Origin of the sequence: Microbulbifer sp. MI-G (assembly GCF_030440425.1) — a bacterium.
GTDB classification, from domain to species: Bacteria; Pseudomonadota; Gammaproteobacteria; order Pseudomonadales; family Cellvibrionaceae; genus Microbulbifer; species Microbulbifer spongiae.
On the sequence record NZ_CP098023.1, the window covers coordinates 4,175,001 to 4,232,104 of the forward strand.

The window sequence follows — 57,104 nt, forward strand, 5'->3', positions numbered from 1 at the left end:
CGCGGTTGAGGCGCACTGCAACATTGGATTCACTGATCCCCAAGACTTCGGAGATCTCCGCATAACTCAACCCCTCCAATCGCAGCGTCAAAGTCTGGCGCAGCACCAGCGGCAATCCCCGAATCATATACAGCAAGCGCTCCCAGTCCCGCTGTGCGGCCAGGTTCTCGGCCGGGCCGGGCCGACTATCCTGTAGATTCAGCAACTCTTCCTCGCCACTATGGTGCGGCTTGCGCCTGGATAGCTCAGTGACGCAGCGGTTGTGGGCAATACGGTAGACAAAGGTCTTGAGACTGGCCTCGCCGCGAAATGCAGGCAGGGCCCGCCACAGACCCAGCCAGATTTCCTGTAACAGGTCTTCCCGTTCCGCAGCAGTGCGCACATAGCTGCGTGCAACGCGGGAAACCCCCTCGGCGTAACTCGCCAGTGCCTGCTGAAATAATTGATCCCGCCGTTCCACCGCTAGCTCCATTATCTACAGGGACTACTGTATCGGTGGCACGGAAAACATTACAAAATTGTGCTGGATGGATGCACTGTTTTACAGTGCCCCCACCACTGCACAAGGCAATGGGCATGCACGGGTTAGTCCAAGCCCCAAGGCAACACGCTGCATGGGGCTTACACTGGCGGACTCTCGCCGGGTAATACCAAGCCCAATCTCAGAGCGCCCACAACCAGTGGCAGCAGCGCCCTGCTGCCACACTGCATTTTCCGTGCAGCTTTTTATTTAGTCGGGCTGGCGGCCGCGCGCGGCTCCGTTGGCCATCTGGAAACCGAGGCGGGCGGCTGTGCGCGCGGCATGGTCTTCAATATCGAAGTAGGGATTGAACTCCGCCATATCCGCAAGACAGACCTTGTTGGAATCCAGCACCGTATCCAGCAGAATTTCGAGCAGCTCAAGGGGCACACCGCGGCCTGAGGGTGCGCTGACAGCGGGCATCACTGCTGCAGGCAGAACATCCAGGCATACCGTGAGATAGACAAAATCCACCCTGTGGATAAAAGCGCGAATCTGTGCCTGGACATCATCGAGATTCCAGCAATTGATTTCGCGGTCGCGAATCACCTCGGCACCCAGCGCATCCCCGCGGTGATACAGTGCCGGCGTATTGGCATTATCCGCTGCACCCACGCACAGGTAGTTGAAGGGGCGGCCGTTGATGTCGCACTGTTCGGCGATTTGATAGAAGGGGGTGCCGGAAGAGCCCTTGGGGGCGGGAATGCGCAAATCCAGGTGGGCATCGAAATTGATAATGCCCAGGGTCTTTTCCCGATGCTGCTCGCGCATCCAGCGGGCGATGCCCTGATAACTGCCGAAAGCAATCTCGTGGCCCCCGCCCAACACCAGGGGGAAGTGGCCGTTGTCCAGCAACTCACTGATTCGCGCCCCAAGCAGGGATTGCCCGGATTCCAGGTCTTCCCGTTGCACACATACGTTACCGGCATCGTACAGCGGCAGGTCAAAGGTGGCCGGCAGATTGGCCATGGCCAGACGCAGGATGCGCGGACCCTTGGCCGCACCAATACGCCCTTTATTCCTGCGCACCCCTTCGTCGGAGGCAAAGCCGAGAATGGCGATACCGGGGGGGTTGTCCAAATGCAGGGGCGAAATACGCTGGTGCCAGCGCTCTCCCGCAGGACCGTCCTCTGTGTCCGTGCGACCGCTCCACAAACGCATATCAGCCAGCTGTAACATCTCTGCCCCCCAGGAAAATCTGTGCGGGTTTCAATGCACCCACTTCATAAGCCAGTTGATCCGGGGTATCCATCGGCCACAGCACCATATCCGCGCGCAACCCCGCATGCAGCACTCCGCGGGAACAGCAGAGCCCCAGGGCCCGCGCCGCCGCGCGGGTTACACCGGCCAGCGCTTCGGCGGGTGTAAGGCCAAACAGGTTGCAGCCCATATTCATCATCAGGCGCAGTGAGGCAATCGGGCAACTGCCCGGGTTCAGGTCGGTGGACAGGGCCATATCCACCCCGGCCTCGCGCAACCTGTCCACAGGGGGCAACTGGGTTTCATGCAGTGTATAAAAAGCCCCCGGCAACAAAACCGCTACCGTGCCGCTCTCGGCCATGGCCAGCACATCGGCATTACTGATGAACTCTATGTGATCCGCCGAAAGTGCCCCGGCCGCAGCCGCCATGGCAGTGGCGCCGGTGTGGGCCAGCTGCTCGGCATGCACCTTCACGGGCAGGTCGAGTTTCCCGGCGGCATCAATCACGCGCTGACACTGCTCCACCGAAAAACCAATGGTCTCGCAAAACATATCCACCGCATCGGCCAGTTGCTCGCGTGCCACCGCCGGCAATATCTCATCGCAGATCAAATCGATATAGGCATCTGCGCGACCATCGTACTCCGGCGGCAGGGCATGGGCTGCCAAACAACTGGTGACAATTTCCACCGGGTTGTGACGGGCCAGGCGGCGGGCGGTGCGCAATTGCTTGAGTTCGGTGTCCAGGTCCAGGCCGTAGCCGGATTTGATTTCCACCGTGGTGGCCCCTTCGGACATTAGTGCCCGCAGGCGCGGCTCCGACAGGCGGTACAGCTGCTCGGCGCTGGCCGCCCGGGTGGCGCGCACCGTGGAGAGAATGCCACCGCCGGCGCGGGCCACAGCTTCATAACTTTCCCCCCCCAGTCGGCGGGCGAACTCAGAGGCGCGGTGACCGCCGTAAACCAGGTGCGTGTGGCAATCGATCAAGCCCGGAGTCAACCACTGGCCTTCGCCATCAATGACAGTATCCGCAACAGAGTGAGGCAGCTCCCGGCGCGGTCCCAGCCAGACAATCCTGCCACCGGTAACCGCTAGCGCGGCATCCTCGACAGCGCCGTAGGCCCCCGGCATGGAAGGGTCCATGGTAGCGGCGTGAACATTGGTAATCAGCAAGTCACAGCGTTGTATCATAAGTGATTGAGCGGCGCGCTTTTCCTTGTTAAATCATAGATGCCCCGCCCGGGGCCGGGTGAACTTCGGTTGGGCAGCCTACCGGCCAGCCCGCCGGCTTGACAGTCACCCTGCCGGCTATCATAGTGGCTATTCCCTTTATTGTATATACAACCCTATACAAGTGATACAGCACGGCGTCCCTGAACCTATGAATCCCACAAGCGAACCACGTTACGCCGCCATTAAACGCCACATCCGCCAGCAGATAGAAAGCGGGGCATGGCCGGTGCACTCCCAGGTGCCCTCGGAAAACCAGTTGGCGCAGGCGTTCAGTGTCAGCCGAATGACGGCGCGGCGCGCCCTCAGTGAACTGACCGAAGCACAGGTATTGATGCGTACCCAGGGGCTGGGCACTTTTGTCGCCGAACCGGTTCCCGCCGGCTCCCTGCTGGAGGTACGCAATATTGCCGATGAGATTTCTGCGCGCGGACACAGCTACAGCAATCGCATACTGCTGGCGCAACAGAGCATGGCCAGCGCCGAGATAGCCCGCGCACTGGGGCTGCCCGAACAGGCAAAGGTGTTCCACTCCATTATTGTGCACTGCGATAACGAGGTACCGATCCAGTGGGAGGAGCGGTTTACCAACCCGGCCCTGGCACCGGGGTATTTGCAGCAGGATTTCGCCAGTACCACCCCCAATGCCTATCTTTCCAGGGTTGCGCCATTAACAGAGGCAGACACCACCGTGGAGGCCATCGCGGCAGAGGCCGCTATCGCCTGCGCCCTGGAAATTACCCCCGGCGCAGCCTGTCTGCAGGTTTGGCGGCGCACCAAAAGCAGCGCCGGCACCGTGAGTTTTGCGCGTCTTGTGCACCCAGGCAACCGCTACCGCCTGGGGGCACAACTGCGATTCTAGTGGCGGATTGGCCCCGAGCGCACAAAAAAACCGGCACGCCATCGCCGGGTGTATACAGATTTAACCAACAGTTTTTGCGAGGAAAACATGTCTAACGAGAAACGCCACGACCCCCGCCGCCATATCCGCGCACCCCGGGGCACAAAGCTGAATGCCAAGAGCTGGCTGACCGAAGCACCGCTGCGCATGCTGATGAACAACCTGGATGCGGAAGTGGCGGAGCGCCCGGAAGACCTGGTGGTGTACGGCGGCATCGGCCGCGCCGCGCGGGACTGGGATTGTTTTGACAACATTGTCGCGGTCTTGAAGCGCCTGGAAAACGACGAAACCCTGCTGGTGCAATCGGGCAAACCCGTGGGTGTATTCAAAACCCACATCGATGCACCGCGCGTGCTGATTGCCAACTCCAACCTGGTACCCCACTGGGCCACTTGGGAGCACTTTAACGCGCTGGATAAAAAAGGACTGGCAATGTACGGCCAGATGACCGCTGGCTCCTGGATCTATATCGGCTCCCAGGGCATCGTACAGGGCACCTATGAAACCTTTGCCGCAGTTGCACGCAAGCATTTTAACGGCGAAGCGACCGGCAAGTGGATTCTCACCGGCGGTCTCGGCGGAATGGGTGGCGCCCAGCCCCTGGCAGCGACCATGGCCGGTTTCTGTATGATTGCGGTGGAGTGCGATGAAACCCGAATCGATTTTCGCTTGCGCACCGGCTATGTCGATAAAAAAGCCACCCGCCTGGACGAAGCCCTGCAGATGATCGAGCAGGCACAGAAAAACAACCAGGCCCTTTCTGTTGGCCTGCTGGGTAATGTTGCGGATATTTTTCCGGCGCTGGTCCAGCGCAATATCCTGCCCGATGTGGTTACCGACCAGACTTCTGCACACGATCCGTTAAATGGCTACCTGCCCAAAGGCTGGTCCCTGGAATACGCCGCTGAAATGCGTAAAAAAGACGAAGCGGCAGTCGTCAAGGCAGCCAAGCAGTCAATGGCCATTCAAGTCGAAGCCATGCTGGAACTGCAAAAACGCGGCGCCGCCACACTGGATTACGGTAACAATATTCGCCAGATGGCCCTCGAAGAAGGAGTTGAAAATGCCTTCGACTTCCCCGGCTTTGTGCCCGCCTATATCCGCCCGCTATTCTGCGAAGGGATCGGCCCTTTCCGCTGGGCGGCCCTGTCCGGCAACCCGGAAGATATTTACAAAACCGATGCCAAAGTTAAAGAACTGATCCCCGACAACCCGCAGCTGCACAACTGGCTGGATATGGCCCGCGAACGCATTCATTTCCAGGGGCTGCCCGCGCGTATCTGCTGGGTGGGCCTGAAGGACCGCGCGCGCCTGGCGCTGGCGTTTAACGAGATGGTCGCCAGCGGCGAGTTGGAGGCACCGGTTGTCATCGGTCGCGATCACCTGGACAGCGGCTCGGTGGCCAGCCCCAACCGCGAAACCGAAGCCATGCTGGACGACTCCGATGCCGTTTCCGACTGGCCGCTGTTGAACGCTTTGCTGAACACGGCCTCCGGCGCCACCTGGGTGTCTATCCATCACGGCGGCGGTGTGGGCATGGGCTTTTCCCAACACGCCGGCGTTGTCATTGTGTGTGACGGTACCGAAGCCGCGCGAAAGCGCATTGAACGCGTACTGTGGAACGATCCCGCCACCGGTGTCATGCGCCATGCCGATGCCGGTTACGACCGCGCAAAACACTGTGCAAACGCCCAGGGCCTGGATCTGCCCATGTTAAATGACTGAAGGTTTCACGCAGTACACACGCGTACCGGCGCAACAATGGCACACCCGGGCAACTTTGTTTCAGGTTGTGGTTTAACCGGCACTGCAGAGTAAATTTAAATTTTGGTGACTGAAGATATGTATCATCTGGAAATCGAACCCGGTCAATTGAGCCTGGCACAATTGCGCCGGGTTGCGCGCGAGCCGGTTCGGCTCTCCCTGGCGGCATCTGCCTATCCCGCTATCAAGACCGCCGCCCACACCGTCGCCCAGGTAATTACCGAGGGGCGCACCGTATATGGCATCAATACCGGTTTTGGCCTGCTCGCCAATACGCGCATCGAAAAACACGATCTGGAAACGCTGCAGCGCGCCATTGTACTGAGCCACGCCGCCGGCACCGGCAGCTTTATGAGTGAGGCAGCCGTGCGTCTGCTGATGGTATTGAAAATCAACTCACTCGCACGGGGTTTTTCCGGGGTGCGCCCACTGGTGATCGAGGCGCTAATGCAGCTGATCAATGCCGGCATTTACCCGGCCATTCCGGAAAAGGGTTCCGTGGGGGCTTCCGGTGACCTGGCACCGCTCGCCCATATGAGCGTGGTGTTGCTGGGAGAGGGCGAAGTCTTTATTCGCGGCGAGCGCAAAAGCGCACGGGAGGGGCTGCAGCGCGCCGGCCTGGAGCCCATTACCCTGGCCCCGAAAGAGGGGCTGGCCCTGCTGAACGGCACCCAGGCTTCCACCGCGTTTGCCCTGCTCGGCCTGTTTGCCACCGAAGACCTGTTCGCAGGTGCGCTCGTAGCCGGCGCCATTACGCTGGAGGCCGCCAAGGGCTCGCGCCGCCCCTTCGACGACCGCATCCACGCCGCTCGCGGCCAGCAGGCACAGCGGGATGTCGCCGCCGCTTATCGCGAATTGTTGGGCGAGCGCAGCCAGATCGGCGACTCGCACCTGTCCTGCGACAAGGTGCAGGACCCCTATTCCCTGCGCTGCCAGCCCCAGGTCATGGGCGCCTGCCTGCAGCAGATGCGCTTTGCCGCCGAGGTGTTGCTGGCCGAAGGCAACGGGGTATCCGACAATCCATTGGTGTTTACCGACGAGGACACCCCGGAAAACACCGATATTATTTCCGGTGGCAATTTCCACGCGGAGCCCGTGGCCATGGTGGCCGATAACCTGGCGCTGGCGCTGGCGGAAATCGGCGCCCTGTCGGAGCGCCGCATGGCACTGTTGATCGACAGCAGCCTGTCGGGCCTGCCGCCTTTTCTGGTGGAAAATGGCGGGGTCAATTCTGGTTTTATGATCGCCCAGGTAACTGCCGCGGCGTTGGCCAGCGAGAATAAATCCCTCGCGCACCCCGCCAGCGTGGACTCCCTGCCCACGTCCGCCAACCAGGAAGACCATGTTTCCATGGCCACCTTTGCCGGCCGCCGCCTGCGGGACATGGCCGATAACACCTGCGGTATCCTCGCGGTGGAAATGCTGGCCGCCTGCCAGGGGCTGGATTTTCGCGCCCCATTGAAAACCACGCAAAAGCTCGAGGAAGCCAAGGCAAAACTCCGTGAGCAGGTGCCCTTTTACGACAAGGACCGCTATTTTGCCCCGGACATTGAAATAGCCAGGCAACTCTTCAGCCAGGGCAGCTACCTGCAATCCATAGACCCCTCACTGCTGCCCAGCGGCCACTAAACGCCCACCGGCAGCTCAAGATCCGGTCTGCCGGGTATGGATCCGGGAGCACAGGGCGCCCCCTGTGCTCCCTGCCTGTGCTGACCGGGCTGATGGTCGGCCTACGGGGCGGACCCTATGCTTCCAAGCGCTGAGCCCAGGGTGGGAGCCGGTTCCCCGCCTCCCCATAGCAACCCCAGCGGTCAGTGGAATGCGGTAGAACATTTTTTGCTCTTTATGATGAATTTCACGCCAAAAGTGCTAGGCTGAACAATAGAAGTCTCACCTGCCAACTGGCGTGGAGGTCTCCATGAAACCGCTGCCCAGACGGCTGCTTGGTGGCTCTGGCTATGGGCTGGCCATGACCGCCGGCCTCTCCCTGTTGGCCTGTAGCGGCACTGGCGCCCCCTGTGCAACCGGCTGCCCAAGCAGTTATTACAACTGCGACACTGATTACTATTCACCGGCCCGCCACTATTCGAACCGCGCGTGTGGCAATCGGCAATACCGCAGTGTCGATGGGAGCGGTGGCCTCCGTCATCGGACACCCCCTCTGGCACTCTACCGGGGCTCTCCCACCCCTTACCCACCCGACCTGCCCGATCCGCCCAAGCGCGCCAGACCGTACTGACCATGCATTTCTGTGTCTGCCTGGCTGGCACACAAAAGGGGCTTGGCCCCACCGGCAAAGCCTCCCCGGGGGGAAACTTTGCTTACCGGAGAATGCACTATGAATAGAGCTGTTAAGACGGTGATCACCATCACCACGGTATGCACGGCCCTCGCCCTGGGTGCCTGCGCAACCGATGGCTATTACGGTGGAGGCTACTACTACACCTCCTCCTACAGCTATCCCTACGCCACTCCCAATTACTACCCATCGAGCAACGTTTATCTCTCCTACCGGACACCGGTTTACCAGTACTACCGGTTCACACCACGCTACCGTTACTATTATGTCGGTGCCTACCCCTACTACCGCGGTGTGCCCGCCTTTCGCGGCAACGCCCGCTACCGGGCCAGACATTACTACCGCGGTCTGCCCTACTACAACCGCTTCTACAGCCCACGCTCATCCCACCTGCGCTACCGCGCTTACCATCGCGGGTATCGCGGCTACCATGGGCACCGTGGATATCGCGGCTATCGGGGCCATCACGGGCACCATCACCACGCAAGGTACTAGCATTCAGCGATCCGTGTTCCCAACCCCCCCACCAGTGCGCATCCGCGGTGGTGGGGGTAACAACACAACTATGAGGCCATGGGCAAACAAAACCCCTGCAGAGAAACCCCTGTCGGGGGTGATTCCGGCCCGATTCCCCGTTTTTCCGCAACTGTTCACGTCACTCCGCTTTCTACTTCCTGACCCTGCGGGATTCCCAGCCGCGCCATAATCCGGTACCCGGTCCGCTAGCCTTTCCCGGCCATACACGCGTCAACAGGGTATGCTGCCTCTGCCCGTTCGCCCGAACGGGAGCGGCGATATATGGCCCCGAGCTGGCGCAGTCTCTGCGCTCTCTCAACGGTATCCAGGGCTCCCAGGCGCTGGGCAGCAGTGTAAAAGGCTTCCCAGCTGCCGCTTTCAAGATACAGCTGGCGAAACGCGGGCACCTGGGACTCATACTCGGCGGCCAGCGCCAGGGTGGCATTGTTGGTTTTTTCTATATACACCCGATAGCGTTCGGGATTGGGCCAGTCGGCAGATATTGTCCGATAACACCGCCGCAGGCGCCTGAGTACCTGCGCTTTCTGGTCCCGCTTGAGATCGACCGGTTGCGAAGTGCGGTAAATGGATTCCAGCTGTCTGCGCGCCGTCAGCATCAGTTGCCGCACGGCCATTGTCTCGGTGCGCAACTCGGTGGCGGAACTGGTCAACCCCTGACTTTTAAGCCAGTCTGGCACGGCGATTTCCGAGACCGCCGTGGCGAAACTTTCATTGAACTGGGTATCTCCGGGAATATACACGCGCCTGTGTGCCAGCTCGTGAAACAACAGTCCCGCCAGTCTCTCCGGGGACCAGTTCACAAAGCTCGACAATGCCGGGTCATCGAACCAGCCGAGTGTACTGTAGGCAGGTACTGCGCCCAAATACACATCATACCCCTGCGCGCGCAGTTGAGCGGCCTTGGCCACCGCAGCGGATTGACGGAAATAGCCCCGGTAGCTGGCGCAGCCCGCTATGGGATAACACCAGCGCTTGGGAACAAGGGAAAATTCAGGGGCGGCGAACACATTCCAGATGGGATACTCACTGTCGAGGGCCACATAGGTAGCGTAAGCTTCGCCCACCGGCAGCCGCAACTCCCGCGCGGCGTAGGCCCGTATGTCCTGTATCAAGCGCAACTGCGCAAGCAGATGTGCGTCGGTGCCGGGCTCCTCAAGCAACGCCGCGATCGACTGTCGGGCGGAGAGGATACGCCACTGGCCGGCGGCAGCCTGTGAATAGTAAGCCACGGTTTCACAACCACCCAGTAGCACCGCTGCAACGATCAGTGCCCAGGCACGCAAAGCCCCGGAGTGCTTAGGCAACTTCGGGGTGGCAATACTGATATACACTCTTTTTCCTGTTTGCGTTTTTCTGAGGTTTTACAACCTGCGCATCCATTTCCACCCGGTCACAGGTCTCCAAAGGGTATAGCATGGTACCGGTCAACGCAGCCCTGACGGTCTTTGCACTGGTGTTCGCCGCCATTGCCTGGCTGCGGCTGCTGCGCATCGGCTTTGCCGATGGCAACCTGAGCGGATTGCTGGCCCTGTTTTTACCACCACTGGCGCTGTTATTACTCCTGCCCCGTTGGCGCGAAGAGACAGACCTGTTCCTGCTGGCAGGTGCTTCCTGCGGCAGCCTGCTGCTGGGGCAGTGGCTGCAGTGACTGCTTGTGTCGGGGAAAACCACACCCGGGTTGATCCAGGTCAAGGCGCCCGCGCATCCGGGCCATACACTGTATGGGTAAAAAATTGACGCAGGAGAGAGAGATGGGAGCTTTAGTGGATCTATTTACCAGCTTTTCCGGCCTGCTCAGCCTGGCCGTTATTGGGTTCATGCTCCTTATGGCGGTTTTCCTGTTTCGCTGGGTTGGCAACAATGTGAGAAAGTCACTGGCAGAGCAGGAACGCAGGACACAGGGTTCTAAATCCAGCCCCGACAAGCAGACTGACACCGCCGTGTCTCTCTGAAGCCGAGATCCCTACCTAAGCGGTGCCGTGGTTGCAATGGATTGCGGGCTTATAACCCTGGCAATTCCCGCCACAGCCCGAAAAAAGCCGCAAGCCAGCTCAAACAAAATACATTGCGCCATTACCGTATGGCATCAACAGGCAAGGGCAGAAGTACCTGTTGTACAAGATCATTCACTCAGGCACATACGCGCAAAAGCACTGGCCCCGCCTGTGAGACTCCAATTGTTTGGCCAGGGTCACTGCCGGCAACAATGATGGCAAAGAGGAAGTTTAGCAAGCCAAACCGTGCGCTGCTTAACCTGCGCCCTGAGCATCCCATTGCACGATCACTCCCCGCAACAAGCAGGACCAGCTTACACCTGACCAAAGAGCGTGAATAACAACCAGCCCCCACCTTACCCGAGCAGATCACAAGCTGCCTGGATACTATCTTGCCAAGTCAGATTATCGACGTAAACTTCGGACCGACATCTGGACGCAGAAATGCTTCCGAGAAAGTAATCAGGATATTCGTTACCATGGCGGATAGTATATAAACGCCAAGTCTTATGATCCCAAAAATCGCCATATTTTATCTCATTGTTTTTATTACGTTGATTACCCTGAGATGGATGCGGCCAAACATTGTCACCCTTGCAGCATTCAGCTGGTTTGGTCCATTTCCAGAGGAAGGAGAGCTTTTGTCCAGCTTTAAGGCGAAAAGAATAAGGTATGCTTTCGGCTGGATAGTTCAATTTGCAGCCTATTTTTCTCTCTTAACCATTCTTGGCGTCTACTTTAAAAGCTATTTCAGCGAGACATTTTTTCTCGTAGCCAGCTTTGCAGGAATAATTGGCGGAGGAATGGCGCTTCTAGCCTGTATCGGGTTCTCAGTCTCATGGCTTAAAACTATCATTATTGGCCCCAACCCTAAATGTGAGCGCCTGGCAGAATATGAAATATAAACTTAACCAAGCCAAACCTTCACCAGCAATGCCGGCTGGGCCTGTACTCCGCAGCTTCTTTGCTCCATTTCAGCCCGTGTTGGTGGCATTGGTTTTATTCAGTTCAGATCAATAGAGTTTCAGTTGGAAAGTGTTAGATGATTGACAAAAACGGCTATATAAACGTCAGCGGTTCGCCGATGTATTACGAGCTAGCCGGCAACCCTAATGGTGAGCCACTGGTACTGCTGCATGGAGGCCTGGGTTCGATCGGCGACCTGACGCCATTGTATAAATATATTGCTCCTGACTATTCATTAATAAGCATGGATTTTCGTGGTCATGGAAAGTCGCCATTGAATGGAGCCTCGCTGAGTTATGCACAGTACCAGAGTGATGTCCAAGAGGCGCTTTCTCACCTTGGTGTTAAACGGTACTCACTATTTGGTTTTAGTGATGGCGGCATTGTAGGTTACCGACTGGCGGCACAACAACCAGAGAGCGTTATTTGCTTGATCACACTTGGCTCACAATGGCGTTTAGAAGCTAATGACCCATCTATTGAGCTATTGCGTGGCCTAACAGCTGAGTTTTGGGCTGAAAGGTTTCCTGCTGATGTCGATTCCTACAACGCTTCCAATCCAAAACCAGACTTCAAGAAGCTTGTGGATGCAGTAAAAGCCGTGTGGCTTGATACTACAGAGTCTGGTTATCCGTGTGATTTGGTCGAAAGCATCACTTGTCCGAGCCTTATTATTCGAGGTGACAATGATTTTCTCTTCTCACTCAATGAGGCGGCATTATTAAAAACCAAAATATCCGGTGCTGACTTTGCCAATATTCCATTTACAGAGCATGCCTCTCATCAGGAGTCACCGGAGTTGGTGGGTACAATTGTGAAACAATTTCTTTCTCAGCAAAAAGCCTAACAAGTACCTAAGAGAGCAGGGGTGACTACCACCCCTGATATGCCGAAAATGGCTACGCAGCCGGTAGGAATGCAACTTGGTGTCGCCTAAAGCTTCATATTCATTGCAGTCTTTGCAAAAAGCGCATACCGTAGGTCTGCTGCCCTAGTGCCCAGCCACTTCACCGGCGCAGTCAAACAATAATAAATAGATAACCAATACCGCAACGATCATTTTTTACCCTGCGAGTCGCCCCATAACGGCAGCGCCCGCGAGGAATCCATACGCAAAACACATAAACAAAAAAAGGCCGCATCATGACCGCGTAAATGATAGAAAAACGCCACCCCCCGGTGAGGACACACCGAGAGATGGCTAACCCCAATAGATAAATAACCTATCTAGCGAGGCTGTCTTGAATGATACGCCATACACTCGTTCGTCTTCAATAAAGGTCTCCCTGAAGGCGCATTTTCCGAGTCACTCCGGCACCCGGCGGCCGAGTGTGCTATGGCGTTGCGTGATGATTGGTGTGGTCTTTTACTTTAGCCGCGCACCGCCTTTCTGGCTGCGCGCCCTGCATATTTCCCTTTGTTTTTTTCCACATGGACTACGCCTGCGGCGGGAGAAACCGCACAAAGCGCTGTGCTTTTTCTGCACCTTTCCGTCACAGGCGACTCAAGGAGCCTATAAAAATGCCTATATTACCCTGTCGATTGTTTCAGCCGGTGGAGCTGGGGGATTATTTTACCTTCACGCTGGTCGCCATCAAAGAGAACGCCGTAGACCTGCATATTGCGCCCGGTAGGGGTAACCAGGTGATGCGGGCTGTACGATTCCTGCAATGGTTGGACGAAACCTACCCACTGGATGCAGCCTGTGCGCTGGAGGAGGGGCCAATCGAAAAGCCCCCAGCCATTATCAGACCATTCAAGCCGCGACCCGATAAATAGACGGGGCCCTCAGAGTCAGAGCGAGCGTCTCGAAAACCTGTGCAGCCATAAGCAGCACCGCCAACGCTTACCTTCCTGTGCTGTCACGGCGGGGAGGTCAGCGCAGCCAATATGGCAAGCCAGTGCTTTTCTGCGCCGCACTGGTGGTGCTGTAAATACGCAAAGCTTGGTAGCTGCAGGCGGCGCTGCCGTGCCTGTACCGGAAAGGTGTGTCAACGGGAGAGAGGGAGAACGCTAAGCGATACGCCTATCCGGATAGTGGTGCAGTTTTACAGGCAATATGGCCAGATACGAGCCAGCATTTCGATCATTGTGACCGTTATTTTTGAGAGGCGGGTAGCTTTCCCTAAAAAGTGAATAAATCCAATGGGTTACATTCATGGGTGATTTTTGGGATACTGGTCGCAGTGATCATTATTCCAGGTGGTTCGATAATACCAATTTATCGTATCTGATTGATCCACAGTCATTTTTTAATCGTTTGGCGTGATAAGAATCCAGAAATACTGGTCATGGTGATCAGTATACAAATGTTAAATACCTATGAAGCATATCGCGTTGATAGCAACTTTCCTATTTTTGTATGGGTGTGCATTTCCTTACCCTCACAACAATTGGAAGACACCCAAATTCACTGGCGTTGTATTAAGTGCAAAGACAGGAGAGCCAGTTGCGGGCGCAAAAGTTTTCTATGAGTCCAAACCAGAGCTTTATGCAATAACTGATCAAAATGGTTACTACGAGCTGATGCCACAAAAGGAATTCGAGCTTTTTGCTGTGATACTTCCTACGGCACATCCTATACCCACAATGTTTAATTTGGTGGCAGTCTCCGAGGCAGGTAGTGCCATAGTTGAAACTGGGTCATGCATTGGCGATCCTGGCTTTGAGTGTAATGGACGCATACGAGAGGTAAATTTCAGTGTGCAGTAAAGCATTTAACAAGGCGCTGCTGTCGGACAAATTTTTCGCAGAGCGCGGCGTTATAGCTACCAATAGGATCGAGAGTACTTAATGTTCAAACAAATATGGAAAGGCTGGACTACAGCTGTTTCGGTTATCTTTACACCGCTGTTCCTGATTGTTTCCTTAGTTCAACCAAATGCCCCAGAAAGTATGCTTTTTGCAGCGCCATTGGTTCCTTTCATTGCAGCAGGGCAAGGTGTATTAATTGGGGCGCTTGTTTGTCTTGGTCTCAGGATCTTGGAGTTTAAAAATCAGTATGGGTGACATAAGCTCTAACAAGGCACTGTTGTTGCAGCCTTCGGCTGCTGGGACAGCCCACTTCTTGGCCCGCCCCAAAGTTTGGTGTTATTCATCAGCGCAACTCTAAACTGAGGAAAATATGGAGATTAAAGTAGACGATTTAACAGATCCAAGAATTGCCGATTTTTTGGAGGAGCACATAAGTGATATGAAATCGGTTTCTCCCCCTGAAAGTAAGCATGCATTGGACCTTGATGCATTAAAGGAGCCAGATATTACCTTCTGGTCTGTTTGGCAACAAGGTGACCTCATTGGGTGTGGTGCCATCAAGGAGCTTGATAAAACGCACGGTGAGATAAAATCCATGCGCACCTGCTCCTCAAAGCGTGGTTCTGGTATTGGTGCGTCTCTTCTAAAACACATTCTTGATGAGGCAGCACTAAGGGGTTATGAAAGGGTCAGTTTAGAAACGGGTTCAATGCCCTTCTTTGATCCAGCTCGTAAACTATATAGCAAATTCGGGTTCAATTTCTGCCAACCATTCGCTGACTATAAACTAGATGCCAATAGCGTCTTTATGGAGCTGAAACTACCAAATGCATAACAAGGCCAAGCAGGATCATGCAATGCAAAAAGCGCATTGTACTGGACGGCCTACACTGCGTTTCGTCCGCCCATGTTGGCAGCATTAAAAGGTATTTTAAATTGAAGCTCGTGCTATTGCCAGGATTGGATGGAACAGGGATATTATTTGAGACAGTGCTTCCTGAACTAGGTGAAATGAATGTTGTGAGTTTTCCCTTGCCTCATGATATTTCACAAGATTATGAGTCACTGTCTAATCATGTGGCACAAAGGCTTCCTGATGAAGATTTTATCCTTGTAGCAGAATCCTTCTTTGGTGGTATTGCGGCTGTTCTTTCGCGCAAAGAAATTCCACGTCTCAAGGGAATAATATTCTTAGCTTCATTTCTATCTGCACCGAAACAGCTCTTGGCACGTTTATGTTCACATCTTCCTATTGGGTACTTCGCGAGGCTCCCGTTATCTGGCGTTATTCATCGTTTGTTTTTCCTGGGCTGGGCTGCAGAGGACAACGAGATTGCATTGTTTAAGCGCGCAATAAAGGCCGCTCCTAATGGTGTGCTCAAAGCTAGGCTCAACGTAATTGCAAAGTGCCAATATGTTGGTTTTAGGTCAACTGTACCAACAGTGTATATTGGTGCCTCTAACGGTATGCTGATTCCGCCTCATATGAGGGAAAATTTCAAAGAAGCGTATCCGGGTGTTGAAATTACTGAGATTGAAGGGCCTCATTTTATGCTTCAGGCTCAGCCAAAGGTTAGCGCAGCTGCAATTATCGAGGTAGCACACCTTTTAATAAGTAAAGGCACTGGACGCAACAAAGCTGCGCCCGTGCTTTAGGCGTTAAATGTATGCGCACGATAGAAGAAATATACAAGGAAGTAGAGTCAACACCTGATTTTTCGGGGCATAAGATTTCTTTTGCCAACTATAGGAATGACTATGGGGATACCCCACTTCACATAGTCTGTAACTGGGGTGATTGCGAAGCGATTCAAGCATTGGTGTCTGAGGGCGCTGATCTAAACGCAATTGGTGAAACTGGCTTTACCCCTTTACACTGTGCTGCCGAGCAAAATAAGCCTGAAGTAATCAATCTGCTTATTAAACTTGGCGCTCAAATTGTTACAAATACAAACGGTGAAACACCGGTAGAGCTAGCTCAATATCTAGGTTGCATGGAGGCAGTCAGTGCATTCAACCAAAACATTTAACCATGCGCAGCATTCGCCCGCAAAGAGCGCGGTCTGGGACGGCCTCCACTGCGCCTTGCTTCGTTTCGGCCGCCCATGTGCGCGACGTTATATTTTCGCAGGATAGCCCGCACTTGCTATGAGAAAAATAGTTCGATCACCCCTTATGATGCATTTAAAAAAGGTAGAACCCATGGTTTTGGTCTACTGCTAGATGCTGTACTGAATGATCCGCACAAAATAAGAGTTATAGTTGTCGATAATCCAGAGGTACTGTTTTAGACTTGCTGGATTGGAGAAAATGTCCTGCACTGATTGGCCGTCGAGAATAAGCATGAAGAAATTCGCTTGTTGAGAAGCTTGGTTTCACCTATACCTCAGTATGCTTTAGTTGAAGCTGTCGAGCAAAAGCTTTCTGAAACAATTATTACTTTACTAGAGTTCGGCGCAGAAGTTATCCCCAGTGAAATCACGAGGGCACTAAACAATGAGTACTTTAGCCATAGTAAAAAATCGCTTGTTCGGCGGCACTTTATCCAGTTCAGGTATGAAATATAACATTCAAAGGCATGGGATAAAGTGCTGCGCACTTCACCCATACTTTAAACGTTATGATTTAAGCTAATTGAGATTTGTTCTATGAGAAAAATAATAATTCTTCTATATTCTACCATGCTTTCAGGCTGTGTTGCGTTACTACTTGCACCTGCTGTTATGAAAGCCAATGGGGATCACTTCAAAGAATTGGAGTCACCGTCCATCAATATGGGTGCGGTCTATATCTTTAGAAAGTTCAAATTAGTTGCATCGATTTACTGCCAACCATTTTCCATAAATGGGGAAAGAACCTCCTGCCTAAGAAATGGTGGATATATAAGACTGGAACTACAACCCGGTGAGCATGTTATTGGCTTTCCTAAGCGCGCTCTAGAGTTTGGTGAAGGTTTTGAGCAGAAAATTCTGGTAATTGGGGGCAAAACAAGTTTCTACGAATGGGGTACAGATATAGATAATATAAATTCTGTTGGAACCTCTACAAGCATGACATTTGTTGAATTTTTGATCGGACATACACAAGAATCGGCAGTTGCAATTTTAAAGGATCTAAGAAAATCATAACAAGACGTTGCAGAACGACGCCCAAAGCCGTGTGCCTTTTGTGGTACAAGTTTAGCGACCACAAACGGCGCTCAACTTTGGCTGCAGCTGAACGCAGCGTTTTGCATAAGGAGGAACATCGGCAGTGAAATGGATTTTGATCCTACTTTTTAATTTAACTCTTCTGGGCTGTTCTTTTTTGAATAACCCCTCAAAAGTGGTTGTTCTTAGAAAATCCGCCTACGATCATTGCCAAGCAACCTATAGCAATGAATTGGATCGAGCAAAGTGCATCAATCAAAAATACCTGCAAATATCTAAAGAGCATGGCATTCCATACCAAGATATCACCGAAATATCTAATGCAGTTCGTTTGAGCTTGGCATCCAAAATTGTGTCTAACTCTATCAGTCAAGAGCAAGCTAAAATAGCAATGGCTGGTGCTGGCTACATCCTAGATGCCGAGGAAGAAAATCGTAAGTACGCTAAAGGGGCTTACCCTAAAGAAAAGTGGCAAAGTCAGAATCAATAGATAGTAAAAATCAATAACGCAAACTTACCAATACAGTGCATTAAAGAGGCGGGCAATGTACTCTGTAGATAAAGGCGATCAATAGCGCCTGCGGCTGGACAAAGCACTGCGTGCTTTGTCCATTACCTTGGCGTTAGAAGTCATCATTATGTATCGATCCTTATGGATAATTTTTGTAACTGCATTCTTTTATTGTTGCTCTTTGAATCAAGAGAAACTTGCAGGAGAGTCCATATATTTCAAGCATAAAAATGATGATGTGTTCTGGGAAAATATTGTGGGCTATGGCAGATTTCAGAAGGAAGTTCTCCAGAAGCCTACATCTGTATATCACAGTGCCTTCGGTCATGGTTACTGTATGTCTGAAGAAGTAACATTTGAGGCCAAGAAATACCTTAAGGGAACTGGCTCTGATCTTATAGAGTTTGCACAAAACAAAATCGATTATTATCGCCCAATCGCTGAGGATATTGGATTTAGCGAGGCTGTACTATTTCTTTCAAAAAATGAGCATCGCGGAATATGGTCTACCCGTAGTGTAAGAATTGATAACTTTGAAGGAGAGTCTCGCATTTACAGGCCAATTGACATTATGCATTTTCTATCCTTTGAAAATTTAGAATCTCTGCATATAGAGTACAAAGAACCTTTTGAGTGGGGTGTAGAAATTGGCTTATTATCAGAACAAAACCTCGACAAACTGAAGGGCAAGGGCATTTTGTCTTATCGGCCAGATCCGCAGGACAAAAATGGTAACTTATACCTATTAGAAATGTATAAATATATTAGTGTTGAGGCACTGCTAAGCAATGATTTCTAACAAGTCAATCAACTTCTCGCCTTCGGCGCCGGACAGCTTACACTACACTTCGCTTTGTTCAAGTTGCCGATTTTTTTAGGCGTCAAAAGTCTATGGAAAATCTGATCTGTCCAAGCTGCAAGGGTGTAGCCGTAACAAAGGTTAAAAAATTAAAGGTTGCCTTTCTGGGTGGCGCTTTGCGATGTAGATTATGCGGGGAACAAATAAAGGTTGGCGGAAGCTTACTTGCAACTATTGCCGGTGCTGGCGCAGGCAGTGCTGCTTTATACGTTGCTCTTTACTCGTTAAAGATTGGATCTTGGTTTCCAATAGTTAGTGTCTTCGTTGTGGGTTGGACCTTTGCAGGTTTGGCCATATACCTTTCTGGATTAAAACACGTTGGCACAAAAAGGTTTCGTTTTTAGACCGGAACCTTTAACAAGCGTAGGCACAGGATGCAGCAAAGCCTCGTCCATACTTTACACGTGATGAACCAAACCATGATTGGAACAATCAGTACATTTCTGGTATTTTTATCTTTTAAAAATCCAGGTGAAGAAGATATACCAGTATGGCAATATACGATTCCGGGTTCGTCATATATTCAAGGTCAATACAGTGAAGAAACTAATCCAATAATTGCGAGGGTATCTTTTAGTAAAGAGGGAGATGTACTGGCTATTGACTTCTTAAGAAAAAGCACTCTTCCTGAATTGAATGAAGAAGCCAAACAAAATATTCTGAATGAGTCTCCATTCCCAGAATTTAGCGATATGTCTGAAGAGGAAAAAAATCATCAGTTGGTAAAAATGATTTATGCAGTACCTTGCAAGAGCCCATAATAAAGGAATCTTGCAGTGCTTATTTAGCGGTATGGACAAATTGACGCGCTTTGCACCAAAAACAACTTGCCGAAAATTACGGTGTTGTGCAACTATATGAATTATCAAAATATACACAAGAAAGTAAAGTATGTTTGTCTGGCGTTGTTTCCGGTTGGTTTCATTTTCGGAGGGATCGCCGAAATTCCACATAATACAGAACGAGCAGCTAACTACTTTTTTTCGTTGGAGCGACATTCATGGTCTCATACTGCTTAAATGGTATTGAAAGAGGGGAAATTGAGCTGCTTTCTTATGCAGACAAACTCGATAAGAGGAGAGAACCTGTGCTCTTTTGGTTATTTGTTTCGAGTGTTTTGATCTGCTCAGTTATAGCGGCACCAGTTTTATTGTACAGAGTATTTGCATAACAAGCGACTGTGATCCAAAGTCAACCCAGAAAGATGTTTTGCCCCAAAACCATTTAAACAGTACACCACTCGCAATTGTTCTTAACCATGGTGTTCAGAATTGTCATAATTTTTTGTATACAAGCAGTCTAAGAACAACTTCAAGATTATCTAAAATCGGAGCACGGGCAATTACCCATTTAGCCAGAGGGCGATCTATTTTCTGACCTTCAAATAGACGATGAAGACTTTGAATATGGCCTAGTGCAGGAAATCTCGGAAAGTACTGGTCGCTCTCTGAACAATGCAGAAAACACTCCCTATTATGGGCAGGCAAACACTGTAAGGAACCTTGTTTATTTTTTTAATAAGCAGCCTGCAGAAAAAGCGCCCGTTGCAGATGCAACGGGCGCTTGTGCTTCGGTGGTTAGAAACGGTAGCTCACACTGATAGCGCCGGTTTCGGAAGTGGGGCGCGCAGTCAGGTTGGCGCTGACGTCAATGGCACTGGCCAACTGCCAGCGCAGGCCGACCTGGGCCCCGGCGCCGTCCTCGAACAGGCCGGTGTCGGTGCTGTCATAGCTGGGCATGGCGTTCATATTCCCCTCTATGGATTTCACTCCAACCTCCAGCGAGTCGGTTTCATTGCCGGTGGTGTCTTCATACCAGATCTGGCCGTAGGCACTGACCGAGTTCCAGTCCATGCTGGCAAAGGCGCCGACGCGCATGGTGGTATAGCGGCGCTCCTGGGCGCCAAAACTCATGCCGAAGGGGTCGCGCTCGACACCGCTGGCGTCAGTGTAGGTAAAGCCGCTTATGGCATCTTCGCTGTATGCATCCACCTTCACCCTGGTCTGGGTGGCGTTAGCGAAGGGGCCAAACTGCGCTGCACCGGTGGAGAGGTTCACCCCGCCAGTAAGGCTGAGGGACAGACTTTCACCGCCGGTGCTGGCATCGAGGCTCTGGTTGAAACTGCTGCCCAAACGCAGGTTGCGCGATATGCGGTCGTAATCCATATCGGTGAGGGTGGCGCTGGCGTCGATGAAAAATATGTCGTGGTGGAAGCGCCCGAACAGGCTGTAGTTGGTTGCGGTGGATTCCACGGCGGACAGGCTGTTGTCTGCCTCCATGTCGCTGCGACTCAGGGCAAAGCCCACTTCGGCATTGTCGCGCAGGGCGTAAGTGGCCCCGATCAGCCCCCCGCTGCCGTCGCCGCTGGCAGCCAGGCCCAGGCTGCCATCGTAATCGTTCTCGCCAAACACACCGCTCACAAATACTTCACTGTGTGCGTCGCGGTAGCGGCTGCCCAGCAGACGGGCGTCCAGGGTGTTGGTATGGGTGCGGGCGGCCTGCACATTCAAGTCGGGCAATTGGCCGGCAACCTGGGCGGCGTTCACCACTGCGGTATAGTAGTCGGCCAGTAAATTCTGACCCACCTGGGTTGGGTGTATTCCGTCATTGAAAAGTAATCTGGCGTCGTTCGGATCGCTGCCGCTGATACCGTACACCGGGTGTTCGATACAGTCGCCGCCGCTGCCGTCATAACAGAATCTGCTCTGGTCCAGGTCTGGCGACAAGCCAAATGCGGCGGCGTTGGCGAGCGATACCTGAAGCACGCCGAACTGGTCCACTATCAGTACGCCATCTATATCCCGGGCGGCGCTGACCAGCGTCTGGTTGAAGGCGTTGCTGGCGGCGCCAGCCCCAGCCAGGGTATTTTGGATGGCGCCGTCCAGTTGCGCCTGGGCCTCCTCCGCAGTAATCAACCCTGCGGCCACGGCATTTTGCAGTTGTGCCGCCTCGGCACTGCCGGCGACAGCAGCACTGACCGCTGCGAACAGCCCCGGAGTTTTGCTTACGTCGGGCACATTGGACACCAGGATATAGTTGGCACCGGCATCCGACAGGGCACCGGCGGCATCCGCCAGTATATTCGCGGCAGTGTTGATGTCGGCTGTGTATTGGCCGTCGTCGATGGTGTTGGAGAGGAGTGCGCCGAAACCGCCGATCAGGTCGTTGCCACCGCCATTGACCCAGTAGAGCGCCTTAGGGTCTGCACGGCCAAATGTGGTTTCCAGGTAACCGAGACCCAGGGGGTGGGGGTTGCCGGTGATGCCGGAGTCGGCCACGATGGCCGCCAGTGCCGCGTCATCGCCCTGAAGAAACAATCCCAGCTGTTCCAGGTCAGGGTAGAGCCCGGTGCTGGTTTCGCGCGTTGGGTCAGGCAGCAGTGCGCTGACAAAGTTGTGGGCGTCAACGTCGAGGGTCATACCGTTTTGGGACAGGTAGTTCAAGTAACCCCGGGTGCCGAGAATGTTCAACAGCACGTCGGCGGTGTGATGGCCACCGACGGCCCAGCCGCCGCCCACATTGGGCAGGGCGGCCTGGACTTGCGCCTGGGCGGAGGCGAGCAGCTCCGCTTCACTGAGGCTGGGGTCCACCTCCGGCAGGCAGAGATTGAGGTCGGCACAGGAGGGCGTGAGCGGTCCCAGGCCCAGTTGCTGGGACATAATGCTGATGGCAGCCTGTTTGTTGTCGCCACTGGTAAAGATACCGGCGTTGCCCACATCGGTGAGGCTATCGCCGAAGGCGACCACCTGGCTGAAAGGGGACTCCTGGGCATAGGCGGTGGATGCACATACGAGGGCGATTGCCGCCGCGAGGCTGCGCTTGGCATTGGACATAATTCTCTCCTGTCGCGTATTTCTAGCGACCCCGGCAATTTGGCAAATGGCTCCGGAGGAGGCCGAGTTGGACGGGGCACACTGTAATCGTGACAGAATGCTACCAACCTGAACTTCGATTTTCATCTTTTTCCCGCCGTAAAATCACTGCAGATTTCACTGGTGGTGATTTGACTTTCGATACCGGACTGCTCCTCCTGAGAGAGTGCGACCAAAAGTTAGGACTGGCTCGCCCTGTGGTCGACTTCTACTGGTGAGTTATCTACGCCACTGCCAACAGGATGCCGCTGAACACAAATGGGCTATCCTCGTTCTGCTGGTGAAAGCACTACATCAGGAATGGCCCAAAGTAGAGATTGCCTTGCGGGGAGACAACGGTTCCTGCCACCAGTGCCCGGCGCAAACAAATAACGGGGTAAGGGGAAATTGCATCCAGCCCAGCCTGAATCGAACAAAACCCGTTCATCCCGATACAAAATCCGGCGGAAAATCAGCATCGCCTCGCCCCTCAATTGAGAAGCATAAACTGCTATGGCGTTAAGCTGGCAGTGCAAAATCCGGCCCCCATACTGCACTTATCGTTTCGACCCTTAACAGTTTCCGGGCTTAAAAAAACAAGACAAGCCGGTTATAAAACGCAGAAAATAATTAGCTGTGCACGGAGGTTGGGTTGAATTCAGCACAGAACAAGCACTGTCAGCGCGCACGCAAAAAGCATATACTGAATCGCAAAATAAAATTCGAAAAAGTGATGAAACTTTACTACACTCCAAGATCCCATTTTTCCCGGAAAGTAAGGATATTAATCGACGCGTTTAATTTAGATGTCGATCTAGTCGATATCGGTAACGTAGCCGAGCAATTTATTGGCGTTTTTGGTCCTAATCCACTGATGAAAGTACCAACACTTATTGATAAAGGCGTTCCAGTCTTTGATTCAGATTATATTGCTCAGTACCTGGTACAACAATTTGACAGCAGCGACCGATTCCAAGTTTTAACCAATGATGCAAAGGTATTGAATGCGCGTGCGGTGATGAATGGCGTTATGTCTGCCGAAGTTGAGTTGATTCTTGCAGAACGAAGCGGGATAGCCACTGATGCCTATCCACGTTTTGATAAGATAAGAGGCTCTATAAGCAACGGCTTAGATTGGTTGGAGTCGCGTGCTGAGATGTTTCCCAATCAGCCTACATACTTGCGCTTTCATTTAAATTCCATGTGGGATCATTTAGCGCTGTATGGACTTGTCTCTCTCGACTACCCGAAGTTGTATGATAGCGTCGAACGGCTGAGAACCCTTACATATGTTGAGAAAAGCGCTCCTAGATGAAATGGCACCTAAAGAATAAGGAGCGGTTGCGCCTGCCGCAACCTATTTGGTTGTTGAACGAGCCCGGCCAGCTCTAGTGATATAAATACATCGGAAGGGAATGCATGTGGGAGGGTTGTCGTTAGTCTCGGTTCTTTTTTCCAGGTGGCAATGCCTTGCCCGATTGGCGATAAAAAATCGTTGCCACCTGCTAAAACAGTTCCCTGTGAATCGCCCCGCCGCCCGCATTATCCTCCTTCCGCCGGGGTTTTACCGGGGCTCGATTTTACCCAGCGCCCAAAAAGAATGCCCACCTCAAACAACAGCCACATAGGCAGGGCCAGCAGGGATTGGGAAATCACATCCGGTGGTGTCAGCAGCATACCGATCAGAAAACATCCCACAATTACATAGGGGCGTTTTTGCGCCAGCACCTTGGCGTCCACCGCACCACTCCAGATCAGCAGCACGGTTGCAATGGGAATTTCAAAGGCGAAACCGAAAGCAAAGAACAGCTTCAGCACCAGGTCGAGGTAACTGCGCATATCCGGCATGACCTTGATATCCGCAGGTGCCGCCCCCACAAAGAAATCAAATAAAATGGGGAATACCACAAAGTAGGCGAAGGCAATGCCCGCATAAAAAAGCACTACGCTGGTCATCAGGATCGGGATGGCTATCCGTTTTTCATTCTTGTACAGGCCGGGGGCGATAAAGGCCCAGGCCTGATACAGTACAAACGGGATGGCAATAAAGAAAGCCAGGATAAATGTGGTTTTAAACGGGGTCAAAAAAGTGGAAGTCACTTCTGTGGCTATCATTCCCGCATCGCCAAGCAACCTACCCTGCAATGGATTGGCAATATAATCGTAAATCTCCGCAGCAAAAGGCACCATGCCGGCGAATAAGATCACCACCACCAACAGGATGCGCAGCAGACGGTCTCGCAACTCAATCAGGTGGTCAATAAACGGCTGGTGACTGTCCGGTGGCTGATCGCTCATGGCTAGCTGTCTTTTTCCTGTTGCGATTCTTTTTCTGTATCCCGGGTGATATTGTTGGGGTGGTCCGGATTCATGTCCGGATCACCGAAATCGTGCCAGTGTTCCGGGTATTCCGGGTCCTGAAGTTCCTCTGCCGTTTCATCCTGCTCGGGCAGGTAGTCCTCTTTTTCCGCTCGCGGGTGGGTGGGAGTGGGCTCGGCTGGAACAGTGTTTTCGGCAGCTTCCGTCTGCGCCGGTTCCCCTTTGGGGAGCGGCGTCCCGGAGGCGGTTTCGCGGGCCTGCTGATTCAGGGAATCGGTGATTTCCTGGCTGGTTTGTGTGAAGGTCTGCTCCATTTCCCGGCGGCTCTCTTCGATTTCCCGCAGGATGCGCTCGTTGTGCAGTTCACGGCGGATATCATCGGCACCCACTTCCTTTTCCAGTTCCTCGCGGGCGCTGTGCAGGGTGCGCTTCAGTGCGGACCACCAGCGCGCAGTGGTGCGGATGGCGTCGGGCAGGCGCTCCGGTCCCACCACAAGCAGGGCCACAACGGCGACCACCAGTAGTTCAAAAAAGCCGATATCAAACACGAAGCACCACTCCCGTAATGGTTGCGGTTTACTTGTCCTGGGACTGCTTGTCTTTTTCCCTGGTCACATTGCCCTGGTCAGGCTTTGTCTCCGCATCCTGCTGCAGGCGCCCGGGATCTTTGTCCTTCTCGAGATCTTTATCCTTCTCGGCATCCTTGCTTTTGTCATCGTCCTTGATCGCCTTGCGGAAACCCTTGATGGCGCCACCCAGATCCCCTCCGAGATTTTTCAGGCGCTTGGTTCCAAACAGCAGCAGGACAATCACCAGAATAATCAACAACTGCCAGATGCTAATTCCACCGAATCCCATAATTGTCTCCATATCATTTACTTCAACAGCCAGGTCGGGCTCTGCGTGTCCCGGCTGCCAGGGGTTTAGCCGTAATGCCTCAGAAGCCCTTTATAACCCAGTATCACAGGGGGCTCCCAATCCGTATTCAGTCCTCATTGGACCGCGCTGCTTTTTCCTCCAGGCCGGAAAGACCGAAACGACGGCCCAGTTCACGCAGCACATCCTGTGAATTTGCGCCCAGATGAGACAGCATCACCAGGGAGTGAAACCAGAGATCCGCTGTTTCGGCAATCATATCCCGATTGTCACCGCTGGTCTGCGCATCCTTGGCCGCGAGAATGGCCTCTGTGGCTTCCTCTCCGACCTTTTCCAGAATCTTGTTCAGTCCCTTTTCATGCAGGCTGGCCACATAGGACTGTTGCGCGTCTCCTTCGCCTTTGCGATCTTCCAATACGGTGTCCAGTTGCCGCAGCAGGTCTCTCATGACGGGGCTCACTTGTAGATGGCTTCGGGGTCCTGGATCACCGGCAGGTTTACCTGCCACCCACCATCGCTAAAACGCTGGTAAAAGCAGCTGCTGCGCCCGGTGTGACAGGCAATGCCGCCTTGCTGTTCCACCAGCAGCAATACCGTGTCACCGTCACAGTCAAGGCGCATCTCGTGCACCCTCTGCTGGAAACCGGAAGACTCGCCCTTGCGCCACAGGCTTTTGCGCGAACGCGACCAGTAAACCGCATAACCCTCACTGGCGGTGAGTGCCAGGGATTCGCGATTCATCCACGCCAGCATCAACACCTGCCCAGTGTTAAAGTCCTGGGCAATGGCGGGCACCAGGCCGTCGCTGTTCCAGCAGACCTGGTCGAGAAAACCGCTCGTCGCTTTTGCCTGAGTCAATGTCTCCTCCTTCGGAGTTGCAAGTGTAGGCCGCTCCGCCGGCCTGGCCAGAGCTAGGGCCAGAGTAACAGCACCAGGGCAGCGAAACCCAGGGCCCAGCCCGAGGGCGGCAGCTGCTCCAGCCACTGCGGTTTGCTCAGGGCCACGGCACCGGCGGCGAGGAGCACGCCGCCCACGCGGCGCAGGTAGCGCCAGCGCCCCCGGCGCTGACCGCCCGCCAGCTTCTCGCCAATCGTTTCCAACTGAGGCGCCAGTTCCCGCGACTGCTCCAGGGCAGAGTACACAAGCTGCGGCATCTGCGGGAATTTCTCCAGCCACTCCGGGCCGTAGCGCTTTATTTCACCCAGGAGCGTTTTCGGGTGAATGCGCTCGCGCATCCAGCGCTCCAAAAATGGATGCGCAGTCTTCCACAGATCCAGCTGTGGATAAAGCTGCCGGCCCAAACCTTCGATATTCAGCAGGGTCTTCTGCAACAATACCAGTTGCGGTTGCACCGCCATATCGAAACGGCGCGCAGTCTGAAACAGGCTGATGAGCACCCGCGCAAAGGAGATCTCCCCCAGGGGTTTTTCGAAGATGGGCTCGCACACGGCCCGGATTGACGCCTCGAAGGTGTTCACCGGGGTGTCGGCCCGAACCCACCCGCTCTGCACATGCAGCTCCGCCACCATGCGGTAATCGCGGCGGAACATGGCGAGCAGGTTGCGCGCCAGATAATACTGATCCTCCCGCGACAGGCTGCCCACAATAGCGGTATCGACAGCGATATATTGCGGGCGTTGCGGGTGCTCGCGGGACACAAAGATATTGCCCGGGTGCATGTCCGCGTGGAAGAAATTGTATTCAAACACCTGCTTGAAGAAAATTTCCACTCCCCGCTCGGCGAGCAGCTGCATATTGGTATTCTGGGCACGCAACTGCGCCAGGTCGGTAACGGGGATACCCTCAATACGCTCCAGCACCAATACGTTGGTGCGGGTGTATTCCCAGTACACCTCGGGCACATACAGCAGTGGAGACGCGTTGAAGTTGCGCCGCAGCTGGGTACCGTTGGCGGCCTCGCGCACCAGATCCAGTTCACCCTCGATGGTATGCCGATAGTCCTCTACCACCTCCACCGGGCGCAGGCGGCGTCCGTCCGGCACAAAGCGCTCAATAGCGCGGGCGATCACCCCCAGCAGGCGCAGGTCCTCCTGAATCACTTCATGAATGCCGGGCCGCAATACCTTCACCACCACCGATTCACCGGAGTTGAGCACGGCGGCATGCACCTGGGCCACCGAGGCCGCGGCAAGCGGCGCGCGCTCAAAACTGGCGAAAACCGCATCGACACTCGCCCCCAGGGCTTCCTCGATCAGCGCGGTGCACCGATCACTGGGAAAGGGGGGCACCTTGTCCTGCAGGTCGCCGAGCTGTACCACGATATCCGCCGGCAGCAGGTCGGGACGGGTAGAGAGCAACTGGCCGAACTTGACGAAAATAGGACCCAGGGCTTCAAGGGCACAACGCAGGCTCTCGCCGCGCGCCGCCTTTGGCTGCGGCAACAGGGTGAGTGGCGCCAGCAATCCGCGCAGCCACAGTGGGCGGTGCTCCACCGGCAACAGCCGGTCGAGGCGGTAGCGCAGAAAAACCCGCGCAATAGTGAGGCTGCGAAGAAGGGGCAAAACTACTCTGCCTCCCTGCGCGCAAATTGCGCCTGCAGCAGATGCACACGCGCTTCGAGACGCTCTGTGGCCAGAGACAGTTCGGCGAGGTCTTCCACAAAGGCCTCAAACTGCGCCTGCGGTGGCGTCAGATGCCACTCTTCGCTAATAGTTTCCGCTGCCGCAGCCGGTGCGCGGTTGAGATTGGCACTCAGCCAACTGCTGGCACCGCGCAACACAGTGCCGATCGTGTGTGCGGGAATATCGCCAACCAGTTGCGCCAGCGGGGCCTCCCAGTCGATATCCAGATCGCGCATGATCCCCTGCAATTCCGCCAGCAGGGTACTCGAACCACTGATGGAAACACCCAGTGCCGCAGGGGTTGCATCCGGGTCTTTCAGCAGGCGCAGAAAGGCCACCGCCGAGCCGCGCACCCGGGTAGTGGCACGTTCCTCTTCTCGCTGGCGCAAACACACCCGGTCGCCCTCAATGCAAAGACAGCCCACCATCTGGGGGGCCGTCAGGTCGAACGCCAGGATTTTGCCATCCAGCCCCTGCAGGCGAGCTCGCGTGGCCGGATCGTATTGCAGGGCGGTGTTGATGGCGGTTTCCAGCGCGAGATCAAATCCCGCGCGAAAAGCTGGGTCGTTCATGACAGTTCTGCCTCGTGCCTGGAAAAACACGGGTATCCCTCGGCGCAGTTCAGGGCTTGATCCCCCGGTGCAGTGCCACGATACCACCGGTCATATTATGGAATTCACATTCGACAAAACCCGCCTCCACCATCATCTGCTTGAGGGTTTCCTGGTTCGGGTGCCGGCGAATACTTTCCGCCAGGTAGCGGTAGCTGTCCGCATCGTTGGCCACCAGTTTGCCCATCAACGGCAGCAGGCGGAAGGAGTACTGATCGTAGATCTTTTCCAGCAGCCGGGACTGCGGTTTGGAAAACTCCAGCACCAGCAGACGGCCACCGGCCTTCAGTACCCGCAACATGTCGCGCAGGGCCAGATCCTTGTCGGTGACATTGCGCAGGCCGAAAGCGATGGTGATGCAGTCGAAAGTATTGTCGGGAAAGGGCAGGTACTGGGCATCCGCCTGCACCGGCACCACATTGCCGGCGATACCGCAGTCGATCAGGCGATCGCGGCCCACCTCCAGCATTGATGCGTTGATATCCGCCAGCACCACCTGACCGCTGGCACCCACGATACGCGAGAAGCGCGCGGTGAGATCGCCGGTGCCCCCGGCGATATCCAGAATCTGCTGCCCCGGCCGCGCGCCGGACAACTCGATGGTAAACCGCTTCCAGAGGCGGTGGATGCCACCGGACATCAAATCGTTCATCACATCGTAGCGCGACGCCACCGAGTGGAACACTTCCGCCACACGACCGGCCTTTTCCTCCACCGGAACCTCTTGATAGCCGAAGTGGGTGGTCTTGCGATCCTTCATGTCCTGCCTGCCGAGTGAACCTTGGAAGCGCTATTGTACATTGGCCGGGCCCGCCGGGCACGACCGCCGGCTAAACTGTAAACCCGGCTATTCGGGCTGCCGAACCGATTGCACCTCGGCGCAACGTCAGGTTGCCGGCACAGCTCAGCGGTCACCCTGCAAGATCGGCAAACCGGCCCTCGAACCGATTGGCGCTCAGTGGGCAACAGCGGAAACCATGGTCTACCGACTCAACAGCAAGCAAACACTTGCAGCGGCCCTCGCAGCCACGGCACAGGCGGAGGTTGCCGACGCCATCTCGGCACTGAACACACTGCCCGAGCACGAGGCGGTGCACGAGGTGCGCAAGCACTGCAAGAAAATGCGCGCGCTGCTGCGCCTGATACGTGCAGACCACAAGGCGCTGTACCGGCGTGAGAATGCCCACTACCGCACCCTCGCCAACCAGTTGTCCGCCAATCGCGATCTGGTGTCGATCCATGATGCCTTTGCCGCGATTGCCAAGCCCGCCGATTTCCCCCGCACCCATGCTTTTATCACCGGGCGCAGCGGCCAGCTCGGCGACCGGGCAGCACTGGGGCAGGTTGGTGAGTTGCTGCTGCAGGGCGCCGGGCGTATCCTGTTCTGGCCCCTGGCACAATTGCGCTGGGAGCACAGCCAACGCGGGTTTCTGAACACCTATCGGCACGCCTGCAGCCTGAAAACGGTGGCGATTTCACGCAAATCCGCCGAGGCCCTGCACCAATACCGCAAGCGCACAAAAGACCACTGGTACCACTGCCGACTGCTGCAAGAGCGCTATCCACCACTGGCTGATCGCTGCACTCCGCTCGAAGCCCTTGCCCAGGCCCTGGGCGATTGGCGCGACCTGTACCTGCTGTGCACCCTGTTAAAGGCTGAAGAGGAGGCTCTATCGGGCGAGTTGATCCCGCTGCTGGAGACCGCCAGTCAGCGAAGGGCCGCACTCTTCCACCAGATCAAGCGCCTGAGTGCGGATCTGTTCCCGAGAGGAAAATTCGCGCTGTTCGGCGCGCACACATAGACGGCATTCGGGTGGGGCGATTTCCCGGCTGCCCACCGACCCTCTGGATGCAACGTTGTATGCCAACAACCCCGGCGGGATAGCCGCAGGTAATTTATCGACCATTGAGGACTTTTGGCATAACATTCAACAGAAATACATAACAAGGGGAAACTGGCCATGCTGGACTGGTTGAATACCCATATCGCTTACTGGCACTGGCTGGTGCTGGGCCTGCTGCTGGTGACGGCGGAAATCTTCGTTTCCGGATTCGTTCTGTTCTGGTTTGGGCTGGCCGCGCTTCTGGTAGGCACCTTGCTCCTGGTCGCCGACCTGTCCATCGCCCTGCAACTGCTGCTGTGGATCGGTGCCTCCATAACTGCACTGTTGCTGTGGCTGACGTTTATCAAACCCAAATGGCGCGATCGTACCTCCGCCGGTATGGCGGCTGAGGCACTGAACGGGCAAGTGGGGATGGTGATTGAATCCAACACGGGCAGAAACCGCGGCAAACTGAAATTCCCGGCACCCATTCTCGGTGAGGAGGAGTGGCTGTTTCTCTGCACTACAGATATGGCGGTGGGCGAGCGGGTTCAGGTCACGGACATTTCCGGTAACACGCTGATTGTTACAGCACTTTAATTCAAAAAATTACGCATTTATTCGGGGAGGAGAAACCGGTGGAAGGTTTGTATGTTGTTGTGGCGCTGGTGGTACTGGTGGTCATTACCATCGCCAAAGGGGTACGTATTGTGCCGCAGGGTTTCAAGCACATCGTCCAGAGACTGGGCAAATACCACAAGACACTGAAGCCGGGCATGAACGTGGTGATCCCCTACATTGACCAGATTCCCTACAAGGTCACTACCAAGGACATCGTGCTCGATATTCCGTCACAGGAAGTCATCACCCAGGACAATGCCACCATCATTGCCAATGCGGTTGCCTACATCAACATCATCGCACCGGAAAAAGCGGTTTACGGTGTGGAGGACTATACCATTGCGATTCAAAACCTGGTGCAGACGGCGCTGCGCTCTATTGTTGGTGAAATGTCTTTGGATGCGGCACTTTCGTCACGTGAGCTGATTAAAGCAAAACTCAAGGAAGGGATTTCCGACGATATCGCCGATTGGGGCATCAACCTGAAAACCGTGGAGATCCAGGACATCAACCCCTCGCCAACCATGCAAAAGGCCATGGAGGAACAGGCTGCGGCGGAGCGCCAACGCCGCGCAACCGTGACCCGGGCCGAGGGGGAGAAACAAGCGGCAATTCTGGAGGCGGACGGGCGCCTGGAAGCTTCCAGGCGCGATGCCAAGGCCCAGGTTGTGCTGGCTGATGCGAGCCGCGAGGCCATCGAACGGGTGACCCAGGCCATCGGCAACCAGGAAATGCCGGTGATGTATCTACTCGGTGAGCGCTATATCAGTGCGCTGTCCGAACTCTCCCAGTCCGACAACGCCAAGAATGTGATTTTGCCGGCAGACCTGCCGCAGGCAGTAAAGGGATTGTTAAATCGCTAACCCGGCCAACACCGGTGCCGGGGGTTGTCCCGCAGCGCCGGGTTGATCAACGTCACCCACGCCCTGCCAATCAGCCCGGCAATACTCCGTGAATCCGGCGGTATTAGAGCCGCCGCTCGGCCAGCGCGGACCCTGCATGGGCACCACGACACGCAGTCGCAACCGAATATTGCCAGGCGAATCAAACAGGTCCCGGAAGACCTGTTTGCCGGGCTGTTAATACTCCAGCAAGCCTCCAGCGCGGGCCATGACGTGGAACAGGTAATTCTGCTCATTGGTGCCGCTCACCAGGTGCGCGCCGGGGCCGCGCGCCCAGACTCCCACGTCTTCGCCCGCATGGGATTCACTGCCCGTGGGCACCAGGGCATCCTGGCGGTAATCCACGGCGGTGGTGTCGGTACTGGTGAGATCCCTGCGACCCCCGTGATCATCGGCACTGTGGCCCGGGCCATTGGCATACGTCAGCGTGGTATAGGGCAGGCCATCCGCTGCCAGGGCGTAGGCGGTTTCCGCTTCACCACTACTGTCATTCCCCACAACTTTGCCGAGAATCGGATTGCCGCGGGTCGGGTAACCCGCAATGGTCATCACGTGACTGTGATCTGCAGTCACAATAATCAGGGTGTCCTCTGCACTGGTGTTATCCATTGCATACTGGATCGCCTCGGCAAACGCCACGGCATCTGTAAGGGCGGTATAGGCATTGCCGGCGTGATGACCGTGGTCAATGCGACCGGACTCCACCATCAGAAAATAACCATCGGTATTTTTCTGTAACAACTTCAGGCCTGTGGCTGTCATCTCGGCAAGGGAGGGTTCACCGGCAGCGTCATTACCGCGATCGGCCTCATAGCGCATATGCGAGGGGTGAAACAGGCCCAGCAGTTTGTCCGTGGAGGCAATATCCACGGCCTCGAAACCCGCACTGTCCTCTACATAGATGGCATTGGTTACCCCATCGCCATAGCGCGCCTGCCATTCCCGGATCAGGTGGCGACCATCTGCACGGCGCCCTTTTTCGCCCTCCAGATCGGTCACTTCAGCGGGCAGAAAACTGCGACGCCCGCCCCCCATGGCCACATCGATTCCATCACCGGCCTCCAGTGCAACAAATTGCGCCGCAATGTCGCGACAGCCATTCGGAGCAGAGGCTTCCCACCCCCGCTCAGGTACCTTGGCATAAGTGGCCGCCGGTGTGGCATGGGTAATACGCGCGGTGCTGATAATGCCGGTGCTCTTATTCAGCGCCTCGGCCAGTTCAATGACGGTGGTCAGCGGGCGATCCAGGCTCGCGCTACAATCCCCGCGCGCCACATCCTCTGCCACACTCAATACGCCGGCCTTGGTCTTCACACCGGTGACCAATGCCGTCATAGTCCCGGCGGAATCGGGGGTCTGCTGGTTCGTATTGTAGGTTTTCACCAGCCCCGAGAAGGGCATCCTCTCAAAGCTGAGCTGGTACTCCTCGCCACTGAGACCCCGCTGTTGCCCGGCGAGAATTCGTGCAGCGGTGACCGTGGAAATGCCCATACCGTCGCCAACAAACAAAATGATATTTTTCGCAGCACCGGGGGTATTGTTGATGGCCTGTGCCCGGGCTGCTTCCACAGCCTGCTGGCCCTCCTTAAACCAGTGGCTGTCGCGCTGGACCTGTGGCAGGCCCAGTACCGACACCTGTGCTTCAGGCAGTTCTGCAGGGCCCTGGCTGCTGGCATCGTCATCACTGCAACCTACGCAAAGCAGGGCCACTGAAAAAGCCAAAACGGTCTTTTTGATTACTGTCATGGTGAATTACCCCCAATCTACTCTTCTGTTACCGGCAGGGCCGCCGCGCCAACCATCAGGTGAAAAACCGCATTCTGATCGAGGCTTCCCTGTACCAATTCGGCACCGGCGCCGATCGCGTGCAGACTGATATCCTCACCGGCATGGCTCTCCGCGGCAAGCGGCACCAGCGCCTCTTGATGGAAGCCAGGCGCCTGGGTGTCCACTCCGGCCAGATCCGTGCGCCCGCTATCGGCCGCTATACCATAACGGTCATCTGCATCGGTGTTGTCACCCAGGTCCGCAAAGCCAAGGCCATTGGCGTAACTCAAGGTGGTATAGGGCCTGCCGTCCGCCGCTGTTTCCTCTTCGGGTTCCGCCGCACCACTGCCATCATTGCCGATGACTTTTCCGAGAATCGGGTTGCCTCTGGTGGGGTAGCCGGCGATGGTCATGACGTGGCTGTGGTCCGCGGTCACCAGAATCAGGGTTTCCTCCAGATCCACTTTCTCCAGGGCCGTTGTTACCGCATCGGAAAAGGCAATGGTGTCGTGCAGTGCATTGTAGGCATTACCGGCATGGTGGGCGTGATCAATACGGCCGGACTCCACCATCAGGAAGTAACCCTCCGCATTTTTCTGCAGCAACTCGATCGCGGCATCGGTCATTTCGGCAATGCTGGGCTCATCGATGTCCCTGGCGATACGGTCTGCATCGTAATGCATATGGCTGGAGCTAAAGAGACCTAACAGCTTCTCCGTGGAGACGGGGTTCACATCGGCCAGTGCTGCCCCGGTCTGCACATATTCGGCGCGCTGGTCATCTGCATAGCGCTCCAGCCACTCACTGGTGAGGTCGCGGCCATCCTCCCGCCGACCGCCAGCGGCGGTGGTTGTGAAACTGCGTCGCCCGCCACCGAGCATGACATCTATGCCATCTCCGTATGCCAGCTCAACCATTTGCGTGGCGATATCCACACATTTCCCCTCAGCGCTGTACTCCCAGTTGCGCTCCGGACTGCGCGCATAGGTAGCGGCCGGGGTGGCATGGGTGAGGCGGGCAGTAGAAACGATACCAGTAGATTTGCCACGGCTCTCCATCAATTCGAGAAAGGTGTTCAATGCCCTGCCCTCAGTGCCCGGGCAGTCGGCACGCTGTGCAGCACTCTCGATATTGATGACCCCGGCACGGGTTTTCACACCGGTCATCATCGCGGTCATGGTACCGGCGGAATCGGGCGTCTGCTGGTTGGTGTTGTAGGTCTTGATCAGTGCACTGTAGGGAAATTGCTCAAACGATAAATAGTTCTCTTCCCCGGGCTCACCGCGCAGCTGCCCCTCACGGATGCGTGCCGCAGTCTGGGTGGATATCCCCATACCGTCGCCAACAAACAGGATGACATTTTTCGCTGTGCTTCCCCCGCGGGGGAGACTTGCACGCGCTGCCAGGCGATCGGCACCATCGGTGAACCAGACACTACCTGTCTGGTAGTCCGGTAAATCCGCCGCTGAAACAGCGCAGGCGAAGAGCATAATAAGGGGAACCATACAAGAGGCGCTGGGTGCGCAGGCCAGGGTCTTTGCCACGGTGGGTCTCTCCGAAGCTCGTGAATTTGGCGAGCATTAGAGACCGGAAATATGACAATAGAATTACCTGCCGGCCAATTTCTCAAGCGCCTTGCCCGTGGCGGTTGGGGTAGACAAAATAGTTACCGCCATGAGAAAAAAAGGGGTAAAAATACGCTTTGCACCCTGCCCAGGCCACAGTGGCGTTTAGCCGATAAACTTCACCACTCCTTCCTCCGGGTCGCGACGCTTGCCCTCCGCGCGCAGGCGTTGCAGATAGCGGTCCCAGTTATTGGTAAAATTTTGCGCCAATTCACGCAGGTATTCCCAGGTATAGATGCCGCTGTCATGGCCGTCATCGAACTCGATTTTCAGCGCATAGCGCCCGGCGGCCGCAATCCGCTCGATGCCTACATGGAGTTTTCCACTGACCAGCGCCGGCTCACCGGCACCGTGGCCCCGCACTTCCGCACTGGGGGAAAAGACGCGCAGGTATTCCGCCGGCAGGGTGAACTCGGCATCGCCGAATACCAGCTGCAGGCTTTTGTCGGCACGATTTAAACGGACTTTTTGCGGCTTCATTTACAGGATAAAACGCGAGAGATCCTCGTTCTGGCTGAGTTCGCCCAGGTGGCTGTCCACATAGGCGGCATCCACGGTCAGGCTCTGGCTGCCATCATCACCGGCATTGAAGGAAATCTCCTCCAGCAGGCGCTCCAGCACCGTGTGCAGGCGGCGCGCACCGATATTTTCCGTGCGCTCGTTGACCTCGTAGGCCACCTCGGCGATACGGCGGATACCATCCTCGCTAAACTGCAGCGCCAGCCCTTCGGTGGCGAGCAGGGCCCTCTGCTGCTCGGTGAGCGAGGCGGACGGCTCGGTGAGGATGCGCTCGAAATCCGCAGAGGAAAGTGAACCCAACTCAACGCGAATTGGCAGGCGTCCCTGCAACTCGGGAATCAGGTCCGAGGGTTTGGACAGATGGAAGGCACCGGAGGCGATAAACAGGATATGGTCTGTCTTGATCATGCCGTACTTGGTGTTGACGGTACTGCCCTCGATCAGCGGCAGCAGGTCGCGCTGCACGCCCTCGCGGGACACATCGGCACCACCACTCTCCTGGCGCTTGGCCACCTTGTCGATCTCGTCGATAAAGACAATCCCGTTTTGTTCCGCGGCGCGGATCGCACGGCCTTTCACATCCTCATCATTGACCAGTTTTGCGGCCTCCTCGTCGGTCAGCTGCTTGAGCGCCTGCCTGACCGGCAGCTTGCGCTTGCGTGTCTTGCCCTGGGACATATTCGAGAACATCCCCTGCAGCTGACTGGTCATCTCCTCCATACCCGGAGGGGCCATGATCTCCACCCCTATGGGCGCTACGGCCATATCGATCTCAACTTCCTTGTCATCCAACTCACCCTCGCGCAACTTCTTGCGAAACAGCTGGCGTGTGCTGCTGTCCTTTTCGCCGGGCTCTGTGCTGCGCGCCGGCGGCAGCAGGGCGTCGAGAATGCGCTCCTCCGCCGCATCCATCGCGCGCTGTTGGACCCCGACCATGGCCAGTTCGCGTTCCTGTTTCACCGCCATTTCCACCAGGTCGCGCACGATGGATTCCACATCGCGGCCCACATAACCCACTTCGGTGAATTTGGTTGCCTCCACCTTGATAAAGGGGGCATTGGCCAGCTTTGCCAGACGGCGGGCGATCTCGGTTTTTCCCACCCCGGTAGGGCCGATCATAAGGATATTTTTGGGAGTGATTTCGACACGCAGTTCCTCGTTCACCTGCATACGGCGCCAGCGGTTGCGCAGCGCAATGGCGACAGCGCGCTTGGCATCCTGCTGACCGACGATATGGCGATCGAGTTCATGGACGATTTCACGGGGAGTCATCTGGGACATACGGATTCCTGCAAAACATTCGGGCGGGCCTGGCGCGCTGCAACAGGCGCGGCATCTAAAAGGTCAATTCTTCGATGGTGTGGTTCTGATTGGTGTAAACGCAGATATCACCGGCAATTTTCAGGCCCTGTTCAACGATCGCACGTGCGTCCATTTCGGTATTGTCGAGCAGCGCCCGCGCAGCGGACTGGGCAAAGGGGCCACCGGAACCGATGGCGATCAGATCGTCCTCCGGCTGAATGACGTCACCGTTGCCTGTCACAATCAGGCTGGCACTGGCATCGGCCACCGCCAGCAGGGCTTCGAGGCGACGCAGGGCGCGGTCGGTGCGCCAGTCTTTGGCCAGCTCCACGGCAGCGCGGGTCAACTGGCCACCGTGGGCCTCCAGCTTGGCCTCGAAGCGCTCAAACAGGGTGAAGGCGTCCGCTGTACCGCCGGCAAAGCCGGCGATGACCTTGTCTTTGTACAGGCGGCGTACCTTGCGGGCATTGCCCTTCATGATGGTGTTTCCCAGGGATACCTGGCCGTCGCCGCCGATCACTACTGTGTTGTTGCGGCGGCAGGATAAAATGGTGGTTCCGCGATACTGTTCCAATGGAGACCTCTCGGGTTACGCGTGGGCTTCAGCAGCGGGCGTTAGGTGCCAGCGGTGCCGAACATTGCCTTTAAGCTAGGTAAATGAGGACGCAGCAGGTTGATTTCAACAACCACCAGTGCAATTGCGATACCGGGAGCCCCCATCCAGAACGGCTTTAATGGGCGGGGCGCTTCAACACCAACGGCATCAGGCTGTGCTCTGCCAGCACCTGGCGCGCCTTGGCCATGCGTGAGCGATTGCTGAAAGGCCCTACCAGCACCCGGTGCCAGGTGCCGCGGCTGTCGCTGGCGGACTCCACCTTGACATCCAGGTTGGCCAAGGTCAGCCGCGCGCGCAGGCGCTCGGCTTCCGCCGCCTCGCGAAAGGAGGCTGCCTGCAGAATATAAACCTGTTGGGGAGACGCACCGGTCTCGCGATGTGCCGAACCTTGCTCCCCCTGGTGGCGCGCGGACCTGGCCACCTTCGGCGGTGGCACCGAGACCTCGTTTTCCTTTAACAGGGTGTAGAAATCAAAGCGCGGCTGGGAGGGCGCCTCCGCCGCCGGCTCGGCCGCCTGTAACTGGTTGTCGCCAACACCCTTCCCGGCCCCGGCAATACCGTATTGGAAGAGCAGAAAAACCGCGAAGCCGCCGACAATATTGCCCAGGGCAAACCATCCCCAGGCGGGTTTACCCGCAGAATGTTGATTGCGACGGTTGGTTTTGCGACGGCTCATCGAAAGTCTCTTCCCCAGCTGGTCTGCCCGAACAGTGCATTGTACCGTCATTTCCGGCAAGAGCCCTGTACCCCGGCAATATTCAGGACAAATCCTGTGCATCCATATCCACCGCCCAGCGCAGGCGACGATTGGTGTTCCTCTCGGCCCAGGTCGATACCTGTGCCAGCAGGGGTTGCAATTGCGCGCGCTGCTGGGCAATCACCTGCACATAAAAGCGGAAGCGCCCCGACTTGCGCTCCAGCAGGGCCGGCACCGGCCCCAAATAAAGCAGTTGCGGAGAGGGCGGCGCCAAGGATTGCATAAACCGGCGCGCATCCTGCAAAAATGCCTCTGCCCAGGCGGGCTCCTCGCACTCCGCGCGCACCAGCGCCATGGCCCTTGCGGGGGGCAACTGTGCTGTGGTGCGATCCCTCAGCAACTGGCGTGCAAAATCACTATAGCCTTTCTCCAACAGCCTCTGCAGCAGCGGGTGCTCTGGATAACGGCTCTGCACCAGCACGCGCCCGCGCAGACTGCCGCGCCCAGCGCGACCCGCCACCTGCGCCAGCAACTGCCCGGTGCGCTCTGGGGCGCGGAAATCGGCACTGAACAGACCGCTGTCGGCATCCTGAATCACCACCAGGGTTACCCTCGGCAGGTGGTGCCCCTTCGCCAGCATCTGTGTCCCCAGCAGCAGACAGGGCAGGCCGTCCCGTGCCGGCGCCAGCAGTCTGTCCAGCGCCTGTTTACTGGCCGTGGTGTCCCGGTCGATGCGAATGACCGGGTAACTGGCAAAGCGCTGCAGTAACAGCTCCTCGCTGCGCTCAGTGCCGCCGCCGAGGGCGGAGATCGAGCGGCTGTGGCACTGGGGGCAGCTGTCTAGCAGCGGGCGACGGTAATCGCAGTGGTGGCAGCGCAGCTGGCGCTGGCGACGGTGCAGGGTCAACTTGCTGGAACAGTGCGCACAATCGGCGATCCAGCCGCAGTCGTCACAGGTCAGTGCCGGCGCGAAACCGCGTCGGTTGAGAAATACCAGGGCCTGCTCGCCCCGCGCCAGCGCATCGTCAATATGGCGCAGTGCCTGGGGCGCGAACCCCGCTTCCAGGGACTCGTGCAGGGTTGGCACCACATGGAGTTGCGGCGGGTGCGCATCGCCGGCACGCCGGCATAGGCGCAGGTGTCGGTAGCGGCCACTGAGGGCATTGTGCAGGGTTTCCAGTGCGGGCGTGGCGGAACCCAGCAGTACCGGTACATCGGTATCGCGCGCCAACACCACCGCCAGGTCTCGGGCGGAATAGCGCACGCCATCCTGCTGTTTAAAGGAGGCGTCGTGTTCCTCATCGACAATCACCAGCCCAAGCCTCGGCAGCGGGGTCATAATGACCGATCGGGTACCGATAACGATATCCGCCTGGCCTGCGGCAGCGGCGAGCCAGGATTGGGCGCGCTCGCCCTCGGCCAAACCGGAGTGCAGGGCGGCGATGCTGTGAGCGGGAAACCGGGCCGCGATACGCCTCAGGGTCTGTGGTGTGAGCCCTATTTCCGGTACCAACAGCAACGCCTGGCGCCCCGCAGCCAATACCCGCTCTATCAGGCGCAGGTAAATTTCCGTCTTGCCACTGCCGGTAACCCCCTCCAGCAAAGTGGCAGAGAAACCGCTGCAATCCATCGCATCCAGTACCTGCTGCTGCTCGCTGTTCAGCTTCGGCGCCGGAGAGGGCTCCGCCCCAGGCAATGGCGGCGGCACTGTGGGACCGGCAACCCATTCCACCAGCCCGCGCGCCTGCAGCGCACGGCCAGTGGCCGTTGAAAATCCCTGTGCCTTCAGGTGCGCACGACTCTGTCTGCCACTGCACAGCAGCCTCTGTAGCAGAGCCTGTTGCTTAGGCGCCCGCGTCAGTGCCGTGTCCGGCAGGCCTTTGCCCTCTGTGGTGAGCTGCAGCCACTGCTCAGCCCAGTGGTGGGCGGGCCTGCCCCTGCGCAGGGCGGCGGGCATGGCGGCTGCAAACACCTCTCCCACAGGTGCCTGGTAGTAATCGGCAATCCAGGAGAGGAATCTGCGGCTGTGCTCATCAAACAACGCCGTACTGTCGATTTGCTCCAGCGCGGGCTTCAGTTCCGCCAGTGGCGACTCCTCCGCGATAGCCACCAGTACCGCCACCAGTTTGCGCCCGGCAAAGGGCACCCACAGGCGCTGGCCCGGAGCCAGCGCCTGTGGTGAGAGACCCTCGGGGGGCAGATAATCAAACAGGCGCCGCAGCGGCACGGGTACCGCCAATTGTAAGATCACTCTCTGCTGAACCGCCTCTTGCACCCTGCCCCCGGTGGCTATTCCAAAAACCCTTAGTGTACCTGGCACGGTGAAATACAGGACGGTAAATTTTACTTGCGGACTCTAACTTTTAGAGTAAACTGACACAACTCTAAATATTAGAGTTTGTTAAAACAACCGGAGTGATCTTCATGACTGACCTGAACAATATCAGGGACAACCTGGACTATGTCAGCAGCGCCGTGCGCAGCGGCCCATCGCGGGGCGGTATACCCGCACTTTATTTTCTTTGGGGCCTATTGATTTTTATCGGCTTTACCCTGGCCGACTTCGCGCCGCAATTGACTGGCTTCTACTTCCTGATCGTGGGTCCCGCCGGCGGTCTGTTTAGCTGGTGGCTGGGTGCGCGCACGGGGCGGCGGGAGGGCGTGAATGATGCCGCCCTGGGGCAAAGATACGGTCTGCACTGGCTGGTAAGCGGCGCGGCCTTCCTGCTGGCTTTTATCTCCCTGATCAGTGCGCGGGAAGCGGCTGGACCCGAGCTGTTTCTGCTGGTTGCCGGACTGTCCTATAGCCTGGCTGGTGTGCACCTGGAGCGGCCATTGCTCTACAGCGGCCTTCTGATGCTGGCCTGCTACGGGGGCATGGTACTGATATCCCCCCCTTATGCCTGGACGCTGACGGGTCTGGTTGTGGGCATCTCGCTGCTGTGGGCCGGCTTCGCTCAGCGCGCAGAACACCACCGCGAGAGGTCACAATGAAAGCCCTGGGGGACTTAAACCCTGCCCTGGAACACCGGATACGCCTCGCCATCTGCGTGCTGTTGGCAAAGCACGGGGAAATCAGCTTTTCCCGCTTTAAGCAGCAACTGGCGGCAACAGATGGCAACCTCGGCGCCCAGTTGCGGCGGCTGGAGGAGCAGGGCTTTATCGATCTGCGCAAGGATCTATTAGAGCGCAAACCCGTCACCTGGTACCGCCTCACCACGGAAGGTAGAAAGGCGCTGGAACAACACCTGGAGGCCCTGCAACAATTGATTTCGGCAATGGACTAGACCCTGCGCAGGGAGAGGGCGGTAGGACTTGAACGCCGGCGCTAATCTGATAGTATGCGCCGACTTTTTAAACGGCCTGGAGCCACTCGGGTTCCTGTTCCAACGGCGATGCCGTGCCCGGCAATGATCGGGTGGCGGTATCGAAATGAGGCAATCATGAAAGCAGATATCCACCCTAATTACACCGACATCACTGCCACCTGCTCCTGCGGCAATGTGATCAAAACCCGCTCCACTCTGGGCAAAGACCTGCAGATCGATGTGTGCTCCCAGTGCCACCCTTTCTACACTGGCAAGCAGAAACAAGCGACCACTGGTGGCCGCGTGGACCGCTTCAAGCAGCGTTTTGGCAGCCGTATCGGCAAATAGTGCGCACGGCGGATCAAGGCGCTCACCGACGAAAGCGGCGAGCGCAGTAAAAAAAGCACCGAGGAGCGCCTTCGGTGCTTTTTTTATGTCTGGGTGTTTCCCGCCTGTACCGCTGCGCAACCAGGCAAAAACGATTCGGGACGCTTAAGATTGTGGGTAGTGATGATAAGCCTGTCCCTGAAAAGGGCGTATTTGGCGGCTCAACATTCCGCTTTTGGCCAACCGACAGGGGTCAGAGAGTAGGAATTAGCGGTCTGTCATGGCTTCGGCGCTTGTAGCCACAAGCGCCGCCGGTTATTCTCTGGGTCCCCGCAGTAACCGGGATAACACCGTGGTGTTACCCCCACAGTTTTCGAGAGAACAGTTCTCAAATGACGGATTCATTGCGCCAGGCAGCACTGGACTATCACGCGCTGCCCAGTCCCGGCAAACTATCAGTTGAACTGACCACCGCCGCCGAAACACAGGAAGACCTGTCTTTGGCCTACAGCCCCGGCGTGGCCGAACCGGTGCGCGAAATTGCCAAAAACCCCGAGGCAGCCTACCTCTATACCGGCAAGAGCAATCTGGTGGCTGTGATTACCAATGGCAGTGCCATTCTCGGTCTCGGCAACCTGGGGCCGCTCGCCTCCAAACCGGTCATGGAGGGGAAGTCGCTGCTGTTTAAGCGCTTTGCCGGGATCAACTCGGTGGATATCGAGGTGGATGCCAGCAGCCCGGAACAGTTTGTCCAGACCGTTGCCGCCATTGCCAATACCTTCGGCGGTATCAACCTGGAGGATATCAAGGCCCCGGAATGTTTCTATATCGAGGAGGCGTTGATCGAGCGCTGTCCGGTGCCGGTTTTCCATGACGATCAACACGGCACCGCCATAGTGACGGTGGCGGCGATGCTCAATGCACTGGAAATCCAGGATAAAAAAATCCATGCGGTGCGCATGGTCTGTCTCGGCGCCGGCGCTGCTGCAACCGCTTGCTGCAAACTGCTGCTGGCCGCCGGGGCCCGCAAAGAGCAGATCACCATGCTCGACAGCCGCGGGGTGATCCACTCCGGCCGCACCGACATCAATGCCTACAAGGGTGAGTGGGCAAGGGATACGGAGATGCGTACGCTCGACGATGCCATCACCGGCGCCGACGTATTTCTCGGGGTATCCGGCTCAGACCTGCTCTCCGCCGAGCAGTTGCAGCGCATGGCGCCCAAGCCAGTGGTTTTCGCCTGCTCCAACCCGAACCCCGAAATCAAACCGGAACTGGCCCACAGTGTGCGCAGCGACCTGGTCCTGGCCACCGGGCGCTCCGACTATCCCAACCAGGTGAACAACGTACTCTGCTTTCCTTTTATTTTTCGCGGAGCACTGGATGTGCGCGCGGCGCGCATCAATGAACAGATGAAATTAGCGGCAATCGACGCCATTCGTAAGATCGCCCATCTGCCGGTACCGGACTCAGTACGCGAAGGCTTCGGCGGCGTCGAGCTTACCTTCGGCCCCGGCTATATTCTGCCCAAGCCTACTGACCCACGCCTGCTGCCGGAAGTGGCCGCCGCTGTGGCCCGCGCCGCCGTGGACAGCGGTTGCGCATGCCTTCCCTTTCCCGAGCACTACCCACTGGAACCCCTTTAGGCATTGCCGCACAAAAATCCTCCTCTCAACCCGTTCCAGCAGGGGTTTGCCGCGCCTGTGCCAAAGGACTTCTTGAGCCACACCGCGCCCGTCGCTAAACTGCCTTCCTGTCACAGCATCAAAGTTGCCCAACATAATGATTCACGTGTATGTGCTGTCCAACCAGCACCAGCAGTTTCTGAGTAAAAGTGGCGAATGGCTGGACGGCCGTGAGCCGAGCAGGCTGTTCCGCAGTGAGCACAAGGATATCGCCATCAACCAGATGTTCGAGGCCAATACCCGTGATGTCAGCCTGCGCATTGAGTTATTGCAGTGCGATTTGAACAATAAGGGCCAGCCCCTGATTCCAGCAGAGGCTCTGGCAGCTGTCTCAGGCACCAGCCCTCAGGGCGAGCCGGAAATTCCCCCGGCGGCGCCGGAAGAGGTACCCCCGCAGCGCAATCCAGAACTGAACCCTCAACCAGAACCCGAGGTCGCGCCGGAGCAGGCACCCGAGGTCGCACCAGAGCCCGCCCCGGAGGAAACACCCGCACAACCCGACGAACGTAGATCCAAATCGGAGTCGACCGCCTGAACGGTCGCGCTTTCAGCTCCGGCACAAGCCACCCGACACAGCGATGAAAGTGTGCGTCCCGGAAGTACCAAGGAGATTCGAGTGCCAATTCCCCACCTAGCCGCCCTCGCGCAGGCCCAGCCTGTGCAACTGCTCAGGGGCATACGTCGCGGCCTGGAAAAAGAGAGCCTGCGGGTTGCCCGCGACGGCACCCTGGCACAGACACCGCACGCGCAGACACTGGGCTCGGCACTCACCCACGAGAGCATCACCACGGATTTTTCCGAAGCCCTGCTGGAGTTCATCACGCCGCCGGTAGCCACCCCAGAAGAGGCCCTGCACATTCTCGATCGCATTCACCGGTATACCTACAGTCAAATCGGCGACGAGCGCCTGTGGGTCAACAGCATGCCCTGTGCCATCGGCGCGGATAAGGATATTCCGGTGGCGCGCTACGGCGACTCCCACAGCGGCACCATGAAAACCATCTACCGCCTCGGCCTGGGGCTGCGCTATGGCCGTGCCATGCAAACCATCGCCGGCATCCACTACAATTTCTCCCTGCCAGACGGCTTCTGGCTGTGGCTGCACGAGTTTGAGAACAGCAGCGAATCCCTGCGCAGCTTCAAGACCCGCCGCTATTTCGACCTGATTCGCAATTTCCGCCGCAACTACTGGCTGTTGATCTATCTATTTGGCGCGGCGCCGGCGGTATGCTCTTCGTTTGTGGAGGGCCGCCAACACAAACTGGCCCCGTTCAACGGCGACAGCCACACCCTCTACGCCCCTCACGCCACCTCACTGCGCATGGGCGATCTGGGATACAACAGTGATGTACAACAATCCCTGATTGTTTGCTACAACGATCTGCGCAGCTATCTTTCCACCCTGTGCTCCGCCATCAGCCGCCCCTACAATCCCTACCGGGCGCTGGGTATAAAGGATGCAGACGGCCACTACCAACAGCTATCTGCCGGCATACTACAGATCGAAAATGAATTCTACTCGCCCATTCGCCCCAAAAACCCGACCAAGCGCGGCGAGACGGCGCTGTCTGCTCTGAACAATCGCGGCGTCGAGTATGTCGAGGTGCGCTGCCTCGACCTGAATCCTTTTGCGCCTCTCGGCATCGATGCACAGCAAATGCGTTTTCTCGACAGTTTCCTGTTGCACTGCCTGCTCACAGACAGCCCCAAAGCCAGCGACGCCGACTACCGGGCAACCCAGGAAAATCAACAGCGTATCGTCTATCGCGGCAACGAGGCGAAGTTGCCGTTAAACCACAATGGTACAGTGCGCGCACTCGGCGATTGGGGACTCCAGCTGCTCGATGAAATAGACACGGTTGCCGAGCTGCTCGACAGCGCCTGGGGCGGCAATCAGTACCGCAGTGCCGTGGATATACAGCGCGCCAAGGTTCGTGGCGAGACACCCACGCCATCACAACAGATACTGGCGGAATTGGAGGCGCAACAACTGAATTTCTTTCAGTGGGCCATGGAAAAAGCCGAACAGCACCGCCGCTATTTCCTCGACCGTCCGCTCAATAGCAACGCAGTGCGCGAATTCTCCCGCCTCGCGGAGAAATCTTTGCTCAGGCAGAAGCAGGTTGAAGCGGATGACAAAGGTTCTTTTGAAGACTTTCTCAGCCACTACTACGCACAATACCTCTGTTGCCAGGACTAGCGGCGACTGGCACCGGGTGAGGCGCCAATGACACCCCTGTGGATAACCCCATGAACTACCTGGCACACCTGCTGCTCTCCGGACCCGAGGCGCGCTGGCGCCTTGGCGGTCTGCTGGGCGACTTTGTGAAGGGTCCGCTGCACGGTGAGCGGCCAGCGTCCATTGAAGCGGGGATACGGCTGCACCGCCGTATTGATGCCGCCACCGCGGCCCACGAGGCCTATCGCGTTGCACTGCAGGTGCCGGACCCCAGGTGGCGCCGCTATGCCGGTATTGCCCTGGATATCTGGTTCGACCACCTGCTGGCACAGAACTGGCGCCAGTGGCACCCGCTGGATCTGGAGGACTTCTGCACCGGCTGCTGGAGAGACTTTCGCAGCGACAGACGGTATATTCCACCCCGTGCAATGGCATTTATTGACCGCGCAGAGCAATTGAAACTACTGCAGAACTACCGCCAGGAGCGGGTCGCCGGCCTCACCCTCGAACGTATCGGGCAACGCCTGCGCCACCCGGTTGCCCTGCAGGAAATGCTGCCCGAGCTGAACGCCGGGCGGGAGCAACTGGAACACAACTTCAACGCACTAATGACCGACTTGAATCTCGAAGCCGTCCGGTTTCGGCAGCACTATTCAGGATCTGACAAGCCATGACACTACCCAACCCGCGCATTACTTTTCTGTTGGTTTTTCTATTCGTTATTTTTCTGCTCGGCTGCGCTTTTTACCTGGAGTACGCGCGCGGCCTGGAGCCCTGCAAACTGTGTATCACTCAACGGGTGATGCTGCTCGGTGTTGGGCTCGTCTCTCTGATCGCCTTCCTACACAATCCCGACACCATCGGCAGGCGCGTTTACGGGCTGCTGGTCTCCATCTGGGCTGTGGGCGGGCTCTACTTCGCCGGACGCCAGCTGTGGCTGCAGTCCCTGCCGGAAGACCAGGTGCCCGCATGCGGTCCCGGTATCAGCTATATGCTCGACGCTTTCCCTGCGACCGATGTGTTCAGGGCGCTGCTCACCGGTGATGGTAACTGCGCCGAGGTGCAGTGGACCATGATGGGCCTGAGTATTCCGGGCTGGTCCGCACTGGGCTTTGCCGGGCTGATCCTGTTTGGCGGCTGGCAGGCATTCCGCAAACCCTGACAACAACCGGTGGCAACCGCGCCGCCCCTGGCGAGATGGCCTCACTTACTCCGTGCAACATAACCCAGTGGCTGGGCGGCGGCGCCATCCTGTTCGGGTGTGAGCGCCTCGGCGACTTCCTCAGCGACACGCTTTCCCTGCCCGTGCCCGGCGCTGTTGTTGGATTGCTGCTCCTGCTGTGTGGTTTGATGCTCTATGGCCGGGTCCCCCGCGGACTGGCCAGAATCAGCACACAGCTACTCTACCTGTTACCACTGTTATTACTGCCCGCCGCGGTGGGCGTTTTTTTCCTGCGCGACCTGACGATCTCCGACTGGTTCGCCCTGTGCACCGCCATTGTGTTTGGCACCCTGATCAGCCTGACCCTGAGCGCGCTGTTGCTGCGAAAGTTGTTGCACCAATCCACCGGAGCGGAAAGGCGTGACTGAGCTGTTACACAGCCCCCTGTTTGCCCTGGCCCTGAGCCTGGGGGCATTTTTGCTTGGCGTGACCCTTTACCGATACGTTGCCACGGTGCTTTTGCACCCTATTGTCACCGCCAGTTTGGTCGTGGTGGCAGTGCTCGTCATTCTGGATATCCCCTACCGCAGTTATCAAAATGCCAGTGGGCTGCTCTATGCCCTGCTCAGTCCTGCAGTAGTGGCCCTGGCGGTACCGCTCAAGCAAAACCTGGCTGTCATTCGCCGCGCCGGCTGGCCACTACTGGTGACGATCGCTGTCGGTGCCATTCTCGCCCCCGTCATCGCCATTGCCATCGCACTCCTGCTGGGCGCGGGCGAAACGGCCCTGTTGGCGCTCAGTGGAAAATCCATCACCACGCCCATTGCATTGGCGCTCGCGGAAAAAATGCACGCGGCGCTGAGTCTCACAGCGGGCATCGTGGTTTTTACCGGTATTGTCGGCGCCCTGGCGGGTCCGCCTTTGCTGCACCGCCTGGGTATCCGCGACGAACGCATCCTGGGGGTTGCCCTGGGCATCAACGCCCACGCTGTCGGCACTGCCCGCGCGCTGGAAATCAGTGCCCTGTGCGGTGCCTGCGCCGCCCTCGCCATGGGGCTCTGCGGCGCCCTGACTGCCATATTATTGCCACTGATTATCGGTATTCATTAATCCTCCGCTGTGTGCAGGCAGTGACCCATACACGCGCCCGTGTTCTGGCGTGGATTGTGCTCTTTGCCTTGCTGCCGGCGGAGCAATCCCTTATCTTGGCGAGGCCTTCGGAACCGGCAATAAAGCTGGTCGCGGGGGCGAGAGTGACAAAAGGAAATCCTGGAAATGCTGGAAAACTGTAAATCGGCACGCGAACGCTGGGGTGGTGTCAGCGAAATTATCGACCGATGGCTGCAATCACGGCAAACGCTATTGGTGAGCTTTTACCACCTTTTGGAAAAAAAGCAATTCAGTGAGAGCGACCTGGACACCGAAGGCAAGGTGCGCCAGTTGTGCCAACTGCTGGTGGATTATGTTTCAGCCGGTCACTTTGAAGTCTATGAACAACTGATGCGCGAAGGACAGGCATTCGATGACAAACAGGGACTGCAGAAAGCGCATGAACTCTATCGGGATATAGATACCACAACGGATATCGCTGTCGACTTCAATGACAAGTATCTGGAAACCGATGACCTGTCCAGCCTGGCTCCGGATCTCTCGCGACTGGGTGAGGCCCTGGAAACCCGCTTCAGTTCGGAAGACCGGATGATTGCCCTGCTGCACACCGCACACAAAAACTAGCCCGCTCCAGGCTGGAGCAGTGCTCCCACGGCGTCAGCCCGTTTTCGGTATGTACCCCGCTTCAGGTCAGCCACAATGAGCCGCGGCTGATCCCGGGGAATATCGATTGATCCACTGCCAACGAACAGGGGCGCCCTGTGAGCGCCCCTGTTAAGCAAAGTTCCGAAAGTCAAATCACTCAGACTGCGGCTCACTCTTTTTGTCTTCTTCTGTTTTCTCCGGCGCCTCAGCACTGCTGACATTGGCTTTGTGCAGTTCCACCTCAAAAATCAACGTCGCATTGGGGCCGATCTTGCCACCGGCACCCCCCGGGCCATAGGCGAGTTCAGAGGGAATATACAGCTCCCATTTCGAACCCTCTTTCATCAACTGCAGGGCTTCGGTCCACCCTTTGATCACACCGCTGACCGGAAACTGGACCGGCTCACCACGGGCATAGGAGCTGTCGAATTCCTCACCATTGATCAGGGTGCCCTTGTAATCCACTTCAACGGTGCTGTCGGCGCCGGGGGTGTTGCCAGAGCCTTCGGTAATCACCTTGTACTGAAGGCCGGAATCGGTGGTGATTACACCGTCCTTCTTGGCATTCTCTGTAAGGAAAGCCTCGCCTTCTTTCAGGTTTTTCTCGGCAGTTTCTTTAAATTCTTGCTCTTGCTGAGCCAGCATCTCCTGCTGTTTCTTCTGCATTTTTTCCTGGAAGGCGGCGATGGTCTGCTGCTTCTCCTCATCGGATAGGCGCGGTTCGCGGTCGCTGGCGACATCCTCAAGTGCCATCAACACCACCTGAGGGTCCAGCTTCACATCCTGGGCCTGGAGGCGCTTGGCCATATCTTCGGCAATGATATAGCTGACCTTCCTCTCCTGGGTGTCCAGGGCAATTTCTTTTTCCTGTTCCTGTTTGGATCCCTGCTTGTCACAGCCGGTCAGCACCAGGCCAAGGGCAATTGCTGCAGCCAAAGGGTATTTATTCATGGGTGTTGTCTCTTTGTCCGTATTGCGTTTATGGATTTGCGCTTGACCTTGGTCCAACGCCATCGGCGGTCTCCCGAGCGGCCCTGTACCAGCCCGAAGCCGCCAGGCGCACCTTATCCACCGGTGCGAACAAGTCTAACCCAAGGCGACTCCCAGTGCATACCGCAGACGCGCACACTGTGCAGGACACCACATCCCCCCGTAGGGTTCCGATTGGCACTGCTTAAAATGCACGACCTGCGCTTTTTTCACTGCGTTCGGCATACATTTTTTTTAAAAACAGCGCTATTATCAGTCACTCACCGGTTGTTGTTCCGGACTGTGTGAGATTCTTTCCGGTTTCGGAGCGATGCACAGTGCGCACGCCTCTACTTGAACGGTGTCGTTCGTGTTTAGGCAAGGCAAGTGCACTGCCCGGATGTGCCAATCGATAATAAACGTCAGGACATTTACTCATGGCTGCAAAACGAAAAGCTGTCAATCCGGTCGCAGAACTGGAAGCGCAAATATCCAAACTCACTGTCAAGCTGGATAAAGCCCGCAACAAAAAGGTTACCGATGCCGAAAAGGCGGTATTGAAAGCCGGAAAGGCTTTCACCACGGCAAAAGACAAACTGGCCGGGGCCAAGGCCAAACTCACAGGCGCCCGCACCGCGGCCAAAGCTAGCAAGACCGCCGCTACCAAAAAGCGCGTCGATAGCGCCAAGGCCAATGTCGAGAAGTGCAGCGAAACACTGCAGCTCGCCAGAGCCTCTTTCGCCGATGCGAAAGCACTGCAAGCCCTGGCGAAAGCCGAGCGCAAGGCAGCCGAGACCGTGCGCAAGGCCGCAGCCACAGCGGCGAGGCAACTTGGCAAGGCCCGGCCCAAGGCCAGCCAGTCCAAGTCCACAGTGGTGAAGAGGACCACGGCAAAAACCACCGTCAAAGCGACTACAGCGGCCAGTGCAAAGCCCACAAAAAAAATCGTCGCCAAAAAGCCCGTTGAGAAAACCACCAAAGCACGCAAGGCTGCGGCAAAGAGTGCAACTCCCAAAGCGAAAAAGCCGCTGACCAAGACTGAAAAGTCAGCAGCACCAGCGGTGAAAAAGGTCGCCAAACCTACCGCCAGCAAAGCGGCAGCCCCCAAGCCCAAGGCACCGGCAAAACCCGCGAAAACAGAAAAATCAGCGAGTGAAAAGCCCAAGAAGGCAGAACCCGGTCAAACAGCCGTATCGCAAAAGGCCAAACCCGATGTGAAAACCACCACCACTCCCAAGCAGGAACTGCCGTTGGAAACCACTCCCCCAACGCCAGGCATTACGCCAGCCACCCCTGCCAACAGCCTGTTTTCCGCGGAGGGGCACAGCGGTGAGTAATTGACCCGCATAGGCCAGCCCCACCACGCCGGCCGATCGCACTTCGCCCTGGGAGGACGCAAACGCCAAACACCGGTTGCGCTTGCGGCCCTCCCCAGGGCGCTGGACAATCCCGGCACTTTGTATTTTTTCTGCAATCCGTACTTCAGCCGCCTGACTGCCCGAGGCATATCCCACGCACAGCTACGGCAGCCGGGGAGCAGGGGGCTTACCCGGTACCCAGGCCTTTCGAACTCGCCAGATAGCTCTCTATCAGACCCACCCAACGGGCCTGTTCCTTTTCTAACAGACCGTATTGCTGAGCGGCCAGCTCCAGGGCCGGGCGATCACCCGACCAATCCCCAGCGCAATTTGTCCACAGCATCGCCAGTTGCAGGCGCTCCAGTTTGAGTTCGTAGCGCTTGCACATCTCGTAGACCCCCAAAACACGGGGGCACAGATACCCCAGTAGGCGGCGCAAATGCCGCAGGCTGCGGATCATTGATCGCCTCGGTAGCAAACTGCGATCGACCACCCGCCAGAGTTCATCACTCAACTGGCGCCCACAGACAGCGGCATAGCTCGCCCACAACATCATACATACGTCAGCACCCCGCCTGTCCTGACAGTGCAGCAGGAAAGTTTTCACATCATTGTGGTGATAAAACACCAGGCTGAACTGCCACAGGGGGTTTTCCTGCAGGAGAGATGGAGGTGCGGTTTGTGTCACGTTAGAATCCTCACTTTTTGTGCACCGGCGCCATCGGCGATGATGCCCGCTGCCGCCGCATAGCCTAGCATCCCTCGGGCTGTTTCCATGAGGTTTTTACAGTGATCAATTTGCAAGGTGTCTCCCTGCAGCGGGGGGCACGGGAACTGTTGCTCAGCGCGGATTGCCGCATTTTCCCCGGCCACAAGGTGGGGATTATCGGCGCGAATGGCTGTGGCAAGTCCACCCTGTTCCAGCTATTGCTCGGCCAGTTGGAGAGCGATGCCGGCCAGGTGGATTTGCCGAACACCTGGCGTATCGCCCATATGGCCCAAGAGGTCGAGGCCAGCGACCAGCCCGCCCTCGACTATGTCCTCGATGGCGACAGAGCACTGCGCCAGTTACAAAAACAGCTGGCGGCAGCGGAGAGCTGCAGTGATACCGATGGTCACGAGTTGGCAGAACTGCACGAGCGTATGGCGAGTATTGATGGCTACAGCGGACCGGCGCGGGCAGCGCAATTGCTCAGTGGCCTGGGATTCTCCCACACCGAGCAACAACGGCCGGTGCACAGTTTTTCCGGTGGCTGGCGCATCCGCCTCAATCTCGCGCGCGCTCTGATGTGCCCGGCAGATCTGATGCTGCTGGACGAACCCACCAACCACTTGGACCTCGATGCCACCCTGTGGCTGGAGCAGTGGCTGCAGCGCTTCCCCGGTACACTGCTGATGATTTCCCACGACCGGGATTTCCTCGACGCAGTTGTCGACGGCATTGTCAGTTTCGAGCGACAAAAACTGGTGTTCTACAGCGGCAACTACAGCGCTTTTGAGCGCGCACGCGCCGAGCGTCTGGCGCAGCAACAGCTTCAGTACGAAAAGCAGCGGGCCGAGCGCGCACATATGGAAGATTTCGTGCGGCGCTTTCGCGCCAAGGCCAGTAAAGCCAAACAGGCCCAGAGCCGTTTAAAGGCGCTGGACCGCATGGCCCGGATCGCCCCGGCCCATGTGGACTCTCCCTTCCAGTTCACTCTGCCGTGCGCAGAAAAAACCTCCAATCCCCTGGTCGACCTGCGTGAGGCAGACATCGGCTATACCGGTAAGGTCGTGGTCCATAAAGTGCAGCTGGGTATCCAGCCGGGCCGTCGTATCGGTTTGCTCGGCCCCAACGGCGCGGGCAAATCCTCACTGATCAAGACCCTTGCCGGGCAACTTCCCCCCCTGAGTGGCGAGCGCCAGTGCGGGGAGCACCTGGCGATTGGCTATTTTGCCCAACACCAGCTGGAAGCCCTCGACACTGCCGCCTCCCCGCTACTACACCTGCAGAGGCTGAGTACCGATGCCAGCGAACAGTCCCTGCGCGATTTTCTCGGCGGTTATGGTTTTGTTGGCGACCGGGTATTTGAGACCGTGGCGGGCTTTTCCGGAGGAGAAAAGGCACGCCTGGCCCTGGCGATCCTGGCCTGGCAAAAACCCAATCTGCTACTGCTGGACGAACCCACCAACCACCTGGACCTGGAAATGCGCCACGCCCTGACCCTGGCGCTGGCGGAGTTTTCCGGCGCTGTGGTGCTGGTTTCCCATGACCGCCACCTGCTCGCCAATACCGCCGATGAATTTATTCTGGTGGCAGATGGACGCGCCGAACCCTACAGCGGCGACCTGGAAGAGTATAAGCAGTGGCTATTGGGCTACAATCGCGAGAAAAAACGCCGCGGGGAAACAACACCGGACACTGCCGGGGACAACACCGGCCCGGTCGGGGACAAAAAAACCCAGCGGCGCACCGCCGCTGCACTGCGCGAGCAGTGGAAACCCCTGGCAAAAAAACTGAAAACCCTCGAGCACCAGTTGTCTTCAGCAGAGAAACAACTGTCCCAAACCCGGGAAAAACTCGCGGACGAAAGCCTTTACAGCGGCGGGCAGCATGAAGAGATCGCCCGACTCAACCAGGTGCAAACCGAACAGAGCGAGAGGCTCGCAGCGCTGGAATTGGAGTGGCTGGAAACTTCCGAACAGCTGGAGGCATTACGCGGTGAATAGCCTGCCCAAAAACGCTGTCGATGCGCGCCCGAACACGAGCCGGACCGGGTCAGAACCCGTCCAGCCCGCCAACGCCGGAAATGTTGTTTCCTGACCCAGCGGGCCGATGTACCCGCCCCGGGAAACCCAGCTCATCGGATACATCCATACTCATCCACGGCGATACCGATCGGGGTATTTGGACACTGGTCCAGATAGGTGGGCACCCCATCAAAATCCGAATCCAAAGGGCATCCATCGAGATGCACATCGATACCAACCGGCGTTTGCGGGCACTGATCGGTTGCATCGATAACCCCGTCGGCATCCTCGTCATACCAGAAATCCGGATATTCAACCCACTGGTAACCTACTGCAATACTGGCAAATCCATCCACCCCGCCCTCTTCTATACCCTGAAAAAGACGCACATCCGCACGCGCCTGCCAGCGCGGTCCCAGGCTGTATTTGATTCCGAGACCGAGATTAAACATCGTCTGGCGATCATCCCAATTGCAATCGTCTCCCGGATATTCAAGTTCGTAACGACAAACATCCGGATATTCATCCTCCCTGTCTGCATAGTAGCGATCCGGTGCATCATCGAACTCTATACGGATCTCACCGATACCAAAGGCAACATAGGGTTGCCAGCAAAAGTTACCGCAGAATTGTCCCGCGAACTGGTAGAGCAAATCCAGGTGATAATTGTACACTTCCACCTTCTCGGGAATTTCCTTGACATTCACCGTAAAGTAATCAACAACGCCTTCCATAGCCCAGTAATTGGTCATATTGAACCCGAGACCAAGGCCGACACCCGTGGTATCCCGCAGGGTGTAATCCTGAAATGGTGTGCCGTTGAGACGATCGTCGTGGAACCAGTATTTGCCGCCTTTCGCATAGAGATTGAGCGTTCCCACAAAGTCAGCATCCACTTGTGCACTCAACACAACAAATAAAAAAACGATACAGCGCAGCTTGGAAGCTACCATGTGATAATTTTCCATCCGTGGCACCAAATTCTATTAGGAATTCATTGCTGTCAAAATCACCTGGCAATGCACTGAAACCACGGACAGCAAATTGCCGTCACTCATTGCAGCGTGATTTTCACTCCCTGCCTGATTCGAACGCCTGTTTATCACACCGAACACCAAACTGCCGGGTGAGCACAGCCTCAAAGAGGTAACCGCCACTGACTGTAGGTCCCTGCAACTCAAAATGCTATCTAACGACGCTTTTGCACCTGGTTTGCTCAGGGGGAATTCAACGAAGCGGAAATCTCTGCCTCATTATCAGTTTGATAAAATTGCGATCAGTACTAGCAGCATAGACTGGAAAAAGCGCATAACGCCCGTAAACAGGACCAGCGCAAGTAATCCCGACGCCAAGTATCAATACCCGATCAAAAGCAATTCCGCTGAGGCCATATAGCGGATTTAACAACGGCGCTGACACTGCAACGCTGTTGTTTTTCCGGAAAAAAATCGCTGCCAAACTATGACAACCGCTTTTTTATGGCATTAAAAAAACAAGCGAAAAGCAATATTCAAGCGACAACGTGCTACCATACGCCTTGTCAGTCCGAGGGCAGGCTGCAACGGATGCGATGTTCAGATATACACAAAAACCGCTCTTCTGAAAAAACTGGACACCGTGGGGCACAGCAAGGCCACCGGGATACCAGTGGATCTCCGTGCATTTCCACAGTTATTGGTTCCTGGATAGCTGATGACAACCCGCCACACAGCCAATCCATTGTTTCTTGACTTAACAGCTGGTTTTCCAGGCAATAGAACAGTGTAGAAACTCCACTCGCGGGGGATGTGACCTATCTCCTCGCGCAGTTGCGATACCAGAAGCTGACAGGCTCCGAGCTGTTGACCCATTATTTTCCTTTCTTACCAAAGGATAAAAAGCAACCCGGCCTCCCGAATCGCTGATTTTTTCTTTGTTGTCAACCCAAGCCAGTGCGCCAAATCCACATAGCGGGTAATGTGCAACAACCCGCTCAAGCAAAAACCGGTTTTCATAGACGGACGACAAACGAGACGGGTTCGGCCGATGGTGATTCAAGGCGGGTTGAAAGTACGTTCTGGTATTGAGGAGTGGTATAAGGCCCTCGGCCATGCACTGGATAGCCACACCGGGATTTCAGTGAGACGTCAAAAAAAGCTGTCTTATGATTTTTTGCAGCACACTACCGCGGTTCTGATCCGATTTGACCAAAAACAAGATGGCCCGCTCGGAGGGATTCGAACCCCCGACTTCCACCTCCGGAGGGTGGCGCTCTATCCAGCTGAGCTACGAGCGGGTAGTGTGGGGCCTGGACCATCAACCCCTGTGGCCTGTTGGAAAGGGCCGATACCCCGTGATCCGCCCCCGGACGCACAAGAACAATGCTGTCTTCTGCCAGGGCAAGAGTGACTGCCGGTACGGAGTGGGCGGAGTATACAGAAGCAGTGCGGGGTGTGAAAGGCATTGTGTCGGCTCAACCGGCCTTTGGCAAGGACTGGTGGTGTGCTTATAATGCGTGGCGTTGAAGTACGCAGTGGTATGGGGTGAATTCTGTTCGGTCCTTTGAGGGGGGTAGTATGAAGAGTATTTTGGGTTTTGTGGCGGCACTGACCGTCAGTGCGGCTGCCGCAGTGGCCCAGTCTGTTGACCAGGAGATTGCCGAGCGTATTGCTCCGGCGGGCAAAACCTGTATGAAAGGTGAGGCATGTGCAGCAGCGGTAGCAGCGGCACCGGAGAGTGCCAGTGCCGCTGGACGCAGTGGCGAGCAGATCTACAACGCGAGCTGTTTCACCTGTCACGCAGCCGGCGTAGCGGGTGCACCCAAGCTCGGCGATGTGGCCGCCTGGGCGCCGCGGA

Annotated in this window: 61 protein-coding genes and 1 tRNA gene (2 of these 62 cut by a window edge); 38 read left to right on the forward strand and 24 right to left on the reverse strand. The window is 56.5% G+C overall.

Features of this window, described 5'->3' with window-relative positions:
- From M8T91_RS17165 to hutI, 3 genes are all read right to left on the reverse strand, one after another.
- Window positions 1-460: the 5' portion of an RNA polymerase sigma factor gene (locus tag M8T91_RS17165; RefSeq protein ID WP_301415442.1), read on the reverse strand. Its footprint begins 44 nt before the window's first position; the window shows 460 of its 504 coding nt (coding positions 1-460); its start codon is at window positions 458-460; its stop codon lies beyond the left edge, outside the window.
- 270 nt (window positions 461-730) lie between these two features.
- Complete coding sequence (gene hutG / locus M8T91_RS17170; RefSeq protein WP_301415443.1) at window positions 731-1,699, reverse strand: formimidoylglutamase; 969 nt, start codon at window positions 1,697-1,699, stop codon at window positions 731-733.
- Window positions 1,683-2,912 (reverse strand): imidazolonepropionase, encoded by a 1,230-nt coding sequence (gene hutI / locus M8T91_RS17175; protein ID WP_301415444.1) that lies wholly within the window; start codon window positions 2,910-2,912, stop codon window positions 1,683-1,685. The genes hutG and hutI overlap by 17 nt, the downstream gene beginning before the upstream one ends.
- Before the next feature lie 190 nt (window positions 2,913-3,102).
- Here hutI and hutC point away from each other — a divergent pair, with 190 nt between their 5' ends.
- The 5 genes from hutC (at window position 3,103) to M8T91_RS17200 (ending at window position 8,410) form a co-directional block, all read left to right on the forward strand.
- Window positions 3,103-3,813 (forward strand): histidine utilization transcriptional repressor HutC, encoded by a 711-nt coding sequence (gene hutC, locus M8T91_RS17180; protein ID WP_301415445.1) that lies wholly within the window; start codon window positions 3,103-3,105, stop codon window positions 3,811-3,813.
- A gap of 87 nt (window positions 3,814-3,900) precedes the next feature.
- Window positions 3,901-5,577 carry a urocanate hydratase gene (hutU, locus tag M8T91_RS17185; RefSeq protein WP_301415446.1) on the forward strand — a complete coding sequence of 559 codons (1,677 nt, stop codon included), beginning with the start codon at window positions 3,901-3,903 and terminating at the stop codon, window positions 5,575-5,577.
- Between the two features lie 117 nt (window positions 5,578-5,694).
- Window positions 5,695-7,245, forward strand: coding sequence for a histidine ammonia-lyase (hutH, locus tag M8T91_RS17190; RefSeq protein ID WP_301415447.1), 1,551 nt, complete (start codon window positions 5,695-5,697; stop codon window positions 7,243-7,245).
- A gap of 289 nt (window positions 7,246-7,534) precedes the next feature.
- Entirely contained in the window at window positions 7,535-7,855 is a 321-nt protein-coding gene (locus M8T91_RS17195) for a hypothetical protein (RefSeq protein ID WP_301415448.1), read from the forward strand.
- Window positions 7,856-7,954: 99 nt separating this feature from the next.
- Window positions 7,955-8,410, forward strand: coding sequence for a hypothetical protein (locus M8T91_RS17200; protein ID WP_301415449.1), 456 nt, complete (start codon window positions 7,955-7,957; stop codon window positions 8,408-8,410).
- Between the two features lie 227 nt (window positions 8,411-8,637).
- On the opposite strand, the gene M8T91_RS17205 is transcribed toward M8T91_RS17200, so the two are convergent.
- Window positions 8,638-9,783 carry an aminopeptidase gene (locus tag M8T91_RS17205; protein WP_301415450.1) on the reverse strand — a complete coding sequence of 382 codons (1,146 nt, stop codon included), beginning with the start codon at window positions 9,781-9,783 and terminating at the stop codon, window positions 8,638-8,640.
- An 83-nt stretch (window positions 9,784-9,866) separates the two neighbouring features.
- On the opposite strand from M8T91_RS17205, the gene M8T91_RS17210 reads away from it, so the two are divergent.
- From M8T91_RS17210 to M8T91_RS17280, 15 genes are all read left to right on the forward strand, one after another.
- Complete coding sequence (locus M8T91_RS17210; RefSeq protein ID WP_301415451.1) at window positions 9,867-10,100, forward strand: hypothetical protein; 234 nt, start codon at window positions 9,867-9,869, stop codon at window positions 10,098-10,100.
- 103 nt (window positions 10,101-10,203) lie between these two features.
- The gene (locus tag M8T91_RS17215) at window positions 10,204-10,404 is read left to right on the forward strand and encodes a DUF3149 domain-containing protein (RefSeq protein ID WP_301415452.1); all 201 of its coding nucleotides are present in this window, start codon (window positions 10,204-10,206) and stop codon (window positions 10,402-10,404) included.
- Window positions 10,405-10,955: 551 nt separating this feature from the next.
- Window positions 10,956-11,351, forward strand: coding sequence for a hypothetical protein (locus M8T91_RS17220; protein WP_301415453.1), 396 nt, complete (start codon window positions 10,956-10,958; stop codon window positions 11,349-11,351).
- 137 nt (window positions 11,352-11,488) lie between these two features.
- Window positions 11,489-12,259, forward strand: coding sequence for an alpha/beta fold hydrolase (locus tag M8T91_RS17225; RefSeq protein ID WP_301415454.1), 771 nt, complete (start codon window positions 11,489-11,491; stop codon window positions 12,257-12,259).
- Between the two features lie 674 nt (window positions 12,260-12,933).
- The gene (locus M8T91_RS17230) at window positions 12,934-13,191 is read left to right on the forward strand and encodes a hypothetical protein (protein WP_301414874.1); all 258 of its coding nucleotides are present in this window, start codon (window positions 12,934-12,936) and stop codon (window positions 13,189-13,191) included.
- A gap of 543 nt (window positions 13,192-13,734) precedes the next feature.
- Window positions 13,735-14,124: a peptidase associated/transthyretin-like domain-containing protein gene (locus M8T91_RS17235; protein WP_301415455.1), complete on the forward strand. Its 390-nt coding sequence runs from the start codon at window positions 13,735-13,737 to the stop codon at window positions 14,122-14,124.
- A gap of 81 nt (window positions 14,125-14,205) precedes the next feature.
- Window positions 14,206-14,421 (forward strand): hypothetical protein, encoded by a 216-nt coding sequence (locus M8T91_RS17240; protein WP_301415456.1) that lies wholly within the window; start codon window positions 14,206-14,208, stop codon window positions 14,419-14,421.
- A 115-nt stretch (window positions 14,422-14,536) separates the two neighbouring features.
- Entirely contained in the window at window positions 14,537-15,001 is a 465-nt protein-coding gene (locus M8T91_RS17245; protein WP_301415457.1) for a GNAT family N-acetyltransferase, read from the forward strand.
- Window positions 15,002-15,102: 101 nt separating this feature from the next.
- Entirely contained in the window at window positions 15,103-15,822 is a 720-nt protein-coding gene (locus M8T91_RS17250) for an alpha/beta fold hydrolase (RefSeq protein WP_301415458.1), read from the forward strand.
- An 11-nt stretch (window positions 15,823-15,833) separates the two neighbouring features.
- Window positions 15,834-16,196, forward strand: coding sequence for an ankyrin repeat domain-containing protein (locus M8T91_RS17255; protein WP_301415459.1), 363 nt, complete (start codon window positions 15,834-15,836; stop codon window positions 16,194-16,196).
- Between the two features lie 618 nt (window positions 16,197-16,814).
- Window positions 16,815-17,294, forward strand: coding sequence for a hypothetical protein (locus M8T91_RS17260; protein WP_301415460.1), 480 nt, complete (start codon window positions 16,815-16,817; stop codon window positions 17,292-17,294).
- A 124-nt stretch (window positions 17,295-17,418) separates the two neighbouring features.
- Window positions 17,419-17,805 carry a hypothetical protein gene (locus tag M8T91_RS17265; protein WP_301415461.1) on the forward strand — a complete coding sequence of 129 codons (387 nt, stop codon included), beginning with the start codon at window positions 17,419-17,421 and terminating at the stop codon, window positions 17,803-17,805.
- A 115-nt stretch (window positions 17,806-17,920) separates the two neighbouring features.
- Complete coding sequence (locus tag M8T91_RS17270; RefSeq protein WP_301415462.1) at window positions 17,921-18,625, forward strand: hypothetical protein; 705 nt, start codon at window positions 17,921-17,923, stop codon at window positions 18,623-18,625.
- 92 nt (window positions 18,626-18,717) lie between these two features.
- The gene (locus tag M8T91_RS17275) at window positions 18,718-19,029 is read left to right on the forward strand and encodes a hypothetical protein (protein WP_301415463.1); all 312 of its coding nucleotides are present in this window, start codon (window positions 18,718-18,720) and stop codon (window positions 19,027-19,029) included.
- A 75-nt stretch (window positions 19,030-19,104) separates the two neighbouring features.
- The gene (locus tag M8T91_RS17280) at window positions 19,105-19,446 is read left to right on the forward strand and encodes a hypothetical protein (protein ID WP_301415464.1); all 342 of its coding nucleotides are present in this window, start codon (window positions 19,105-19,107) and stop codon (window positions 19,444-19,446) included.
- Window positions 19,447-20,262: 816 nt separating this feature from the next.
- Here the strand turns inward: M8T91_RS17280 and M8T91_RS17285 are convergent.
- The gene (locus M8T91_RS17285) at window positions 20,263-22,518 is read right to left on the reverse strand and encodes an autotransporter outer membrane beta-barrel domain-containing protein (RefSeq protein ID WP_301415465.1); all 2,256 of its coding nucleotides are present in this window, start codon (window positions 22,516-22,518) and stop codon (window positions 20,263-20,265) included.
- A gap of 670 nt (window positions 22,519-23,188) precedes the next feature.
- Between M8T91_RS17285 and M8T91_RS17290 the strand changes: the two genes are divergently transcribed.
- Complete coding sequence (locus M8T91_RS17290) at window positions 23,189-23,851, forward strand: glutathione S-transferase family protein (protein WP_301415466.1); 663 nt, start codon at window positions 23,189-23,191, stop codon at window positions 23,849-23,851.
- Between the two features lie 227 nt (window positions 23,852-24,078).
- Here M8T91_RS17290 and tatC read toward each other — a convergent pair whose 3' ends face one another.
- The 8 genes from tatC to ubiE form a co-directional block, all read right to left on the reverse strand.
- The gene (tatC, locus tag M8T91_RS17295; protein WP_301415467.1) at window positions 24,079-24,834 is read right to left on the reverse strand and encodes a twin-arginine translocase subunit TatC; all 756 of its coding nucleotides are present in this window, start codon (window positions 24,832-24,834) and stop codon (window positions 24,079-24,081) included.
- 2 nt (window positions 24,835-24,836) lie between these two features.
- Complete coding sequence (gene tatB / locus M8T91_RS17300; protein ID WP_301415468.1) at window positions 24,837-25,403, reverse strand: Sec-independent protein translocase protein TatB; 567 nt, start codon at window positions 25,401-25,403, stop codon at window positions 24,837-24,839.
- Between the two features lie 28 nt (window positions 25,404-25,431).
- Window positions 25,432-25,713 (reverse strand): twin-arginine translocase TatA/TatE family subunit, encoded by a 282-nt coding sequence (gene tatA, locus M8T91_RS17305; protein ID WP_301415469.1) that lies wholly within the window; start codon window positions 25,711-25,713, stop codon window positions 25,432-25,434.
- A 127-nt stretch (window positions 25,714-25,840) separates the two neighbouring features.
- A complete protein-coding gene (locus M8T91_RS17310) occupies window positions 25,841-26,179 on the reverse strand; it encodes a phosphoribosyl-ATP diphosphatase (RefSeq protein ID WP_301415470.1) in 339 nt (112 codons plus the stop codon).
- Window positions 26,180-26,187: 8 nt separating this feature from the next.
- Window positions 26,188-26,589: a phosphoribosyl-AMP cyclohydrolase gene (gene hisI / locus M8T91_RS17315; protein ID WP_301415471.1), complete on the reverse strand. Its 402-nt coding sequence runs from the start codon at window positions 26,587-26,589 to the stop codon at window positions 26,188-26,190.
- Between the two features lie 53 nt (window positions 26,590-26,642).
- Window positions 26,643-28,253: a ubiquinone biosynthesis regulatory protein kinase UbiB gene (gene ubiB / locus M8T91_RS17320; protein WP_301415472.1), complete on the reverse strand. Its 1,611-nt coding sequence runs from the start codon at window positions 28,251-28,253 to the stop codon at window positions 26,643-26,645.
- A 2-nt stretch (window positions 28,254-28,255) separates the two neighbouring features.
- Entirely contained in the window at window positions 28,256-28,885 is a 630-nt protein-coding gene (locus M8T91_RS17325; protein WP_301415473.1) for a ubiquinone biosynthesis accessory factor UbiJ, read from the reverse strand.
- A 49-nt stretch (window positions 28,886-28,934) separates the two neighbouring features.
- Window positions 28,935-29,684: a bifunctional demethylmenaquinone methyltransferase/2-methoxy-6-polyprenyl-1,4-benzoquinol methylase UbiE gene (ubiE, locus tag M8T91_RS17330; RefSeq protein ID WP_301415474.1), complete on the reverse strand. Its 750-nt coding sequence runs from the start codon at window positions 29,682-29,684 to the stop codon at window positions 28,935-28,937.
- On the opposite strand from ubiE, the gene M8T91_RS17335 reads away from it, so the two are divergent.
- The 3 genes from M8T91_RS17335 (at window position 29,683) to M8T91_RS17345 (ending at window position 32,231) form a co-directional block, all read left to right on the forward strand.
- Window positions 29,683-30,726 (forward strand): CHAD domain-containing protein, encoded by a 1,044-nt coding sequence (locus tag M8T91_RS17335; protein WP_301415475.1) that lies wholly within the window; start codon window positions 29,683-29,685, stop codon window positions 30,724-30,726. The genes ubiE and M8T91_RS17335 overlap by 2 nt on opposite strands.
- 159 nt (window positions 30,727-30,885) lie before the next feature.
- Complete coding sequence (locus M8T91_RS17340; protein WP_301415476.1) at window positions 30,886-31,347, forward strand: NfeD family protein; 462 nt, start codon at window positions 30,886-30,888, stop codon at window positions 31,345-31,347.
- Window positions 31,348-31,385: 38 nt separating this feature from the next.
- Window positions 31,386-32,231, forward strand: a complete 846-nt coding sequence (locus tag M8T91_RS17345) for an SPFH domain-containing protein (RefSeq protein ID WP_299939701.1) — start codon at window positions 31,386-31,388, stop codon at window positions 32,229-32,231.
- 216 nt (window positions 32,232-32,447) lie between these two features.
- Here the strand turns inward: M8T91_RS17345 and M8T91_RS17350 are convergent, their stop codons facing one another.
- The 7 genes from M8T91_RS17350 to M8T91_RS17380 all read right to left on the reverse strand — a co-directional run bounded on the left by M8T91_RS17350 (window position 32,448) and on the right by M8T91_RS17380 (window position 41,071).
- Entirely contained in the window at window positions 32,448-34,016 is a 1,569-nt protein-coding gene (locus M8T91_RS17350; RefSeq protein WP_301415477.1) for an alkaline phosphatase, read from the reverse strand.
- Between the two features lie 17 nt (window positions 34,017-34,033).
- Window positions 34,034-35,581, reverse strand: coding sequence for an alkaline phosphatase (locus M8T91_RS17355; RefSeq protein WP_301415478.1), 1,548 nt, complete (start codon window positions 35,579-35,581; stop codon window positions 34,034-34,036).
- 186 nt (window positions 35,582-35,767) lie between these two features.
- Window positions 35,768-36,142 carry a gamma-butyrobetaine hydroxylase family protein gene (locus M8T91_RS17360; RefSeq protein WP_301415479.1) on the reverse strand — a complete coding sequence of 125 codons (375 nt, stop codon included), beginning with the start codon at window positions 36,140-36,142 and terminating at the stop codon, window positions 35,768-35,770.
- Window positions 36,143-37,462, reverse strand: coding sequence for an ATP-dependent protease ATPase subunit HslU (gene hslU / locus M8T91_RS17365; protein ID WP_301415480.1), 1,320 nt, complete (start codon window positions 37,460-37,462; stop codon window positions 36,143-36,145).
- A 55-nt stretch (window positions 37,463-37,517) separates the two neighbouring features.
- Entirely contained in the window at window positions 37,518-38,057 is a 540-nt protein-coding gene (gene hslV, locus M8T91_RS17370; RefSeq protein WP_301415481.1) for an ATP-dependent protease subunit HslV, read from the reverse strand.
- Window positions 38,058-38,214: 157 nt separating this feature from the next.
- Entirely contained in the window at window positions 38,215-38,775 is a 561-nt protein-coding gene (locus M8T91_RS17375; RefSeq protein WP_301415482.1) for an SPOR domain-containing protein, read from the reverse strand.
- An 82-nt stretch (window positions 38,776-38,857) separates the two neighbouring features.
- Window positions 38,858-41,071: a primosomal protein N' gene (locus M8T91_RS17380; RefSeq protein ID WP_301415483.1), complete on the reverse strand. Its 2,214-nt coding sequence runs from the start codon at window positions 41,069-41,071 to the stop codon at window positions 38,858-38,860.
- A 149-nt stretch (window positions 41,072-41,220) separates the two neighbouring features.
- Here M8T91_RS17380 and M8T91_RS17385 point away from each other — a divergent pair, with 149 nt between their 5' ends.
- From M8T91_RS17385 to rsd, 11 genes are all read left to right on the forward strand, one after another.
- On the forward strand, window positions 41,221-41,790 hold the full coding sequence (locus M8T91_RS17385) for a hypothetical protein (protein ID WP_301415484.1): 570 nt from the start codon (window positions 41,221-41,223) through the stop codon (window positions 41,788-41,790).
- Window positions 41,787-42,083 (forward strand): transcriptional regulator, encoded by a 297-nt coding sequence (locus tag M8T91_RS17390; RefSeq protein ID WP_301415485.1) that lies wholly within the window; start codon window positions 41,787-41,789, stop codon window positions 42,081-42,083. Before M8T91_RS17385 ends, M8T91_RS17390 begins: the two co-directional genes overlap by 4 nt.
- Before the next feature lie 156 nt (window positions 42,084-42,239).
- Window positions 42,240-42,452 (forward strand): 50S ribosomal protein L31, encoded by a 213-nt coding sequence (rpmE, locus tag M8T91_RS17395; protein WP_301415486.1) that lies wholly within the window; start codon window positions 42,240-42,242, stop codon window positions 42,450-42,452.
- Window positions 42,453-42,823: 371 nt separating this feature from the next.
- On the forward strand, window positions 42,824-44,077 hold the full coding sequence (locus tag M8T91_RS17400; RefSeq protein ID WP_301415488.1) for a malic enzyme-like NAD(P)-binding protein: 1,254 nt from the start codon (window positions 42,824-42,826) through the stop codon (window positions 44,075-44,077).
- Between the two features lie 124 nt (window positions 44,078-44,201).
- The gene (locus tag M8T91_RS17405; protein WP_301415489.1) at window positions 44,202-44,651 is read left to right on the forward strand and encodes a hypothetical protein; all 450 of its coding nucleotides are present in this window, start codon (window positions 44,202-44,204) and stop codon (window positions 44,649-44,651) included.
- Between the two features lie 81 nt (window positions 44,652-44,732).
- Window positions 44,733-46,316 (forward strand): glutamate--cysteine ligase, encoded by a 1,584-nt coding sequence (gshA, locus tag M8T91_RS17410; protein WP_301415490.1) that lies wholly within the window; start codon window positions 44,733-44,735, stop codon window positions 46,314-46,316.
- A 50-nt stretch (window positions 46,317-46,366) separates the two neighbouring features.
- Window positions 46,367-46,969, forward strand: coding sequence for an acyl carrier protein phosphodiesterase (locus M8T91_RS17415; protein ID WP_301415491.1), 603 nt, complete (start codon window positions 46,367-46,369; stop codon window positions 46,967-46,969).
- Window positions 46,966-47,457 (forward strand): disulfide bond formation protein B, encoded by a 492-nt coding sequence (locus M8T91_RS17420; protein WP_301415492.1) that lies wholly within the window; start codon window positions 46,966-46,968, stop codon window positions 47,455-47,457. The genes M8T91_RS17415 and M8T91_RS17420 overlap by 4 nt, the downstream gene beginning before the upstream one ends.
- A 35-nt stretch (window positions 47,458-47,492) precedes the next feature.
- Window positions 47,493-47,885, forward strand: coding sequence for a CidA/LrgA family protein (locus M8T91_RS17425; RefSeq protein WP_301415493.1), 393 nt, complete (start codon window positions 47,493-47,495; stop codon window positions 47,883-47,885).
- Entirely contained in the window at window positions 47,878-48,567 is a 690-nt protein-coding gene (locus tag M8T91_RS17430) for an LrgB family protein (RefSeq protein WP_301415494.1), read from the forward strand. The genes M8T91_RS17425 and M8T91_RS17430 overlap by 8 nt, the downstream gene beginning before the upstream one ends.
- 165 nt (window positions 48,568-48,732) lie before the next feature.
- Window positions 48,733-49,191 carry a sigma D regulator gene (gene rsd, locus M8T91_RS17435; RefSeq protein WP_301415495.1) on the forward strand — a complete coding sequence of 153 codons (459 nt, stop codon included), beginning with the start codon at window positions 48,733-48,735 and terminating at the stop codon, window positions 49,189-49,191.
- Window positions 49,192-49,365: 174 nt separating this feature from the next.
- On the opposite strand, the gene bamJ is transcribed toward rsd, so the two are convergent.
- Window positions 49,366-50,163 (reverse strand): BamJ family beta-barrel-assembly machinery protein, encoded by a 798-nt coding sequence (gene bamJ, locus M8T91_RS17440; RefSeq protein ID WP_301419137.1) that lies wholly within the window; start codon window positions 50,161-50,163, stop codon window positions 49,366-49,368.
- Between the two features lie 455 nt (window positions 50,164-50,618).
- Here bamJ and M8T91_RS17445 point away from each other — a divergent pair, with 455 nt between their 5' ends.
- Entirely contained in the window at window positions 50,619-51,518 is a 900-nt protein-coding gene (locus M8T91_RS17445; RefSeq protein WP_301415496.1) for a hypothetical protein, read from the forward strand.
- Between the two features lie 208 nt (window positions 51,519-51,726).
- On the opposite strand, the gene M8T91_RS17450 is transcribed toward M8T91_RS17445, so the two are convergent.
- Complete coding sequence (locus tag M8T91_RS17450) at window positions 51,727-52,227, reverse strand: TIGR02444 family protein (RefSeq protein WP_301415497.1); 501 nt, start codon at window positions 52,225-52,227, stop codon at window positions 51,727-51,729.
- Window positions 52,228-52,328: 101 nt separating this feature from the next.
- Here M8T91_RS17450 and M8T91_RS17455 point away from each other — a divergent pair, with 101 nt between their 5' ends.
- On the forward strand, window positions 52,329-54,248 hold the full coding sequence (locus M8T91_RS17455; protein WP_301415498.1) for an ATP-binding cassette domain-containing protein: 1,920 nt from the start codon (window positions 52,329-52,331) through the stop codon (window positions 54,246-54,248).
- Window positions 54,249-54,379: 131 nt separating this feature from the next.
- On the opposite strand, the gene M8T91_RS17460 is transcribed toward M8T91_RS17455, so the two are convergent.
- A complete protein-coding gene (locus M8T91_RS17460; protein WP_301415499.1) occupies window positions 54,380-55,222 on the reverse strand; it encodes an outer membrane beta-barrel protein in 843 nt (280 codons plus the stop codon).
- A gap of 1,245 nt (window positions 55,223-56,467) precedes the next feature.
- Window positions 56,468-56,544, reverse strand: a tRNA-Arg gene (locus M8T91_RS17465).
- Between the two features lie 280 nt (window positions 56,545-56,824).
- Between M8T91_RS17465 and M8T91_RS17470 the strand changes: the two genes are divergently transcribed.
- Window positions 56,825-57,104, forward strand: partial view of a c-type cytochrome gene (locus M8T91_RS17470; RefSeq protein ID WP_301415500.1) — the 5' portion only. The gene runs 137 nt beyond the window's last position; 280 of the gene's 417 nt are visible here — the first part of the coding sequence; its start codon is at window positions 56,825-56,827; the stop codon falls past the right edge of the window.

Coding starts and splice junctions, on each gene's coding strand:
- M8T91_RS17230 (WP_301414874.1), top strand. CDS start 12,934: ATGCCTATATTACCCTGTCGATTGTTTCAGCCGGTGGAGCTGGGGGAT.
- M8T91_RS17385 (WP_301415484.1), top strand. CDS start 41,221: ATGACTGACCTGAACAATATCAGGGACAACCTGGACTATGTCAGCAGC.
- M8T91_RS17225 (WP_301415454.1), top strand. CDS start 11,489: ATGATTGACAAAAACGGCTATATAAACGTCAGCGGTTCGCCGATGTAT.
- M8T91_RS17400 (WP_301415488.1), top strand. CDS start 42,824: ATGACGGATTCATTGCGCCAGGCAGCACTGGACTATCACGCGCTGCCC.
- M8T91_RS17200 (WP_301415449.1), top strand. CDS start 7,955: ATGAATAGAGCTGTTAAGACGGTGATCACCATCACCACGGTATGCACG.
- hutH (WP_301415447.1), top strand. CDS start 5,695: ATGTATCATCTGGAAATCGAACCCGGTCAATTGAGCCTGGCACAATTG.
- rsd (WP_301415495.1), top strand. CDS start 48,733: ATGCTGGAAAACTGTAAATCGGCACGCGAACGCTGGGGTGGTGTCAGC.
- hutC (WP_301415445.1), top strand. CDS start 3,103: ATGAATCCCACAAGCGAACCACGTTACGCCGCCATTAAACGCCACATC.
- M8T91_RS17390 (WP_301415485.1), top strand. CDS start 41,787: ATGAAAGCCCTGGGGGACTTAAACCCTGCCCTGGAACACCGGATACGC.
- ubiE (WP_301415474.1), bottom strand. CDS start 29,684: ATGAAGGATCGCAAGACCACCCACTTCGGCTATCAAGAGGTTCCGGTG.
- M8T91_RS17235 (WP_301415455.1), top strand. CDS start 13,735: ATGAAGCATATCGCGTTGATAGCAACTTTCCTATTTTTGTATGGGTGT.
- M8T91_RS17415 (WP_301415491.1), top strand. CDS start 46,367: ATGAACTACCTGGCACACCTGCTGCTCTCCGGACCCGAGGCGCGCTGG.
- M8T91_RS17340 (WP_301415476.1), top strand. CDS start 30,886: ATGCTGGACTGGTTGAATACCCATATCGCTTACTGGCACTGGCTGGTG.
- M8T91_RS17285 (WP_301415465.1), bottom strand. CDS start 22,518: ATGTCCAATGCCAAGCGCAGCCTCGCGGCGGCAATCGCCCTCGTATGT.
- tatA (WP_301415469.1), bottom strand. CDS start 25,713: ATGGGATTCGGTGGAATTAGCATCTGGCAGTTGTTGATTATTCTGGTG.
- bamJ (WP_301419137.1), bottom strand. CDS start 50,163: ATGAATAAATACCCTTTGGCTGCAGCAATTGCCCTTGGCCTGGTGCTG.
- M8T91_RS17260 (WP_301415460.1), top strand. CDS start 16,815: ATGAGAAAAATAATAATTCTTCTATATTCTACCATGCTTTCAGGCTGT.
- hslU (WP_301415480.1), bottom strand. CDS start 37,462: ATGTCCCAGATGACTCCCCGTGAAATCGTCCATGAACTCGATCGCCAT.
- hutU (WP_301415446.1), top strand. CDS start 3,901: ATGTCTAACGAGAAACGCCACGACCCCCGCCGCCATATCCGCGCACCC.
- rpmE (WP_301415486.1), top strand. CDS start 42,240: ATGAAAGCAGATATCCACCCTAATTACACCGACATCACTGCCACCTGC.
- M8T91_RS17275 (WP_301415463.1), top strand. CDS start 18,718: ATGGAAAATCTGATCTGTCCAAGCTGCAAGGGTGTAGCCGTAACAAAG.
- M8T91_RS17210 (WP_301415451.1), top strand. CDS start 9,867: ATGGTACCGGTCAACGCAGCCCTGACGGTCTTTGCACTGGTGTTCGCC.
- M8T91_RS17460 (WP_301415499.1), bottom strand. CDS start 55,222: ATGGTAGCTTCCAAGCTGCGCTGTATCGTTTTTTTATTTGTTGTGTTG.
- M8T91_RS17425 (WP_301415493.1), top strand. CDS start 47,493: ATGGCCTCACTTACTCCGTGCAACATAACCCAGTGGCTGGGCGGCGGC.
- M8T91_RS17335 (WP_301415475.1), top strand. CDS start 29,683: ATGTCCTGCCTGCCGAGTGAACCTTGGAAGCGCTATTGTACATTGGCC.
- M8T91_RS17310 (WP_301415470.1), bottom strand. CDS start 26,179: ATGAGAGACCTGCTGCGGCAACTGGACACCGTATTGGAAGATCGCAAA.
- M8T91_RS17245 (WP_301415457.1), top strand. CDS start 14,537: ATGGAGATTAAAGTAGACGATTTAACAGATCCAAGAATTGCCGATTTT.
- M8T91_RS17350 (WP_301415477.1), bottom strand. CDS start 34,016: ATGACAGTAATCAAAAAGACCGTTTTGGCTTTTTCAGTGGCCCTGCTT.
- M8T91_RS17325 (WP_301415473.1), bottom strand. CDS start 28,885: ATGAACGACCCAGCTTTTCGCGCGGGATTTGATCTCGCGCTGGAAACC.
- M8T91_RS17215 (WP_301415452.1), top strand. CDS start 10,204: ATGGGAGCTTTAGTGGATCTATTTACCAGCTTTTCCGGCCTGCTCAGC.
- hutG (WP_301415443.1), bottom strand. CDS start 1,699: ATGTTACAGCTGGCTGATATGCGTTTGTGGAGCGGTCGCACGGACACA.
- tatC (WP_301415467.1), bottom strand. CDS start 24,834: ATGAGCGATCAGCCACCGGACAGTCACCAGCCGTTTATTGACCACCTG.
- M8T91_RS17375 (WP_301415482.1), bottom strand. CDS start 38,775: ATGAGCCGTCGCAAAACCAACCGTCGCAATCAACATTCTGCGGGTAAA.
- M8T91_RS17240 (WP_301415456.1), top strand. CDS start 14,206: ATGTTCAAACAAATATGGAAAGGCTGGACTACAGCTGTTTCGGTTATC.
- M8T91_RS17255 (WP_301415459.1), top strand. CDS start 15,834: ATGCGCACGATAGAAGAAATATACAAGGAAGTAGAGTCAACACCTGAT.
- M8T91_RS17220 (WP_301415453.1), top strand. CDS start 10,956: ATGATCCCAAAAATCGCCATATTTTATCTCATTGTTTTTATTACGTTG.
- M8T91_RS17420 (WP_301415492.1), top strand. CDS start 46,966: ATGACACTACCCAACCCGCGCATTACTTTTCTGTTGGTTTTTCTATTC.
- hutI (WP_301415444.1), bottom strand. CDS start 2,912: ATGATACAACGCTGTGACTTGCTGATTACCAATGTTCACGCCGCTACC.
- M8T91_RS17195 (WP_301415448.1), top strand. CDS start 7,535: ATGAAACCGCTGCCCAGACGGCTGCTTGGTGGCTCTGGCTATGGGCTG.
- M8T91_RS17360 (WP_301415479.1), bottom strand. CDS start 36,142: ATGAAGCCGCAAAAAGTCCGTTTAAATCGTGCCGACAAAAGCCTGCAG.
- M8T91_RS17445 (WP_301415496.1), top strand. CDS start 50,619: ATGGCTGCAAAACGAAAAGCTGTCAATCCGGTCGCAGAACTGGAAGCG.
- M8T91_RS17280 (WP_301415464.1), top strand. CDS start 19,105: ATGATTGGAACAATCAGTACATTTCTGGTATTTTTATCTTTTAAAAAT.